We start from the raw sequence: 57,671 nt of genomic DNA, 5'->3' as shown, positions 1-57,671 counted from the left end.
TCGATTTACCCTCGACCCACTGGGCCTACAGCGAGATTATGCAATTGACGGCGGGACATACCGTACAAGGCGTCGATAATTCCCGATTCGCGCCTAACCGCGAAGTGAATCGCTCCGAATTCGCGGCGATGCTTGTTCGCGAATTGGGGTTAAAGGCTTCGTCAGCTTCCGGCTTTAACGACGTGGCGGGAGATGCTTGGTACGCGGATGCGATCGCCGCGGCCAAAGAGGCGGGGTTAATTACCGGCTCGTCGACGAACAAGTTCAATCCGAATGCTCCAATTACCCGGCAAGAGATGGCGGCAATGATCGTCAGGGCTTACGAATTTCTTCGGACGGGCAGCAAATCATCGGATTCGAGCGCAGGCTCAGGTTCGTTCTCCGATATGGGAGACGCTAAGGATTGGGCAAAGAATGCCGTGGCGAAAGCGAAAGCGCTCGGACTCGTGAACGGCGACGCAAGCGGAAAATTCCGACCGTACGATCGCGGTACTCGAGCGGAAAGCGCCAAGCTAGTCGTTCGGCTGAGCGAAGTCAAATAGAGGGACTATCGCTTCGGACATTATCGCGTCCGGAGCGATTTTTTTTGGATAAGATAGGAAAAGGTTCGAAGGTAATTTTGGTTTTGTTCTCGCTTTCATTGTAAATGAAACGCTCTCATCGTAGAAAAGTCTGTCAATTCCGAACGATTGATGCGTTTTTAACCCTAAAATATTCGTAAATAACCGTTGACAGACAAGGTCTTACGACCTAGAATATGGATTGGACAAACAACTGAATAGCTTTTCGTATAATCCCGGGAATCGGCCCGGGAGTCTCTACGAGGTCACCGCAAATGATCTGTCTACGGAAAGGGAAAGCATGCTAGAAGGGGCATCCGTGCCTCGATAGTATGGATTTTCCCGGTTGTGCGGAACCTAGGAGATTATTCTTCTGGGTTTTTTGTATGTTCATACTTAGTTTTTCCACATTCATTCAAATTTGAAGGGAGAGTTTATTGAGACATGGAAAGTTTCTTTAAGCTAAAAGAACTGGGGACGAATGTACGCACAGAGATCATGGCGGGAATCACGACCTTCATGACGATGGCCTACATTTTGGTAGTAAACCCGGGAATTTTGTCGGGAGCAGATTTGAGCTTCACATCTGTATTCCTCGCAACCGCGTTAGCGGCAGGTATTTTTACGATTGCAATGGGTTTGTTCGTTAACTTCCCGGTAGCTTTGGCTCCAGGGATGGGACTTAACGCATTCTTCGCAACGACTATCGTTACTTCTAAAGCGACGGGGCATCCGATTACGCCCGAGATGGGACTTGCGGCCGTATTTATTTCAGGTATTATCTTCTTCATCCTAACGGTGACTCAAATTCGTCAGCTGCTTATCGTAGCGATACCGGATGGTTTGAAACATGCGATCACGGTCGGTATCGGCTTGTTCATCGCGATCGTCGGTATGAAAACAAGCGGTCTCGTGACGATCTTAGTGTTCGAAGACGGCGGTACGCTGCTTTCGATGGGGCACTTGGCGAATCCAAGCGTATGGCTGACCATCGTTGGACTCGGGATTATCGGGATTTTCATGGTACTGCGCGTTAAAGGCGCAATCTTGCTCGGTATGGTCTTAATCACCTTAATTGGTGCGCTTCCGGGAGTTGATCTCGTAAGCTTCAGCTCGCTGAAAGGCGCGGACTGGGCTCCGGATTTCGGCGAATTGAACTTCTGGGCGATGGATTTTGCCGACCTCTTCACTACGGGGCTCTTGACGGCAATTGCAACCTTTACTTTCGTTGAGCTATTCGATACGTTCGGAACATTGGTCGGTACGGCCAACCGCGCCGGATTTTTCAAAAATAAAGAAGAAGGCACGAAAAAAGTCGGTAAAGCGATGTTCGTTGACGCGGTAGCGGTCAGCGGCGGCGCGATGCTCGGAACGAGTACGGTAACCGCCTACGTGGAAAGTTCCGCGGGCGTAGCCGCGGGCGGACGCACGGGATTGACTTCCGTAACGACCGGCGTGTTGTTCTTGCTTTCCCTGTTCCTTCTTCCGATCGCGTTGCTTATTCCGGCACCAGCGACTAGCGCCGCGCTGATTATCGTCGGCGTACTGATGGTTCAATCGGTTAAAGAAATCGACTTTACCGACCTGGTTATCGGAATTCCCGCATTCTTAACGATCACGATCATGGCATTCACTTATAATATCGCTAACGGAATTTCCTTCGGAATCGTTTCTTACGTGTTGCTTGCTTTCGTAGCTAGTCTTACGGGCGAGAAGAAACACAAGATTCACTGGCTCATGTGGGTCGTATTCGTCATCGTAATCGCACGTTACGTGTGGGTTGGCGGAGAATAATACGCGTTTATGAACCTAGCGGTTCATGGCATAAATCAACCCCGCTTCACTTCCGCTTAGACGGAGGTGGGGCGGGGTTTTAATTTTAAATAAGAAATAGGCCATTTAAGGGTCTGGAGACATATTGAAAATAATGACAATATTTGAAAATGAACGTATGTGCAAGCGAGGAATGGGTCGAATATACGCGTAAGTATGTCCAAATCCGAACATTAATATTTCGATGTTATGTAAGCGTTCGTCTTTGATTGACAGTTTACCCTTCTCTGCGGTACACTTAGAAACGTCAAAAGAGCATTTAGCTAGCCTGTTACGGGCAAGGCGCAATGCGCGTATAAGTCGGGAATCGGCCCGAACGTCTCTACCCGGAAACCCTAATTTCCGGACTACGCGGCAATCGTCAACGACAGTCATATGGAAGCGCGGACCGTCCAGGTTCGGGCTTTCTCTTGTCGCCGTTGCGTTCTGCTTATTCGTAGTAGAGAGCTTAAAGGCCGATTGGGGAATACTTACGGTATTCCCATCGGTCTTTTTTCGTTTTATCGGACGATTAGCAAGCATAAGTTGCACGAATTATTAATGAGAAGATGGCAACGCGTTGATCTTGACTGGAAGAAAACATTGCAGCTGGGGAAGGGTGGAATCATGTCGTCACTTGTCGGCGTCATCATGGGAAGCACGTCGGATTGGGAAACGATGAAGAAAGCGTGCGAGGTGCTCGAGGAGCTTGACATTCCATACGAGAAAAAAGTCGTCTCCGCTCATCGGACCCCGGATTTAATGTTCGAATATGCCGAATCCGCCGTTTCGCGCGGGTTAAAGGTTATTATAGCCGGTGCCGGCGGTGCCGCCCATCTTCCGGGCATGGTCGCAGCCAAAACCGTTCTGCCCGTCATCGGAGTGCCTGTTCAGTCGAAGGCCCTGAACGGGCTAGATTCGTTGCTGTCGATCGTGCAGATGCCCGGCGGAATTCCGGTAGCGACGGTAGCGATCGGGACCGCGGGCGCTACGAACGCGGGATTGCTGGCAGCGCAGATGATCGGTTCTTTCGATCCGGAAGTACAGGCCCGGGTAAACGCCCGTCGCGACCGGATTACGCAAGAAGTATTGGAAAACGGAGAATTGCCATCATGAGCTACGGGGATACAAACGGGAATATCAACGGAGATGCAATCGGGAATACAAACGGGAATACAAACGGAGAAAAATTAGTGAGTTTGTTCGGCGGAGAAGGCGCTGTATGCGATGCGTTCGGATGCGAGATCGTCGGCGTCGACGAGGGAGCGGCTAGTTCGCAGCCTCGAACGATCTTGCCTGGAGCGACCATCGGCGTGCTTGGCGGCGGGCAACTGGGACGGATGTTGGCGCATGCGGGCAACCGTCTCGGGTATCGGTTCGTCACGCTTGATCCGACTCCCAATAGTCCTTGCGGACAGACGGCTTCCCAGATCGTAGCGGCTTATGACGATCAAGAAGCGGCACGCGAGCTGGCGAAGCGCTCGGATATCATTACTTATGAATTCGAGAACGTCGATGCGGGAGTAGCGGCTATGTTGGAGAAGGAATCTTACGTACCGCAAGGCAGCGCGTTGTTGTATACGACCCAGCACCGTCTGCGCGAGAAACGCGCGGTCGAAGCGGCGGGCGTGAAGGTTGCTCCTTATGCCGAAATCGTCAGCTTGGAAAGCCTTCGCGAATCGGCCGCTTTGTTGGGCTTGCCAGCCGTGCTCAAAACCGCTACCGGCGGTTATGACGGCAAAGGGCAATGGGTATTGCGAGCCGAAGACGAATTAGAGCCGGCTTGGAACGAAGCAAGCCGAAGCGGTACGCAGCTCGTGCTTGAGAAATTTATCGTGTTCGACAAGGAAATTTCCGTGATCGCGGCCAGACGGCCTTCAGGCGAAGTGAAAACTTTCCCGCCCGCGGAAAACGTCCATGTTCATAATATATTGCACTTATCTATCGTTCCGGCACGTATCGACGATTCGGTGCGACGCGAGGCGGAGAAGTTGGCCGTATCGATAGCCGAGACGCTCGGCGTCGTCGGACTCATCGCGGTCGAGCTGTTCTTGACGGCCGACGGACAATTGTACGTCAACGAATTGGCGCCAAGGCCGCATAATTCGGGCCACTATACGATGGAAGCTTGCCGGACTTCCCAATTCGAGCAGCATGTGCGGGCCATTTGCGACTTGCCGCTCGGCGACACGGCTTTGCTATCGCCGGTCGTCATGGCCAATATCCTCGGCGAACACATGGAACCGCTGCTAGCTTGGATGGCGGATCATGATGCCGAAGCGGAGAGGCTGGGAGTTGAGCCGAAGGTTCATCTTTACGGCAAAGCCGAGGCGAAACATAAACGAAAAATGGGACACCTGAACGTGCTCGCCCCTAACGTGGAAGCGGCCCTGGAATGGATAACCCAATCGAATATATGGAGGGTCTAAACAACCATGTTAGAACGTTATAGCCGCCCCGAGATGAGGGCCATTTGGACGGAAGAAAACAAATTCAACGCTTGGCTGGAAGTCGAATTATGCGCATGCGAAGCCTGGGCAGAGTTAGGCCATATTCCTCATGAAGACACGGTGGAGCTTCGCAAGAACGCCAAATTCGACATCGATCGCATCAACGAAATCGAGCTCGAAACCCGCCATGACGTCATCGCCTTTACTCGCGCGGTATCCGAAAGCTTGGGCGCGGAACGCAAATGGGTTCATTACGGGCTGACATCGACCGACGTCGTGGATACGGCTATGGGTTATCTGTTATTGCAAGCTAACGCAATATTGAAGAAAGACATCGAGAACTTCATCTCGATTGTTCGCGATCAAGCGATTAAATACAAAGACACTCCGATGATGGGCCGTACGCACGGCGTTCATGCCGAGCCGACGACTTTCGGATTGAAACTGGCATTGTGGCACGAAGAAATGAAACGCAACTTAGAGCGGTTTGAGCGCGCTGCGGACGGCGTTCAATTCGGTAAAATGTCCGGCGCCGTCGGCACTTACGCGAATATCGATCCGGCTGTTGAAGAGTTCGTATGTCGGAAGCTGGGGATCAAGGCGGCACCGATCTCGACACAAACGCTGCAACGCGACCGCCATGCGGAATATATGGCGACTTTGGCGTTGATCGCGACTTCGATCGACAAGTTCGCGACGGAAATTCGCGGCTTGCAGAAGAGCGAATTCCGCGAAGTCGAAGAGCCGTTCGGCAAAGGCCAGAAGGGTTCGTCGGCAATGCCGCACAAGCGCAACCCGATCGGTTGCGAGAACATGAGCGGCTTGTCCCGCGTTATTCGCGGACATATGTTGACCGCGTACGAGAACGTTCCTCTGTGGCACGAACGCGATATCTCCCACTCCTCCGCGGAAAGAATTATTTTGCCGGACGCGACGATGCTTCTGAACTATATGCTTAACCGTTTCGGCAACATTGTGAAGAACTTGACGGTATTCCCGGAAAATATGAAGCGCAATATGACTCGTACTTACAATGTGCCTTTCTCCGGCCGCGTTATGACGAAGTTGATCGACAAAGGCTTCAGCCGCGAGCAAGCTTACGATACGGTTCAACCGCGCGCGATGCAGGCGTGGGAAGAACAACGCGACTTCCGCGATATCGTGGAGTCGACGAAGGAAATGACGGATGTGTTGTCCGCCGAGGAAATCGCGGAATGCTTCGATCCGACATGGCATCTTAAGCACGTCGGTACGATTTTCGAACGTTTGGGATTGAAATAAGGTAAACGGCGGCGGTGAATCGCCCCAAGGAGGCAGACATGACTACCCAAGCTTTGGCTACGGCCGAAGGGCTCGTTAACGCCCCCCTTATTCATAAGGGCAAAGTCCGGGAGCTGTACGATCTCGGAGAACATCTATTAATCGTAGTAACGGACCGGATCTCGGCATTCGATTACGTGCTGGATCCTCCGGTTCCAGGCAAAGGCAGCGTGTTGAACGGCTTGAGCGCTTACTGGTTCGAACAAACGGCGGCGATTCAGCCCAATCATGTCGTTCACACTGACGTAGCGTTGCTGGGAGATCTCGTTAGCGAGCCGGACAAGCTTGCTGGTAGAATCATGGTTAGTCGCAAAGCGAAAAGGATCGATATCGAGTGCGTCGTGCGCGGCTACATTACGGGCGGCGGATGGCGGCAATATCAAGCGAACGGCGAAGTTAACGGCATTAAGCTACCGGAGGGTTTGCATAAGAACTCTAAGCTGGAGCAGCCGATCTTCACCCCGGCGGGCAAGAACGATGTCGGACATGACGAGGACATTCCTTTCGAGGAGATGGCGCGTCGAGTGGGTACGGAGTTAGCCGAAGGTTTGCGGGATCGCAGCCTGAAGCTTTACGAGTTCGGCCGAGACTATTGCGCCAAGCGGGGCATTATCCTTGCGGATTGCAAGTTCGAGTTCGGATTGATCGACGGCGAAATCATTCTTATCGATGAATTGTTTACCCCGGACTCCTCGCGTTTCTGGGCGGAGGAAAATTACAAGCTCGACGTCGAGATCGACAGCATGGACAAAGAGCCGGTTCGAGCCTACTTGTCGGGATCGGATTGGGACAAGAACAGTCCTCCTCCCCCTTTGCCGAATTCGGTAGTAGAAGCGACTACGTCGAGATATCAGGATATTGCTCGCAGGTTAATGAAGTAAGGAATAGCGGACCGGGCAAAGTTGGCTCGGGGCACGAAATAGCGGTGAAAACCACCGCTATAGTGCCGAAAGTCGGGCCGGGGCACGGAATAGCAGTGAAAACCACCGCTATTGTGCCGAAAGTCGGGCCGGGGCAAGGAATAGCGGTGAAAACCACCGCTATTGTGCCGAAAGTCGGGCCGGGGCACGAAATAGCGGTGAAAAACACCGCTATAGTGCCGAAAGTCGGGCCGGGGCACGAAATAGCGGTGAAAACCACCACTATTTTGCACGAAGTGGGCCTCGGGAAGCCAACTAAGCCAAACTAAACCAACTTTATCGCGCTACATTTTCAAGTCGCACATCTACCAACTAACCAACTAATCAAATCCATACCCCATATCAGGAGGAACTCCAATGAAAGCAAAGGTTTACGTAACGATTAAGCAGAACGTGCTCGACCCGCAAGGGAACGCGGTGCAAGGCGCGCTGCATACGCTTGGCTTCAACGAAGTCGGCAAAGTGAGAATCGGTAAATACCTGGAATTGGAACTGGATACGAACGACCGCGCGCAAGCGGAGGAAAAGCTCAAAGTGATGTGCGAGAAGCTACTGGCGAACACGGTTGTCGAAGACTATCGTTTCGAATTGGAGGGCTGAGGCGCTCATGAAATTCGCTGTCCTCGTATTCCCGGGCTCCAACTGCGATATTGACTGTTATAAAGCCGTAGAAGACACGGTAGGCCAATCCGTCGATTACGTTTTCCACACGGCCACCGACCTGTCCGCATACGACGCGATTCTCGTACCGGGCGGTTTCTCCTACGGAGATTACCTGCGCTGCGGCGCGATCGCGCAATTCGCTCCCGTTATGGCGGAAGTTCACAAAGCGGCCGAAGCCGGCAAGTTCATCCTCGGAATCTGCAACGGATTCCAAATTCTTACGGAGTCGGGGCTTCTCCCGGGCGCGCTTATCCGCAACAACTCGCTTAAGTTCCGCTGCCACCAAGTAGAGCTGGTCGTAGAGAACACTAACACATCTTTTACGAATGCGTACAAGCAAGGCGACGTTATCGATATTCCGATCGCCCACGGCGAAGGCAACTATTTCGTAGACGACGAAACATTGGCTAAGCTGAAAGCGAACAACCAAATCGTTTTCCGCTATGCGGGCGACAATCCGAACGGCTCCGTAGACAATATTGCCGGCGTGTGCAACGAAGCGGGGAACGTAGTCGGCATGATGCCGCATCCGGAGCGCGCGGTGAAAGATATCCTCGGTTCCGCAGACGGAGTGAAGATGTTTACGTCAGTACTAAACGCTTTTTTGACGCAGGCAAAATCCGGCGCGGCTAGCAGCGCTCGGGCCAACTAAGGAGGGAACGTAATGGCGCAGCAAGTATCCGCTAAGGAACCAACTGTCGAGCAAATCGCGGAACAGAAAATATATAAGCAATTCGGAGTATCGGACAAGGAATACGACCTTATTTGCGGCTTCATGGGACGTAAACCGAACTACACGGAAATCGGCGTATTCAGCGTAATGTGGTCCGAGCACTGCGCGTACAAAAACTCGAAACCCCTCTTAAAGAAATTCCCGATCACGGGACCTCGCGTATTGATGGGACCTGGCGAAGGCGCCGGAATCGTCGATATCGGCGATAATCAAGCGGTCGTGTTCAAGATCGAATCCCACAACCATCCGTCAGCGGTCGAGCCTTACCAAGGCGCGGCGACAGGCGTCGGCGGGATCATTCGCGATATTTTCTCGATGGGCGCTCGTCCTATCGCTTTGCTTAACTCCTTGCGTTTCGGACGTCTCGAGAACGATCGCGTTCGTTACCTGTTCGAGCACGTGGTCAGCGGGATCGCGGGCTACGGGAACTGTATCGGAATCCCGACGGTAGCCGGAGAAATCATGTTCGATGAAGCCTATGAAGGCAATCCGCTCGTAAACGCGATGTGCGTAGGTCTGATCGACCACGACAAAATCCAACGCGGCGTTGCCAAAGGAATCGGGAACCCGGTGTTCTACGTAGGTCCTGCAACCGGACGCGACGGAATCCACGGCGCGACTTTCGCATCCGAGGATTTATCCGCGGCATCCGAAGCGAAGCGTTCGGCCGTGCAAGTCGGCGATCCGTTCATGGAGAAGCTGGTTATGGAGGCTACTCTGGAGCTGATCGATTCCGGTATCGTACTCGGTATTCAAGATATGGGCGCGGCGGGATTGACTTGTTCGAGCGCGGAGATGGCGAGCAAAGCCGGTAATGGTATGGAGCTCTATCTGGATGAAGTTCCGCAGCGCGAAGAAGGCATGACGGCTTACGAGATGATGCTGTCCGAGTCGCAAGAGCGGATGTTGTTCGTCTGCGAACCACAACACGAGGCGCAAGCGAAAGGGATTTTCGAGCGTTGGGGACTGCATTGCGCGAAGGTCGGCAAAGTATCTGACGATGGTCGTCTGAAACTGTTCCACAAGGGCGAGCTAGTCGGCGATATGCCGGTTCACGCGCTTGTCGACGATTGCCCGATCTACGAGAAACCGTCGCAAGTTCCCGAGTACTATTTGAAAAACGGATCCATCGATACGAACCGCTACGAGCAAGTACTCGACCTGAACGCCGCGCTGAAAAAAGTGCTCGGTTCTCCGTCGCTTGCGAGCAAAGAGTGGGTTTATAATCAATACGATTATATGGTTCGCACCGAGACTGCGGTTCGCCCAGGTTCGGATGCTGCCGTCGTTACGATTCGCGGTACGCGCAAAGGTCTTGCGATGACGACGGACTGCAATGGCCGTTATGTGTATCTTGACCCGGAAGTCGGCGGGAAAATCGCGGTAGCGGAAGCTGGTCGTAATATCGTGTGTTCCGGCGCAGAGCCGCTCGCGATTACGGACAACCTGAACTTCGGCAGCCCGGAAAAGCCGGAAATTTTCTGGCAAATGGAGAAAGCGGTGGACGGCATGGCGGAAGCTTGCCGCGTGCTCGATACTCCGGTCATCGGCGGTAACGTATCGCTTTACAACGAGAATACGCGCGGCGCGATCTACCCGACGCCAGTGGTCGGCATGGTCGGTCTCGTACATGATACGGATCACATTACGACGCAAGAGTTTAAAGCCGAAGGGGACGTCATTTTCCTGCTTGGCGAGACGAAAGCGGAAATCGGCGGCAGCGAATTCCAATACGCGGTTCACGGCGTAACGGAAGGCCGCCCTCCGGAGCTTGATCTGGCTACGGAGCAGAAGCTGCATAAAACGGTGCTTAGCGTTATTCAGCAAGGTCTTGTCGCTTCGGCGCATGACTTGTCCGAGGGCGGGTTGGCAGCAGCTCTTGCGGAAGCGGGCTTCGGTCGCGGACTTGGCGCCAACGTCACGTTCGAATCGAATCTTCGTCCGGATATCGCGTTGTTCAGCGAATCGCAATCTCGTATCCTTCTTACGGCTAAGCCTGAACTTGCGGACAAACTTGTGGTCGCGATTACGCTTGCCGGAGTTCCGGTCGAACGTCTCGGTACGGTTGCGGGCGATCGTCTGAAAGTGAATATCGGAGGGCACGATGCGATCGACGCATCGATCGCCGAGCTTCGCCAGGTGTGGAAACAAGCGATTCCTAATCATATGGTCGGTAATCAAGCATGACACCAAGTGTTGCAAATGGGGGAACAGCAGTGACTCAGCTCTGGACCGGGGACTATTACAACGAGGGCAACGGCAGCAAAGACTCTATTTTCGACAAATTAAAGGAAGAGTGCGGCGTATTCGGGGTGTTCGGTCATCCCGATGCGGCCAATCTATCTTATTACGGTTTGCATGCGTTGCAGCACCGCGGCGAAGAAAGCTGCGGAATCTGCACTTCGAACGACGGCACGTTCCATTACCATCGGGGGATGGGGCTCGTCAAAGAAGTGTTCGACCGCGACATTTTAGAATCGTTAAAAGGTAGTCAAGCGATCGGCCATGTTCGTTACTCGACAGCCGGCGGAAGCGGACTGGGTAACGCGCAACCTCTCGTGTTCAAATATCGCGGAGGGGACTTGGCGGTATGCACGAACGGTAACTTGGTTAACGAGCCGGGCATTCGCAAAGAGTTAGAAGACTTAGGTTCGATCTTCCAGACGACAAGCGATACCGAGGTCATCGCCCATCTGATCGCCCGTTCTCCCAAAAATCTCGTGGAGGCGGTTAAGGACGCTTTCTCCCGCTTGATCGGGGGCTTTGCGTTCCTGATTCAGACGCAGGGTCAATTGATCGCGGCATGCGATTCCCACGGTCTTCGTCCGCTCGTCATGGGGCGCTTAGGCGATGCGTATATTTTCGCTTCCGAATCGTGCGCTTTGGAAACGATCGGAGCGGTCTACGTTCGGGACGTACAGCCGGGCGAACTGCTCGTGCTCGATCAGAACGGCTTGCGGGAAGATCGTTTTGCGCCGATGCAGCGCCGCGCGGTATGCGCGATGGAGTATATCTATTTCGCAAGGCCGGACAGCGACATCTACGGCGTGAACCTGCATTCCTCCCGTAAACGGATGGGGCAGCAGCTTGCGCAAGAGTCGTTCGTCGACGCGGATATCGTGACCGGCGTGCCGGATTCGAGTATTTCGGCTGCGATCGGTTATGCGGAGCAGACGGGTATTCCTTACGAGCTAGGTTTGATCAAAAATAAATATACCGGACGTACTTTTATCCAGCCCTCTCAAGAGCTTCGCGAGAAAGGCGTGAAAATGAAGCTGTCCGCCGTACGCAAAGTCGTCGAGGGCAAGCGGGTCGTCATGATCGACGACTCGATCGTTCGGGGCACGACTTCGCTGCGGATCGTAAACATGCTTCGCGAAGCAGGCGCCTTAGAGGTGCACGTGCGTATAACTTCGCCGCCATTCATGAATCCTTGTTACTATGGCATCGATACGCCGAACCCGGCGGACCTGATCGCTTCCAGCAAAACGGTGGAGGAAATTCGTCAGGCGATTAACGCCGACTCGCTTTATTTCTTAAGCGAGAAGGGCTTGATCGACTCCGTCGGCGGGCACGACGACGAGTATAATCGGGGTTTGTGCTTAGCTTGCTTCAACAACGACTATCCAACCCCCGTCGAGTTCGAAGACGCTAAGCTGACTTCCTGCAGCTGCGACTGACGGGTGAGGGGCCAGGCGAGCTTAATTGAACGAAAGTGGCTCGCGAGTATGAAATAAGGTCGCCGGGCGAGCTTAAATGAGCGAAAGTGGCTCGCGAGAATGAAATAAGGTCGCCGGGCGAGCTTAAATGAGCGAAAGTGGCTCGCGAGAATGAAATAAGGTCGCCGGGCTAGCTTAAATGAGCGAAAGTAGCTCGCGAGAATGAAATAAGGTCGCTAGGCGACCTTAAATGAGCGAAAGTGGCTCGCGAGAATGAAATAAGGTCGCTAGGCGAGCTTAAATGAGCGAAAGTGGCTCGCGAGAATGAAATAAGTTCGCCGGGCGAACTTAAATGAGTGAGAGTAGTGAGCGGGCGAGGAGAGTAAGCCCACCTTGCGTGCCTATAAGTTAAAGGGAGTGAAACCATTGTCCGAAGCGTACAAAGAAGCCGGAGTCGATATCGCAGCCGGCAACGAAGCGGTCGAACGGATGAAGAAACACGTCAAGAAGACGTTCCGTCCGGAAGTGTTAACGGGGCTCGGCGGATTCGGCGGGCTGTTCAGCCTGAACAAAGACAAGTACGAGGAGCCTGTTCTCGTCAGCGGCACGGACGGCGTCGGCACGAAGCTGAAGCTGGCGTTCGCGATGGACAAGCACGACACGATCGGGATCGACGCGGTAGCGATGTGCGTGAACGACGTTATCGTTACGGGCGCCGAGCCGCTTTTCTTCCTTGATTACTTGGCTTGCGACAGAGTCATTCCGGAGAAAATCGAAGCGATCGTTAAAGGCGTTGCTGATGGATGTCAGCAAGCCGGTTGCGCGTTGATCGGCGGCGAAACGGCGGAGATGCCGGGCATGTATTCCGAAGGCGAATACGATATCGCGGGTTTTACGGTCGGTATCGTGGATCGCAAGAAAGCGATCGACGGTTCGACGATTCAAGCCGGAGATGCGGTTATCGGACTAGCTTCCAGCGGCATTCATTCCAATGGGTTTTCGCTCGTTCGCAGATTGCTTCTGGAACAGAGCGGCTATTCTCTGACGGACAAGCCTGCTGAGTTAGAAGGTAAAACCCTCGGTGACGTACTCATCGAACCAACTCGTATCTACGTAAAACAAATTCTTAATTTGTTGGAAAACGTTACGATCAAAGGCATGGCGCACATTACGGGCGGCGGCTTCATCGAAAACATTCCGCGCGTTTTGCCGGAAGGCGTGAACGTGGATATCAACCGCGGCTCCTGGCCTGTGTTGCCGATCTTCGGTTTGATGCAGCAAGCGGGCAACATTACCGATCGCGACATGTATACGACTTTCAACATGGGCGTAGGCATGGTGCTTGTCGTTCCTGCTGAGCAAGCCGAGCATGCTTTGGAGGTAGCGAAAGCGCAAGGCGAGCAAGCGTATCGTATTGGTACGGTCACGTCCGGTTCCAAGATCGTTACGTTCGAAGGCGTTGAATTGCCATGATCGCAAGCAATGGAGGAGAAGGGAAGGCGATAAAGCCTTCCGCTCCGATTAAGATAGCGGTATTTGCTTCCGGCAGCGGGAGCAATTTTCAAGCGTTGGCCGAAGCGGTTCAAGCGGGAAAAATCAACGCGAAGATCGAGCTTGTCGTTTGCGACAAGCCATCCGCCTACGTGCTCGAACGCGCGCGCAGCTTCGAGGTCGAGACGTATACGTTTACTCCGAAGTCGTATCCTACGAGGGAAGCCTACGAGGAAGAGATCGTGGCTAATCTGCAAGAGCGCGGCATTGACCTCATCGTCATGGCAGGCTATATGAGACTTGTCACGAGCGTACTCGTCGAGCCCTACTATGGTCGAATGATTAACGTCCATCCGGCGTTGCTTCCGGCTTTTCCGGGGATCAACGGGATCGGGCAAGCGTTGGAATACGGGGCGAAAATAACGGGCGCAACCGTTCACTTCGTGGACGGGGGCACGGATACCGGGCCGATTATCGCCCAACAAGCGGTGGAAATACGGGATCAAGATACATTGGAAACGCTGGGTGCCCGAATTCAGCAAGCGGAGTATGAGCTGTTGCCCAAGGTAGTCGGCTGGATCGCGGAAGATCGGGTTAGGTTAAACGGACGCAAAGTAACGATAAACAACTGAACGGAGGATTCATTCGTGGCGATCAGAAGAGCGCTGGTCAGCGTCTCGGACAAAACCGGAATCGTGGAATTGTGCCGAGAGCTTGCACAGCAAGGCGTACAGGTAATATCGACAGGCGGAACGAAAACGTTGCTGGAGAAGGAAAACGTGCCGGTCATCGGCATTTCCGAGGTGACGGGATTTCCTGAAATTCTCGACGGACGCGTAAAAACGTTGCATCCGGCCGTTCATAGCGGATTGCTGGCGATTCGTGACGATGCCGAGCATATTAAAGCTATGGAAGAGTTGAATTTGGACTATATCGATCTCGTTGTCGTAAACTTGTATCCTTTCAAAGAAACGATCTCTAAACCGAACGTTTCTTATGAAGACGCGATCGAGAATATCGATATCGGCGGTCCGACGATGCTTCGCTCCGCGGCCAAAAACCACGCCTTCGTTACCGTTGTCGTGGATGCCGGCGATTATGCCCAAGTGCTGGAGGAAATCCGCGGCGGAGGAGATACGACTCTCGAAACGCGCAAGCGCCTGGCAGCCAAAGTATTCCGCCACACTTCCGCTTACGATGCGCTGATCTCCGATTATTTTGCCAAACAACTTGACGATCCGTTGCCTGATAGCCTTACGGTCACTTACGAGAAGGTGCAGGAGCTTCGCTACGGCGAGAATCCGCATCAGAAAGCCGCTTTCTATCGCAAGCCGTTGGCGACGTCCGGGAATATCACGTCCGCGGAGCAATTGCACGGCAAGGAATTGTCCTACAACAACATCAACGACGCGAACGCCGCTCTGGCGATCGTGAAGGAATTCAACGAGCCGGCCGTCGTGGCGGTTAAACATATGAACCCTTGCGGAGTTGGTATCGGTGCAAATATCGACGAGGCCTACGTGAAGGCTTACGAATCCGATCCGACTTCGATTTTCGGCGGCATCATCGCGGCTAACCGGACGATCGGAGCCGAGACGGCAACTCGCTTAGGCGAATTGTTCCTGGAAATTATCATTGCGCCGGAATTCACTCCGGAAGCATTGGAGATTTTGCAACGCAAGAAAAACATTCGTCTAATGCGTATCGGCGAGTTGCCTTCCGCCGCGGAGCGCAATTCGGAATGGTTGGTAACGAGCGTCGAAGGCGGAATGCTCGTGCAGCAAAGCGACGTACACAGCTTGAGCGACGGGGATATCACGGTCGTGTCGGATCGCAAGCCGACGGATGATGAGCTTAAGCAATTGCTGTTCGCTTGGAAAGTCGTCAAACACGTGAAGTCGAACGCGATTCTATTAGCTAGCGACAGCATGACGGTCGGCGTCGGCGCCGGTCAAATGAACCGCGTAGGCGCGGCTCGAATCGCGATCGAACAAGCGGGAGATAAAGCGAAGGGCGCGGTGCTTGCTTCCGATGCTTTCTTCCCGATGGGAGATACGGTCGAGCTTGCCGCTAAAGCGGGAATTACGGCGATTATTCAGCCGGGCGGCTCCATTAAAGACGCGGAATCGATCGCGGCGGCTAACGCCAACAACATTGCCATGGTCGTAACCGGCGTTCGCCATTTCAAACATTAATTGTAGAGTACTCTAATTTGTGCGCCACTGTGCACCAATTCGACCATCCCCATCATTAGGCGAAGATAAGGTACTCTCAGTGCTCTATCTCGGCTCGGGTGCTGCAATTGGTCGGGTTAGGGTACTCTGAGTGCTCTAACCTGTGAACCAACTCGCTCATTCCCATCATCCGCCGAAGATAATGTACTCTCAGTACTCTATCTCGACTCGGGTGCTGGCATGTAATGGGTTAAGGTACTCTAAGTACTCTATCTTGTGCGACAACTCGCTCATCCCAGCCTTTCGACGGAATAAGGTACGACGTAACGTTATTTCCTTAGATGGACAAACTATCGTGGGTCATAACGTTACAGGATAACGTTATTGTGAGGTTGAGGTTGTAAAAGTCGGCAATTGGAGATTAATAGCGTTACGAGGTAATGCTATTACTCACGAAAGTGTCGGGTCAGGTGTAAATTGCGTTATGCGATAACGTTATCGGGTTCAGTTATATAGGAATTATGTTGTATCGGAGGAGGAAGCGATAGTGAAAGTTCTAGTCATCGGACGGGGCGGGCGCGAGCATGCGATCATCTGGGCGCTGAAGAAAAGCGCGAGAATCGAACAAATCTATTGCGCGCCGGGGAATGCCGGAACAGCGGAACTGGCGGACAACGTCGATATCGGCGAGTTGGAGTTCGCGAGACTCGTGACGTTCGCGAAGGAGAAGGCGATCGATCTCGTCGTCGTAGGACCTGACGATCCTTTGGCGGCGGGAATCGTAGACGAATTCGAGGCGGCATCGATTCCGGTATACGGCCCCCGCAAGAACGCGGCGGAAATCGAAGGCAGCAAAATCTTCATGAAGGACCTGCTTCGCAAATACGACATACCGACTGCCAAATACGAAACGTTTACCGACTACGAGGCAGCTTCGGCATACTTGATGCAGCAGTCGTTGCCGATCGTTATTAAAGCGGACGGTCTGGCTGCTGGTAAAGGCGTGTCCGTATGCTTCACGCGCGAGGAAGCCGACAAAGCTCTACAAGAAACAATGGTGGACAAGTCGTTCGGAGCAGCCGGAGACAAAGTCGTCATCGAGGAATTCCTCGAAGGACAGGAAATGTCGATCTTGGCGTTCGTAGACGGGGAAACGGTACGCGCGATGTCGCCCGCGCAAGATCACAAGCAAGTGTTCGACAACGATAAGGGGCCGAACACGGGCGGCATGGGGACGTATTCTCCTCTGCCGCACATCGCGCAATCGATCATCGACGATTCGATCGAGAACATCATCAAGCCGACCGCTCGCGCGATGGTGTCTGAGGGTCGTCCCTTCCGCGGCGTATTGTTCGCGGGCCTCATGATTACCAAGGACGGCCCGAAAACGATCGAATTCAACGCTCGTTTCGGAGATCCGGAAACGCAAGTCGTGTTGCCGCGCCTGGAGACGGAATTGCTGGACATCTTCCTAGCGTCCATCGACGGTACTTTGAAGGATATCGACATCAAGTGGAGCGCCGAGGCGGCCGTTTGCGTCGTGCTCGCTTCCGGAGGATATCCCGGCTCGTATCCGAAAGGCTTCCCGATCGAAGGTTTGGACAATGTGAGCACGCCGGGAGCATTGGTATTCCATGCGGGGACCGCACTGAAAGACGGCCAAATCGTCACGAACGGCGGTCGCGTACTCGGCATCGTAGGCCGGGGAGCCGGAATCGCCGAAGCGCGAGCTAACGCTTACGCCGCCGCTGCCGGAATCTCGTTCGAAGGCAAGCAGAACCGTACGGACATTGCCGCCAAGGCGCTTGTCTAATTCTCTACAACATGTATAGCCGTCGAGATCGAAACCTTGCTAATCAAGGCGATCTCGACGGCTATTCTTTATAAAACAACGATTTTCGGTGAGAGATAATATAAGATACGGCGAAGATCGTGACGACGATGAGCAGAGCGATCTCGGCATGGGCTGAAACCCATCGAACGAAGCTTTCCATGGTTGTCATCTCCTCGTGAAGGAATCGCAGACTATGCGACGTACCTTCTAGAATAGGTCTAATCTTCCCTAAAAAGACGGAAAAGAAACAAACGCCTTTTTTCCGAGCTATCGGTTGACAGATTTCGATGATGGTGTTAAATTTAATTCATACTAATTACATCGGAATTAAAGGAAATGAGGGGTTGCAGATGGAAAAACAGATTACGATTCGTCATGAAGAGCTTAACTTAACGGCTACGATACATTACCCGGTCAAGGACGGAGGCTGCTCGGAGAAAAAAATGCCTCTCGTCGTCATCTGCCACGGATTTATCGGCAGCCGTATCGGCGTAGATAGATTGTTCCTGCTTGCTAGCCGGGAATTGGCGCGAAGGGGGTTTCTCGTTATTCGCTTCGATTATGCGGGCTGCGGAGAAAGCGAAGGGGTATACGGGGAGCATGGGATCGACTCCATGATCGCCCAGACGCGCTCGGTACTCGATTACGGTCTCAGCTTGGATTGCGTGGATCCGCTGCGCGTAACTTTGCTTGGACACAGTCTCGGGGGAGCAGTCGCGCTGTTGACCGGAACGAAGGATCGCCGGGTGAAGTCGCTTGCCCTATGGTCGCCGGTTGCGCATCCGTTCAATGATATCTTAAAAATCGTCGGCCGCGGCGCGTATGACGAGACCGTGAAGAAGGGGTATTCGGACTATCAAGGGTATACGCTGAAGCCGGAGTTTTTCGAATCTCTGCAGCAGCATCAGCCCTTCCAAGAAGCGCCGAAATTTCACGGGGACGTATTTATCGCGCACGGGACATCGGACGATACGATTCCTACGGATTACAGCTTCTTGTTAGAGAAAACATTCTGGCTAAGGGGCGAAGGTCGCTGCGACAAGAATATTCTGTTCCAGGCCGACCACACGTATTCCAAAGGAGTCCATAAAGCAGAGTTGTACCGATCGACTTTGGATTGGCTGGCGACTCATGAGAAACGTCAGCAGGACTGGCAGCATTGGAGCATCTAATTCCGTCGTCCGTATCGAAAGGCGTTCCTGCCGAATCCCCTCGGCTCCGATGGCTCTAGATCCCGCAACGATTCCCATGTTAATATGGAAGAATAGAGTTGCGAGCCTGAGCTATCGATTCCGGGTGTGGCACCAAGCAGGAAAAAGGAAGTGACTCATGGAGCATGCGGGGAAAGGCTTCATTACGAGCATAGAGCGGTTTAAACCTCATACCTTTCAGGCCGAGTTAGGCGAAGGCTTGTTCATGTCCCATTCGCACGAGCACGATGAACTGACTCTGATCCTGGACGGGGAAGGGTACTACAGCTCCCAAGAGCAGAACATCAAAGTCTCGAAGGGGGATCTGATCCTGATTCCTTCGAAGCTTCATCACGGTTTCGTATGCACGAAGCCATGGCAAGGCATCTCGGTGCACTTCAGCTATGACAAAGTTCCCGCCTATAGTCAATATTTATTCCTGAACGCTTATCGGCAGCCGGTTCGGATCCGGAGTTCCCGCTTGAATGACGAGCATATGAGTTGGGCTGAATTGTGCCTTTCGCAGATGGAGAAGGAATGGAAGTCGGACGAGAAACGGGACGATTCGTACGATCTGATGAGGATAGCGTTCGAAACGATATTGTTGTTGTTCCACAGAAACACGGCGACACTGCAAGCCCCGACCGAAAAAACCAGCGATAGAGAAATCGTTCAAGAAGTGTTAAAAGAAATTCACCAGTGCTACAACACCCCTATTACGATCAACGAGATCGCTTCGCGTCATTTCTTGTCGGAGAGTATGTTGCGCAAAAAGTTTTCGGAGATTCTCGGCATATCGCCGAAACAATACATTATCAATCTACGCCTGGAAGAAGCCAAGAGGCTGTTGCAACAAACGAACAAGGCAATCGATTACATTTCCTCGGAGGTCGGATTTACTTCGTCCAGCCGATTCTACGATCTATTCGTCAAGTCCGTCGGAGTTACGCCGCTGGAGTGGCGCAAACAAAATCAACATGCGCATTAATCAAGCAAACAGGAATGAACGGTCGCCCTCGAGGCGGCCTTTTTGTTCGTGATTCCAGAATTTATAAGTTTCACGCTATGCATTTCTGAATCACCTCCGACATAAAAGTTCCTTCGCATTCCGAGGACGGCGATAACCGTTTATGCTTGGCCATCCAAAGACCGCGATAAACGTCCATGTTCGTTTTCGACCGTCGAAATCGCTCTTGGATCGCTTTGTTTTGCGAAGGGATTGAAGCGTTTTCATAATTGTTTGGCGAGGCGTTGACTCTATAATTAAAGAGAAAGGAAGATAACGAGAATAAAAGGGGAGTGTATGAACAATGAGTCGAAAGAACGGCAAGTTGGGCAAAAGTTTACTGAGTTTGACTTCGGTCGTCGTGCTTACGGGCGGGTTGATCGGATGCGGAGGCAACGACAAAGCGCCGTCGGCGAGCGGCGAAGCGTCCAGCCCGTCAGGATCTTCGAATTCCGGCGAGACGGTGAATATCCAGTTTGCCGGTTGGGGCGATCCATCGGAGAAGGAAGTGTTCACGAAGCTGATCAAAGGCTTCGAAGAGAAAAATCCGACGATCAAAGTCAAGTACATGCATATTCCGGCCGATTATGCCGGTAAGATGAACACCATTCTGGCCGGAGGCGACGCGCCTGACGTGTTCTATGTCCCGGACGGCGACTTCGGACGTTGGGTCAGCCAAGGATTGCTGCTTCCGATCGACGATTACGTAAGCGCCAGCTCCATCGACACGGCCGACATGTGGGATTCCGGGCTCGTACGCTATCGCTACGACGGGGCGTCTAACGGGCAAGGAAAGCTGTACGCGTTGCCGAAAGACATCGGACCAACCGTTCTCTATTACAATAAAGATATTTTTAACGCAATGAACGTGCCTTTCCCAAGCGCGGATACGCCGATGACGTTCGAGCAATTGCTGGATACGGCGAAAAAATTGACGGTAGAGGAGAACGGCAAGGTCAAGCAGTATGGGATGGGGCCGATCTGGTGGGAAGGCTTCGTGCTGGGTAACGGCGGTAAATTCCTGAGCGATAACAAGCAGGAGTTTCTGGGTAACGGCAAAGAAGCGGCGGACGCCCTGCAATTCGCTGCCGACCTCTCCAACGTTCACAAAGTCGTACCGAACGCGGCCGCGCTGAAGGACATGAACGACGGCCAAATGTTTAAGACGGGCAAGCTGGCCATGATGATTACCGGCCGTTGGATGGTTCCCGAATTCCGCAAGCTGAGCTTCGATTGGGACGTGGCGCCGTTGCCGGTGAACCAATGGGCGGGCTGGAGCGGCTCGGTGGGTCTAGGAATCTACAGCAAAACGAAGCAAGCGGACGCGGCTTACAAGCTCGTGGAATATTTGGGCGGACCGGAAGGACAGAAGGAACAAGCGTTGATGGGCTTCTCGATTCCGAGCTTCAAATCGATGGCGAACACGGACGTCTTCCTGCAACCTGGACAAAAGCCCGAGCATGCTAGCGTGTTCATTAAAGCGGTCGAGAGCGAAGTGCCGGGGCCATGGACGAATTTGCCGAACGCCAAGTGGTTCGACCTGCTGACGCAAGGGCTTGCGCCTATGTGGGAGGGCAAGAAGACGGCGGTCGACGTGTTGAACGAGCTTAAGCCGAAGATCGATCAGGCGATCAAGGAAGGCAACCCGGCCGTATTTAAGTAATAGAGGTAGTTCAAAAACCTGACTTTTTGAACTTTTAATAATAGAGGGAAACTTTAAGTAATAGAGGCAGTATAGAATCGTTTCGGTAGAAGGGACGGGCGCGTTACGCGTCTCTCCCTTCTTGTCGACTCTGGTTATGGAGGACAATCATGAAACGCAAGGAATACCTGTGGGCCTATTTATTCGTCTCCGCGCCGATCGTGGGCTTTCTGCTGTTTGCTTTTATTCCGCTCAGTTATTCGGTTTACGTCAGCTTTACGGAATACAGCGGGTATCAACCGCCGGTATTTAACGGAACGGACAATTACGCGAAGCTTATGAACGACGAACTGTTCTGGAAAACGATGTACAACACTTTCTACGCCGCGCTTGGCATACCGATCGGCATGGCGGTGGCGCTAGGCATCGCTACGGCTTTGAATCAAAAAATTCGCGGCATCGGCTTGTTCCGAACGTTGTTTTTTCTTCCGACGATCAGTTCGGTCATCGCGCTGACGTTGCTATGGAAATGGATCTTCAACGATAGCTACGGTTTGCTTAATTACTTGCTGGAATTCGTCGGCATACAAGGTCCGGCTTGGCTTAGCAGCGAACGCTGGGCAATGCCGGCGATGATCATTCAAGGCGTCTGGGCTACTCTCGGAATTAACATGATCCTGTATCTGGCCGCGCTTCAGGGTGTTCCGAAGAGTCTTCACGAATCCGCGGAGATCGACGGGGCTAATCGTTTTCAACGATTTTTCCGAATTACGGTGCCTTGCATTTCGCCGACGACGCTATATATTCTGATCACCTCCACCATAGCGGCTCTGCAGGACTTTCCGCGGTTCCAAATCATGACGGAGGGAGGGCCGAACTACTCGACGACGACGATCGTGTACTACTTGTTCCAGAATGCTTTCCGCTATATGAGCATGGGGTACGCGTCGGCAATCGCTTGGATGTTGGGCTTGCTGATTCTGGTCATCACGCTGCTGAACTTCTGGTTGTCCAGGCGCTGGGTGCACTACGAATAGGGGGAGAAGAACGAATGTCGAATACCGCAACCGCAACGGGCGCGTGGCAACAAAAGAAAAAAGCGGGCGAATACGTTAGCAAAACCCTCGCGTACCTTTTCCTTCTGACGGGATCGCTAGTGATGGCCATTCCTTTTCTGTGGATGCTCTCGACTTCCCTGAAGGAACAAGGGCTCGAATTCGAAATGCCGCCCAAATGGATACCCGAAAGCTTCGAATGGAGCAATTACGTTTTCGTATTGACGGAGGCCAACGTCTGGCACGGTTATTTGAATACGATGCTGGTCATCACTCTGCCTTGCCTGGTCGGTTTGTTCATGAACTCTCTGGCGGCGTATGCGTTCGCAAGGATGAATTTTCCCGCGAAAAACGCGCTGTTCGTCATGCTGCTGGCCACGATGATGATTCCGGGTATCGTGACAATGATTCCGACTTTTATCTTGTTCAAAAATATCGGGTGGGTGGATAGCTGGCTTCCGTTGATAATACCGGGAATGTTCGGAGCCGCCCCCGGAGTGTTCCTGCTTAGGCAATTTTTCATGACGATTCCGAAGGAATTGGAGGATGCCGCCAAGGTGGACGGGCTAAATCCGTTCCAAACGTTCATCCGCATCATGCTGCCTCTATCCAAACCGGCCGTCATTACGCAAGGTTTGCTCGGATTTCTGGCGGGTTACAACGATTTTCTGAATCCGCTCATCTATATCAATTCTCCGGAGAAGTTTACGCTTCAGCTCGTGTTGGCGTCGTTTCAGGGCGAGTACACTTCGCAATGGACGTATATTATGGCCGGCTCCGTGCTGGCGCTGATCCCAACGCTATTATTGTTCTTTTTCGCGCAAAAGCATTTCGTCGAAGGAATCACCATGACGGGAATCAAGGGATAGGCCTATTCCATCCGACGACAGCCCTCCCGTTACATCCAAGAAGGAGAGAATATACTTATGACCGCAACGTTCCGCAATCCGATCGTCCACAAAGCAGCCGACCCTTGGATGCTGAAGCATAGCGACGGCTATTACTATTTTATGTCCACCCAGCTCGGATGCTTGGAGCTAACCAAATCCGCCTCCATTACCGGCGTAGCGAACGGCGAGAAGAAGGTGATCTGGACCCCGGAAGCGGGCGGTCCTTACAGCTACAATCTGTGGGCTCCCGAGATTCATAGATTGGAAGGCAAATGGTACGTCTACTTTACCGCCAACGATGGCGGAGGCGACGAAACCCGTAGGATATGCGTGCTCGAAAACAGAGAAGAAGATCCGACGATAGGCGATTGGACATGGAAAGGGATTCTACCGACCGCCGTTCCCGGTTTGGACGGCACCGTCATGGTATTGCACGATCGTCTTTATTTTCTTTATGCAGGTTATGGTCATTTTCCCGACTACGGTTCGGCCATCTACATCGTACGCATGACGAATCCTTGGACGTTGGAGTCGGACAATGTGTTGCTGACGGCCCCTACGCTCGATTGGGAAAAGCAAGGCGGCATGGCGATTAACGAAGGTCCGGTCATTTTGCGGAGGAACGGATTCGTGTTTCTTGTTTATTCGGCTAGCACGACATGGTCCGAAGACTATTCGCTCGGCATGCTGACGATGGGCGAAAATTCGGATCCGATGGAAGCTGCCTCTTGGGAGAAATCTTCAAAGCCCGTATTCAGCAAATCCATAGTAAACGAAGTATATGCCACGGGTCACAACAGCTTTACCGTTTCTCCGGACGGAGAGGAGGATTGGATCGTGTTCCATGCTCTTCCTTTTCCCGGCGCCGAGCTCGGCCTTCGCAACACGAGGGTTCAGAAATTCGGCTGGCGCCCGGACGGCAGACCGGATTTCGGAGTTCCTGTCGAAGACGCGCGGGATATTGCCGTGCCTTCGGGAGAATGATCTCATCGCGAGGAATACGGAATGAGAGTTTCGTAGGAGAGCAACTTATGAGAGTTTAGTTTGAGAGTTTCTTAACGTTCGTAGATTGTCGATAAACGGAGGGAATGAAATGAGGAAAAGGCTAAGAACGTTGCTTCTGCTTACTTTCGCATTGACTTTGTTATCTTCGGCGATCATGATCGCCCCGGCTCAAGCGGCTACGACGGGATCGGTCGTATACAGTAATCCGGCGGAACCCGAGCCGTATTATACGAGAGCGGTCAAGCTGAGCAACGGGGATATTCTCGCAACCTTCACGCGTAAGTTCCCAGGCAATACGAACTGGGTCGGCATGCAGCCGTTTCCTTTCTACAGGAGCACCGATAACGGTTTGACCTGGTCTCTCTACAGCGAGATCGATCCGAACAGTTTTGGTTTGAATAGGGATCAACAAGGCATGACCACGCTTTACGTGCTGCCGCAGCAAGTCGGGGCTTTACCGGCGGGGACGTTGTTGTTCGCATCGACGGATTGGGATAACAACGCTCCGTACACGATCCATATTTGGAGAAGCTCGGATAACGGCGCGACTTGGCAGCTGCATAGCAACTTGGCCGCGCGGGGAACGGCTGGGACGAAGCGGACTTGGGAGCCCGAATTCGCGGTCACCGCCGACGGCAGGCTGATCTGCTACTATTCCGATGAACGGCAACCGGGCTATAATCAGGCGATCGCGCAGGAGATTTCCAGCGACGGCGGACTGACTTGGGGCAATTACAGCATCATTATCGGCGACAATACGAATTGGGATTGGCGGCCGGGAATGCCCAGAGTCGTCCGTTCCAAGAACGGAACGTACTTCATGTTCTTCGAAATGCTGGGAGCGACTCCGAACTTCGCGGTCCGATTCAAAACTTCGACGGACGGCATCAACTGGGGCAGCCCTACGAATCTCGGGAACGTAGTCGGCACGGGAATCTACCGCGCGTCCCAGACTCCGGAAGTCGCTTTCGTCGACGACGGGAGCGCGAACGGCAGGTTCTACGTTCGCGGAATGACGGACGTCGTCTCTTCCGCCAATAAGATGTTCACTAGCGGCAATAACGGAGCTACGTGGACGCAAGTCGACGCGCCGCTGACGGTCAAGGGGAGCAATCAGAACACGCCTGCGGCCTGGAGCGGAACGCTTCTGCCTCTAGACCATTCGCTTCTGCTTGAACTCAACAGCGTCAAGGTAGGAAACCGGAACGAGATCAGGGCGAACGTCGCTCAGATGAATTTGGACTCCGCTCTCGCATCGGGCGCAACGTATAAGCTCATTAACCAAAACAACGGTCTCTTGCTGGATAACGCGGGCGGCGGCTCGCCTCCCGGAACGAAGGTCATTCAATGGGGAGATCTTAGCGCCGATACCCAATGGTGGCGGACGGATTATCGGAGCAACGGCTTCTTCAGGGTAATGAACGTGAACAATAATCTCGTCTTGGACGATCCTAACGGAGTTACGACACCGGGGACGAACGTCGTCTTGTGGACGGATAACTTCCTGGATACGCAACGATGGAAGTTCGCCTACAGAGGCAACGGTTATTACACGAGCATGAACGAACATAGCGGCTTGATGTTGGACAATGCCGGCGGGGGCGCGCTGCCCGGAACGAAAGTCATACAGTGGACGGCGAACGGTCTCGATACGCAGAATTGGAAGACGACGCGCGTCGACGTCGAAATTCCGGTGAATCAATTCGAAAGCTACAACATTCAAGGCAGCTTTATTCGCTTTAACGGCGGGCGGGGCAAACTCGACGGAGCCCAGTACGCCGCCGATTCCCAATGGAGAATCGTTCCCGGGCTGGCTAACGCGTCCGCGGTATCGATCGAATCGGTAACCGTCCCCGGCTATTATTTGAGACACCGGGACGGGAAAGTATGGCTGGAAGCGAACGACAATTCGACGTTGTTCAAGAACGACGCGACTTGGCACATTCGTTCCGGTTTCTCGAACGGTTGGGCGACATCCTTCGAGTCCTACAACATTTCCGGAGCCTTCATGAGGCACAGAGCCGGCTTGTTGGAAATTTCGTCGATCTCGAATGCTTTGGATCAGGCGGATGCGACGTTTTTCGTGAAATAAGGAGAAGAACGCTAGGTTATGAGAAACGGGAAGAGCCGGCTTGCGCCGCTCCTCCCGTTTTTTTTGTTTGCTACGCGCAGAGCAGAGTAGGCAAGTATAAGTCGCAAGAAGGAGAGGAACGGAATACGGTTAGGGGTGAAGGGAGTCGATGGGATGAGTTCATTGTATCCGATCTACGTCAATTACCCGATCGTTCCGAAACCGAGATTCGGAGGCGAGCTTCCGCGGCATACCCCCCTCTATGACGCCATCAACGGCAATCGATCCAGCTATGCGGAGCAGTTGCGTTCATTCGTTAAGCTGCGCGGACAGTTCGCGAGCATCGGCTTAGATCAGGACGTATTGAATCCGCAGCAGCCTTCCTGGCGCAACGAATGGTTTAGCGGCCTGGATGCGATCTCGTTATACGGTTTGTTGGCGACAACCGATCCGGCGCGATATTACGAGATCGGTTCGGGGTATTCGACCAAGTTCGCGAAGCGGGCGGCCGTCGATCACGGGTTGCGAACTTCCATCGTCTCCATCGACCCGTTCCCGCGGGACGAAATCGATGAATTGTGCGACGACGTGATCAGGAAGCCGTTGGAGAATACGGATATAAGCCTGTTCGAGGAACTAGAGGCGGGAGATATTTTGTTCGTGGACAGCAGCCATTACGTCTTTCAGAACTCCGACGCGAACATCGTGTTTTTGGAAATCATGCCTCGCCTGAAGCCGGGCGTACGGATTCATTTTCATGATATTTTCTTGCCGGACGACTATCCCGCATCTTGGTCCCACCGCTTCTACAACGAACAATACATGCTGGCTGCTTACTTGCTGGCTCAGGGCGCAAACCCGGCATTCCGCGTAACTTTTCCTAGTCATTTCATCTCCCAAGACGCGGAATTGCTGAGTATCTTGCAACCGATTGAAGAGGAGTTGCGTCCCGGAGGGATATCGATGAGCGGAGGTTCGTTCTGGCTAAGCAAAAATTGATCGCCGAGTCATTCGTTCGATAGCTCTCGGTAAATTTGGCGCAAGCGGAAGGAAACGGAAGAGAATGACGGGCAATTCGAAGATGGACACGTAAGTATGCGACCCGAATGCCGAATTTGTCGTAAATCGACGATTAAAGTCGTTCTAGGACGTTTTACAACCCTATAGGGAACAGGTACCATTAGACTCATCATGGTTCGTTCAAACGAACAACGCTTAATCCTTGCGGAAACGACAAGGAGCGGGGGATCCAACGGAACGCAAGCACATCCGAGTATCCGGGTGTCCGAACGTTCAAGGGGTGAATCATCAGGTTCCGTTATAGGAATCTGAAGTAGGGCGACTCTCTTGCCCGAATCCGGCAGCTAACCTCGTAAGCGCAATAGAGAGGTAACGAGTATCGTGTAGAGATGCGGTCGTTTAGCCGTTTCTTAGCTGTATTGCAGAAGCCACGAGAAGAATCCTCTTCGCGCAGGCTTCTTTTTTGTTGTCCTTTTTTAACCTCGAGAAAATTAGGGAAAGGAGATATTCCCATGAATAACTTGGAGATTCGAAGATTGACTTATATTTATATCGTTGCGGCGCTTACGTGCCAAATGAGCGTGGATTATCTCGTCATGGATTGGTCCGCCGGGGATTGGCGCGAGATAGGGACAAGACTGTCGGCAAGCGTAGTGACGGTCTTATCCGTATCGTTTACCTTTACCTCTTTTGCCATGTTGAAGATGGACAAACTCCGTCAATCGGAGGCGGCAGAGCGGGAGAAGCAAACGGAGGAGATCCGCACGACCGTAGATTTGATCAAGGACGGTTATTATGAAACGGACGAGGAAGGCAGGATTGTCTTCTTTAATGCGGCACTGTGCGAAATTCTGGGGGTAGCCCGGATAGATTTGCTTGGCAAGCCTTATACGAAGTTCATTCCTATAAATGGCTCGGAGTGGGAAGTGATCATGCCGGATGGAACGAAGAAGATCGTAGAGAATTCCATCGCGCGGATAAGGGCGATGGAAGACGAAGGTCCGGAAGGTTTCCGCGGGATCATCAGAAATAAACGGTTGCCTCTATAGTAGACGGGGTTGTCGAAATAAGGAAAATCGGCTCTTTTTCCCGAGGGGCTCGTATGGTTTAATGGAAGAGTACATATTTGATCGATCTTGCGAAGGGAGACTGAGCATGACGCAACGATTACGAATCGCGATGCAGCTTACGCTCGCGTCCGCGCTCGTTGGTTTAACCGCATGCGGCAACGGTTCGAAAGAGACGTCGAACCTGCCGGTCGAGACGGCGGCGCCGACGGCCAGCGCATCCGAGTCGGCTAGCGAAACCGCAACGGCGCCTACTGCGGCCTTCTTGGCTCCGTTAACGGGGTTGCCCGCGGAGAGCGAAGTATCGAACAGGCCGTTCGCGGTCATGATCAATAACCTTAAGCCCGCCCGGCCGCAATCGGGACTCACGCAGGCGGATATCGTATGGGAGCTGCTTGCGGAAGGAGGAATAACGCGTTTCGCAGCCGTGTTCCAAAGCAAGGAATTCACCGATCCGATCGGACCGATCCGAAGCATTCGTCCTTATTTCATCCAAGTAGGCGAATTTTATAGCGGGGTGCTCGTACACGCCGGAGCTAGCAACGATGCGTTCGCGATCCTTCAGCGACAGCATAAGGAAGACTTAGACGAAATCACGAACGCCGGCGCTTACTTCTATCGGGACAAGTCCCGCAAGGCTCCTCATAACGTTTATTCGACGTTGGAGCAGCTCCGGGCAGGCGCCGAGAAACGCAAATACAGCAATACGGCGACGATGCCGCTCCTGAGTTTTAACTCTGCGCCAACGCAGCTCGCGACGGCTGCGGCAGCGACTCAGATCGACATCAAGTTTATGTTGTCGGACTACAAAGTTTCTTATGCTTACGATAGCGTGAAAGCGGTCTATTCCCGTTCTATTAACGGCGAGCCCCACATCGACAAAAACAACGATCAGCAGTTGACCGCAACGAACCTGGTTGTACTCTCGGCCAAACACGATATCAAGGACGATGTCGGCCGGCTGGTCGTCGATCTGAACAGCGGCGGCAAAGCGATCTTGTTCCAGAACGGCAAGGCGATCCCGTGCGAGTGGGAGCGTAAGGAGGGAGACGTCATCCGTCTCGTGAAGGACGGACAAGAGCTGCCGTTCCTGCCGGGCGTAACCTACTATCATGTCGTACCGAATTCAACCGCGTTGGATCAGCACGTGACTTATCAATAAGCCGGCGATTCCACATCGGCAGACGAAGGGATTGTTCCGCGACCATGCGAATGGGATAGCGGAAATCCCTTTTTCCGTTTACGTACTTAATATCGATTAGAAACATTCACCGTTTTTCGACGGAAATATTCGCAAAAAACGGCAAAATTAGATGTATCCGAACGGAGTAGCAATGCCATTTATGGGTCAAACTTAAAAAAAGTGTCACAAGTGCCGTTTGGGGGACTATACAAAGCCTGTACGCCCTGTGATAAAATAAATAAGTTAACGCCATGTAATCGGGACGTTATCGGATTGTAAATTTATAAGCCATATACATGGGAAAGAAGGGCTATCCGTGTTTCGGAAGAAAAAAGATATCTTTTTTATGACGTTGGAGGAAATGGCGGACATCATCTATGAAACGGTTGACCGTTTCGCCACGGCCGTCAACGGGGATTTACCGGATGTAGCTTCGTTCGCCAAGGAAATGAAGGAATTCGAACACAAAGGCGATAAGTACACCCATGTTATTCTGACCGAACTGAACAAGACGTTCATCACGCCGATCGAACGGGAAGATATTATGGAATTGATTAAGAAGCTGGATGACGTTCTTGACGGGATCGAAGCTTGCGCATCACGGTTCGAGATGTATCAAATCACGAAGGCCGATCCGTTCATTCGCAAGTTCGGCGAATGCTTGCTGCGCAGCGCTCAAGAAATCAAATCGGCGATTTATTTGTTGACCCAGAAGAAACTGCTTGCCATGCAGCCGCATTGCGTAAAGATCAATGAGCTGGAGAACGAGGGAGACGATTTGATGCGCCAAGGCATTAAACACCTGTTCTTAAACGTGAAGGATCCGATCGAGCTCATTAAACATAAAGAAATTTACGAGCGATTGGAAGAAACGACCGACTCGTGCGAAGATGTTGCGAATACGCTGCAATCCATAATTATGCGCAATTCTTAATCGGCGCAAGCGGGGACTGAACAGAATACAATGGATTACACAATGTGGCTAGTTGTCGTTATCGTTACGCTTGCTCTAGGATTTGACTTCATTAACGGATTTCACGACACGGCGAATGCCATCGCGACATCCGTTTCGACGCGTGCCCTCACTCCTCGGCGGGCCATTATTCTGGCTTCATCGATGAATTTGATCGGAGCGCTCATGTTTACCGGGGTCGCCAAGACGATCGGGGGCAAGATTACGGATCCCTTCAAGCTGGAGCATGGCTTGACCGTCGTCATTGCGACGTTGATCGCGGCGATCGTGTGGAACTTGATCACCTGGTGGTTCGGAATTCCCTCGTCCTCTTCGCATGCGATTATCGGCGCGCTGGCCGGAGCCGCAATCGCGTCGGAAGGTTGGTCGGGAATCAACTATTCGGGGTTTTCCACGATCCTTAAATGGCTTATTCTATCTCCGATAATAGCGTTCGCGCTCGGATTCTGTCTTATGTTCATCCTTAAGTATATTTTCGCGAAATCCAGTCCTCACCAGGTCAATAAAGTATTCCGGTACGGACAGGTGGTCACGGCGGCATTCCAGTCGTTCACCCACGGGACGAACGACGCGCAGAAAGCGATGGGAATCATCACGATGGCGCTCGTCGCGGCTAACATTCAAGACACTTTGGATATCCCGCTGTGGGTTAAATTATCGGCAGCGATCGCAATGGCTCTTGGAACGTCGGTCGGCGGATGGAAAATCATCAAGACGATGGGGACGAAAATATTCAAGATTCAGCCGATTAACGGATTTACAGCTGATTTCGCATCTGCTACCGTTATTTTATCGGCCACTTTGGCGCATTTTCCCGTCAGTACGACGCATGCGATTACATCATCGATTCTAGGCGTCGGATCGGCGAAGAAATTTTCGGACGTGAAATGGAATATGGCAGGACGGATCGTGATGACTTGGGTGATAACGATTCCGGTCGTCGGAGTTTTGGCTATGCTCGTCTATTACGTTCTCAGTTTGTTCCTCCACTAATTTTGTAAAAGGTAAGAAGAATACCGTCATTTCTATTTTCTCTATTTGGTCTGGAGGACTCCCATGCTTGCATACACGGATCAGGCGAAATCGAGCGTCGAATTATTGCGGGAATTCACGGAGGGCAAACCCGATTCGAAGGGGAGGAAGCTTGTCTTCTCCGGAGTCGGGAACCGAGACGTCTACAATATATGCGCACCGTTCCCGGATCAAGGGGAACCGGTCATAGCCGGCCGGGTGGAAGATCGGGATAGGGAATCATCCGAAGTGATGTTTTTCGTCGAGCGCGACGGGGAATGGGTGCCTCGGAACGGCGCTCCGGTATTCGCTTTGCAGGATCCGTTCGTTACCTTTATCGGCGATGAGCTGGTATTCGGAGGCGTCGAGGTTTATTTCGACGGGGATGATCCGCATTACGTCACGTCTTGGCGCACCGTATTTTACCGAGGGCATTCGATCAACGAGTTGGAGCCCTTCGCCAAAGGTCCGATCACGATGAAGGATATTCGGCTGATCGAACTCGAGAATGGCCGGATCGGCGTATTTACTCGGCCTATGATGGTCGATGGAGCCCGTGCCCTGATCGGGTACGCGGAGATTGCGCAACTGGAAGAGCTCACGGAGGAAGCGATCTCCGGCGCTCACCTGTTGCGTCAACAGTTTCTGCCCGAGGAATGGGGCGGAGCGAACGAAGCCCATTTGTTATCGAATGGGATCATCGGAGTTCTGGGCCATATCGCCAGGATGGAAGATAACAACGTCAGGCATTATTATCCGATGGTGTTTGCCTTCAATCCCATCGATAAAGAATACACGTCGATTAAGTTGATTGCCACGCGAAGCATGTTCCCCGACGGACCGGCTAAGCGCCCGGATCTGGTCGACGTCATCTTCAGCGGTGGACTTATTCGCCACGCGGACGGAACGGCATCTCTCTACACGGGAGTCAGCGATGCGGAGGCTCACGTCATCGACATTCAGGATCCGTTCCTGGAATACGAGAGCTGAAATAAAGAAGAGGCGTTTCCTTGGGAAAGGAATAGCCTCTTTTACATTTGAGAAAGCACGTAGCTTAACGTTTCTTGGCCGATCGCCTGCTCCGCCTCTTTCTGCTCGTAGAACGCTTGACCGGACGACGCCTGCGCTTGGTTTTCGTTTTGGTGTCGGATGATTTTTTGCCCTTGTTGCCCATGAATAATTTGATCATCGGAGCGACTTGTTGCATCGTCGACACGAATTTCTGGACCTTGCCCATCGTGGCGAGGACGCCTTCGATGCCGCCCATGCGATCTACCATGGATTTCAGATCGCTAAGGTTAGAGAGGTTGAAGGGCAAACCGCCCTTTGTCGCTTTTGTTGCTTCAACCACTTGCACTTGCGGGGGGATCACGGTCGGATTTATGGCGGCCGGAGGACCGGAGAACGAGCTTTCGATTCCGGGGAACGGATCCTGTCCGAAGCCCGAGTTCCAGCTGTTCAGAGAGGACGAAAGCGGTTCGCTCATGGAGTCACACCCTTTTTTAGTAACAGTTTATGTCGTCGTTAACAATCGGGCATGGACGGATGCCCGGGTCCGGGACATTTTAACCCTGTAATGCGTGAATACGGTGATGCTTGAACTATTGGTAGGTACGCAGTACAATGGAACCAAAGTGGAATGACCTAGCGCGTCTCAGGAAAGGGAGCGAATTCATGCAATTAAAGAAGCTGAACGATAAATCCATAGATCAACTGTTCGAAGCGATTTTAACGTTGAAGAACGTCGAGGAATGTTACGTTTTCTTCGATGACTTGTGCACGGTGAACGAGATTCAGTCCTTGTCGCAAAGGCTGGAAGTCGCGCGAATGTTAGGGAAAAGCCATACATATAACCAGATCGAGACGGAGACGGGTGCCAGCACGGCAACGATATCCCGCGTGAAACGCTGCTTGAACTATGGCAACGACGGTTATAAGCTTGCGCTGGAGCGATTGGGTCGTTTCGGCAACGAGACCGATGCAAACAAATCTTGACACCTAGACTAGCGCTCAAGTCATAGGAACGAAGACAAACGCCAAGGGTGAGGAATATGAGGTTCTGGCAGTCTATTCGATTCAAGATCGTATTCGGCTTCTTGCTCATGATCGCACCCATGGTGCTCTTTCTTATCTACAACAACCTCTATGCGACGAATGTCGTTCGCGATCAGATCTCTCTGCATTACAACAAATTGATGGCTCAGCAAGTGCAGAACAATGATGCGATCCTCCAGGAAACGATGCGGTACTTGTACCGCATGGCGATGACGGATGCCGGCATCCAATCATTGCAAACGCTGTCACTCGCCGAGAACGATTCCGAATATACGATGGCCAAGGTGGAACTTGCGAATCGGTTCTTGAACGATACGGGCTATTACAATAAAGTCGATACCTTCTTCGTCTATTCCCGCAAGGATGACGATCTTTTCTTCTCCACGCAATACAGCTTTCACTTCGCGGAAGTGCAATCCGCGCTGCTGGATTACACCACCAAGCTCGCCTCCAAAGGCTTACCTCAAGAGAGTCAAAGGTGGGAGCAGTTCTCTATTCCCAACGATACGAACTATTTAATCAAAACCGTTAATTGGGGTTCCGACGACATCTATATCGGAGCGCTCGTGCAAGTCGATAGATTAAACGAAGAGGTAAGTAAATTCGACGTCGGGCCGGACGGGGCTACGTTCGTAGTGGATCACGACGGCAACGCGCTGACCAATTCCCCGTTGCCGGTCGTGCAAGAGAAGCTAGTACATAATGATATCGTGGAGATGACCAAGCAAGGGCGAACCTCGTGGAATAAGGATCATTTTCTGGTCATTTCCCACCCGTCGGCGATTTCGGACATTCATTATATGATCGTGATTCCGGAAAATTATATTTTGAAAAGCCTTCCTTTTTTTCAAAAAATGCTATCCGTATGGATTCCTCTAATCGTCGCGATCGTGCTAACCTTATACTTGGTATTCCTGCAGAGGGTCATGTTTAAGCCGTTGGTCGGGCTCGTACGCGGAATGCGCAAGCTCGGTCAAGGCCAATTCGACGTACGGATGCCGGTGAATACGGATAACAGCGAGTTCACCTTCATGTCGAGAACGTTTAACCTGATGGCCGAACAGATCGAAAGTCTGAAAATCGACGTCTACGAGGAGCAGATTCGGGTACAAAAAGCGGAATATAAGCATCTCCAGATTCAAATCAATCCTCATTTCTATATGAACAGCCTGAATATCATTTATAATCTAGCCGCGCTGAAGGACTTCAAATCGGTGCAAAAGCTAAGCTTGCACTTGGCCGACTATTTCCGCTTCTTGATGCTAGGTCATCGGACGGTTCTGCCGCTCGAAGATGAAATCAAACATATCGAGCACTATCTGGAAATTCAGAAGATTCGGTACCTTACGAAGATGGATTACGAGATTCAAGTCATTCCCGAACATCTGACCGTCCAATTATCGCCGCTCTTATTGCAACCTTTCGTCGAGAATTCGGTTATACACGGCTTCTATAAGAAGGTTCAAGACGGGCTGCCTTTCCGTATCGGGATTACGTCGAGCATCGATGAAGATGAACCGGAACGTTACATTCGGCTGAAAATAGAGGATAACGGTCCGGGGTTTCCCGAACCGTTCCTGGATGACTTGCGCAGCGGAGTCCATTTCGCGGAATCTGGCGACCACCACTTGGGCATCTGGAACATTCTTCGTCGGTTTAAAATGTTGTACGGAAACGAGGGCGGCATCACGTTCATGAACGGGGAGTCCGGCGGGGCTATCGTACAGGTGAGGCTCCCTATTCAACGTCCGAATACTTTCGAAGGTGAAGAGTACTCTACAGCAGGGTAAGGAGGATTATTATGGTTAGGATGCTCGTCGTCGACGATGAAATTTATGCGCTGAAGGGAATTACGCAAGGAATCGATTGGAGCGACTTGCCGATCGAAGACATATTGGAAGCAGAGGATGTTACCGAAGCGAAGCGGTTGCTCGAAGAGCAAAACGTTGATTTGGTTATTTCCGATATCGAGATGCCCGGATTGAACGGGCTGGAACTGCTGCGCTGGATTAGGGATCATCGGCCGCATACGTTGACGGTCTTCCTTACCGGACACGCAAGGTTCGATTACGCGCAGGAGGCGCTGCACAACGGCTGCTTCGATTATGTATTAAAGCCGGTCGATCATGATGCGCTCAAGGTAATCGTAGAACGAGCCATTGCCGAGATCGGGATGCGGAAAGAACGGCAGAAGATCGAAGAGACGGTCGATAACAATCGCAAGCAATGGACGAGTCAATTACCGATATTGGTTGAGCGGTTCTGGCAAGACGTTCTGGCCGGCCGGGTTCGGCTATCTCCTGATCGGTTGAATCGGCAGCTCGAATATTACGATATGCCGCTAACGGCCGACAGTCGGATTCTTCCGATCCTACTGAGTATCGAGCAGTGGAATGTCGAATTGGACGCGCGGGACGAAAGCATTATGGAATACGCTTTGCGCAAAGCGGCGGCGGAGATCATCTTGGGAGAATGGCCGGGGATGGCGCTTCAGGACCGCAATGAACTAAACATGGCTTTGCTGTATCTGAGAGAGGGCGCCGTAGTCAATCGTGCCGATCTTCTCAAGCGATGCGGCGAATACGTCCGGGCTTGCAACGATTATTTTCACTGCAGAGTATCGTGTTACGTGGGAGAGGCCGTGGGCATTAACGAGCTTGTCGATGCGTTCGAACGATTGCAGCAATTGGAGAGATCCAACGTATCCGCGCCGCAAACGGTGCTGGATTCATTAGCTAGCGGACAGGGAACGGCTAACCCTACGGGAATCTCGCTGCCTTCGTTCATAGATTGGGGGATGCTGCTGGATAATGGCGGATATGAAGAGCTCTGCGCCAGAATCCAAGAGACGCTGAATAACTGGCAAGCCGAATCCGCCAGCCGGGAATCGCTGGAGCTATTCCAATACGGGATTCTGCACATGCTGTACCAAGCCGCTTATCGCAAGGGCTGTTCGATCTACGACGTATTCACGGTAAATGAATTAACCGATGCCCAAGCCATCCGTTCGACGCAGCAGTTGGCGGCATGGGCTGGGAAAATGGTGTCGAAAATGGGCTTAGCGCTTGCCGAGCGCCAGCGCGACGCTTCAGCGGTCATAGCGAAGGTACAGTCGTATATATTAGACAATCTACATATGGAATTGACTCGGGATAACATCGCGAATTCCGTCTATCGCAATCCTGCCTATCTCTCTCGATTATTCCGCAAGGAGACCGGGTTCTCTTTATCCGACTACATTGCACAGTTGCGTATCGAGCGAGCTAAACGATTTCTTGTCGATACGAACGACAAGGTTAGCAACATCGCGGAAAGCGTTGGGTACGTGCATTTCTCCTATTTCGCCAAGCTTTTTAAGAAGATGACAAGTCTATCCCCCCAAGAATACCGCAAAAAAAATCAAACGTTGCATTAACGGCGAACAAGTTCCGTTGGGTTATTTTCCAAAAAAAATGAAAGTTCAAAAAGTCCGGTTTTCAGCACCGAGAAGGTTGGATGAAGCTTAGGGACTGAGGAACGGAGCGTAGGAAGAACCTACGTGAGTACCGAAAGGCCCGGCTGAATTCAAGATTCGATGTCGAGTACGCTACTAGATAGGCTTCGTGATCAAAACTGGACTTATTGAACATCCTCAAAATGTCACAATAGTGCTAAGTCGGTCACCGTAGTAGATAGATGACGGAAGCCATCCCTCTGTACAATAAGTGTACAAGAGATCAAGGATGGTGATGGAATGGAACCTGCTACGCAAGCGAATGCGAAGGCAACTACGCCTAAATTGCGTACCAAGCAAAATCAAGGCTACTGGAGAAGATTCGGAACGTTCTATATTATGATGGCGCCCGCGCTGATCGTACTGCTCATGAACAACTACCTTCCGATGATCGGATCGGCGATTGCCTTTAAGCAAATCGTATATTCGTCCAACAGTTTCATTCAAAGCTTCTTGGACAGCGAATGGGTCGGTTGGGAGAATTTCAATTATCTGTTCAGCACGACGGACTCCGCGACCATTACGAGAAACACATTAATGTACAATGCTGTATTTATTATCTTGAACTTGGTCATCGGCGTAACCTTGGCACTCCTCTTCAACGCGATGAGAAGCCGGCGGTTGGCTAAGTTCCACCAAACGACGATGTTTCTTCCTTATTTTCTATCGATGGTCGTCGTATCTTACTTGGTCTACTCTTTCCTGAATCCGGAGATCGGCATTATCAATAAGTTCGTTCTCCCTTGGTTCGGAGGAGAGCCGGTCGACTGGTACGCGGAATCGAAATGGTGGCCGTTTATCTTACCGATAATCAATACTTGGAAAGGAATCGGTTATTACGCGGTTATCTTCCTCGCGGCGATTATCGGAATCGATAACGAGTATTACGAAGCCGCAACTATCGACGGCGCCTCCAAGTGGCGTCAAATCTGGAGCATCACGATCCCTTTGATCCGACCGGTGATTATCATCTTAACGTTCCTGCAGATCGGCCGTATTTTCTACTCGGATTTCGGCTTGTTCTTCCAGGTCACCCGCAATTCCGGAATCCTGTACGACACGACGCTCGTTATCGACACTTACGTCTATAATTCTTTCATCGTAAGCGGCGATATCGGAATGTCTTCCGCGGCAGGATTATACCAAGCGGTTGTCGGGTTCGTGCTCGTTCTTGCGTCGAACTTGGTCATACGCAGAATTAGCAAAGATGATGCACTGTTCTAGGAGAGGAGGGGGCTATTATGGCAACGGTTACGGTAAAACGCAAAAGAGGCGTTAACGAAGTATCTAGCTTTTCCAATTTCATGATCAATGGTTTCTTCTGGATATACACTGCGCTTTGTATATTACCTCTCCTTCTCGTCATCGCGGTTTCGTTCTCCGATGAGAGACAGGTACTGGTCAACGGCTACAAGCTGTGGCCGGAAAAATTCAGCAACGGCGCTTATGACTTCCTGCTCAGCGATTGGGAAAGCATCGTACGATCCTATGGCGTATCCATCTTCGTCACGGTAGTCGGTACGATTATAGCGCTCGCCACGATGGCGTTATATGCTTATCCCATTTCGAGACCCGACTTTAAGCATCGTAAAACGTTTTCCTTTATCATGTTCTTCACCTTATTGTTTAACAGCGGGTTAGTTCCATACTATTTGATGTATACGCAAGGCTTTCACCTTCGAGACACGATATGGATTCTCATGATTCCTTACTTCGTGCAGCCGTTCTTCGTTCTCATCTTGCGGACCTTCTTCACCAACTCGGTACCGACGGCACTATTGGAATCGGCGAAGATCGACGGAGCGGGAGAATGGCGTATTTTCGGGCAAATCGTATTGCCTTTATCGCTTCCCGTGCTTGCAACCGTAGGGTTGTTCTGTACGCTCAATTATTGGAACGATTGGTTCCAGAGCTTACTCTTCATAAACCAAGAAAACTTGATCACCATCCAGTTCCGAATGTATCAGGCACTGCTCGACATTACCTTCTTAAGCGCCAATTCAACGGCTTACTCGGCCATTCTGGCTCAGAATCCGGATTTCCAATTGCCGACGGAGACGGTGACGATGGCCATGGCGGTCGTCGGAATCGGCCCCATCATCTTCGCTTATCCGTTCTTCCAGCGATTCTTTATTAAAGGATTGACTGTCGGAGCGGTTAAGGGCTAAGCAAGCCGAAGAGCATAGGCTCTTCGATCCCGAACGGCTCGATCCGGTTACCGGCCGGTTGAGTATACATTCGCAATTATCTGAAAAGGGAGGCAATACCGACATGTTCAAAGGGAAAAACAAGATTGGCAAAAGCTTCGCCGTAATTCTGGGAGCAAGCATGATCGTGTCCACGTTCTCGGCTGGCGCGGCAACGTCGACGCTGCCGGAATACAAGCTTTCGTTATACTACCCAGGCTCTCCTGCGAAGGACGAGGCTAAGGTAGAAGCCAAGATCAACGAGCATCTCAAAGGTAAAATCAATGCAACGATTGATCTTGTGCCGATCGACTGGGGACAATGGGACAGCAAGATGAACCTGTTGAAAGCAAGCCGCGAGCCGATGGATATTATCTTCACGGCGCAATGGAACGGCCACGCCAACGACGTAGCCAAGCAAGTATTCCTAGCGCTCGACGATCCTAAAGGTCCTAACGGCAACTTGATCGAGAAATACGGCAAGGATATCACGAAATCCCTGGACCCTGCCTTCTTGGCGGGTGCCAAAGTAAACGGCCATAACTATGGCATTCCTACGAATAAAGAATTAGCGGCGCAAGGCGGAGTCATCTACCGTAAAGATATCGCCGACAAACTCGGCTTGACCGCTAAGTTGAACGCAGTGAAGACGGTAGCCGATCTCGATCCGATCCTGGCAGAGGTCAAAGCTAAACAACCGGGCATGACTCCGCTGTTCTTACGCGACGGAGACAACTTCAACGCTCACTATTTCATCCAACACGACTTCCTTGGCGATACGACCATCGAAGGTTTGATCCGTAAAGACGGCACGAGCACGAAAGTCATCACGAGATTCGATGACAAGAAGTACATGGACCAATTGGCGCTTACTCGTTCCTTCTACAAGAAAAACTATATCAACAAAGATGCTGCAACGACGCAATTGTCCGGTCAAGACGCGCTCAAAAAAGGCAACGTGTTCATGATCACGGCATCCCTGAAGCCTGGAAAAGACGCAGAGACCGCAATCGCGGCAGGCTTGGCAGGCAAACTGAAACAAATCAACATGACTGAACGCACCGTATCGACCGGCGAAACCGCGGGTTCGATGTTGGGTATCTCTTCTACTTCCAAAGATCCTGCAAGGGCGATGATGTTCATCAACCTGTTGCACTCCGACAAATATCTGAACAACCTGCTTAACTTCGGTATTCAAGGCGAGCATTACTTGAGAACTTCCGGCGAGATCATCAAACCGGGTCCAAGCGCGGCTAACTACAACCCGGGCGCAACTTGGATGTTCGGTAACCAATTCCTGAACTACGTATGGGATACGGAAGCTTCGAACAAATGGGCTCAATTCAAAAACTTTAACAGAGGCGCGAAATTGTCGCCGGCACTGGGCTTTACGTTCGACGCTCAACCGGTTAAATCCCAAACGGCGTCGCTCGTTACCGTAAGAAAAACATATATCGCAGGTCTAGAAACAGGATCGATCGATCCGTCCAAAGCAGCCGAATTCAAGAAAAAAGAAGAAGCTAACGGACTGGCTAAAGTGCTTCAAGAGAAACAAAAACAACTTGACGCGTTCATCGCTTCGAAGAAATAAGAAAGTTGTGTGGATAACCGCCAAGCGCGAACGCGCGCTTGGCGGTTTTTCCTGTTCGAAGAGCCGTACGGCGTTGACATTGGCTTAACGTTTCGCTAGCATGAATAAGAAGGTGTAACCGATTGGAAAGAAAGGGGTTAGCTCTTTCATGAAACCGGGCTTGCTGGTAATTAGCCATGGATCGAGAGAAGCCGGATGGGTCGTTCTCGTCGAAGAAACGATTGAAGCGGCACGCATTCAATTGGGGGACACGATGGCGATAGAAGCCGGTTTCTTGGAATTGGTGGAAGGGCGACTCATTCAAGATGGAATAGATCGGCTTGAGGCGGCAGGCGTTACGCATTTGTTAGCATTGCCGTTATTCGTGTCTTCCGGCAGCACTCACGTAGACGAGATCGGTTGGGCGCTCGGGTCATATCCTGAACCTAAGACCGAGACCGATTTGGAGCCCTATCGGGTGCCATCGCTACAGCTAACTTACGGCCAACCGATGGATGGCTCTCCGGAGCTGATCGGCGTCGTCTTAGATAGATTAAAGGAAATGTCATTGGATCCTTCGCGCGAAAGCGTGCTTCTGGTTGGACACGGGAGCGAGGAAGCCGGCTTCCTCGAGGCTTGGGAGCGCGGGCTTGCCGCGATAGCGGAGAGGGTAGTCGAGATTGGCGGTTACAGTTCCTGTTCATACGCGCTTCTGTTGCCGAATCAGGTACATGAACGTATGGAAGAGCTTAAGCAAGAGAATTCGGGACGTGTCGTTCTGGTAATGGCTTTATTCCTGAGCGAGGGGTATTTCACGAACGTCGTCGTTCCCCGTCGGCTTGAGGGAACGGGAGTCGCGGAGGATGCTTATCGCTATGATGGACGCGCGTTGATGCCGCATCCGAACGTGGCGAACTGGATTGTTCGGCAAGCGCGAGAATGGATAGAAGGTTTGAGATTCGACAATGCAAGAGAGAATGTAAGAGATTGAACGAAAGATGAAGAGGGGATCCTTGGTGGACACGATTCGAGCCCGGTTAATCTATAACCCGACTTCCGGCCGGGAGGAAGTCAAACGTAAGCTGGGTGCGATTCTGCAACGCTTAGAGCGGGGAGGGGTCGAGACGTCTTGCCATGCTACCGAGAATAAGGGAGACGCGATCCAAGCCGCGTCGGATGCCGTGGAACGCGGATTCGACATGATCATCTCGGCAGGCGGAGACGGCACCTTGAACGAAGTGGTGAACGGCATGTCGGTCCATGAACGCAGGCCGGCTCTCGGAATTCTGCCGCTTGGAACGACGAATGATTTCGCGCGCGCGCATGGCATTCCTCGAAAGTGGGAGAATGCGTGCGATTTGCTGACCCGCAGGCATACGACTCCAGTCGACGTAGGGCAAGCGAACGACCGCTACTTCATCAACATTGCCGGCGGCGGTACGCTGACGGAGTTGACTTACGACATTCCAAGCAAGCTGAAGACGATGGTCGGACAGCTTGCTTATTATATGAAGGGATTGGAGAGCATCACGCGTCTTCACCCTACGCAAATGCGAATATCCGCGGAAGAGATCGGCGTATTGGACGAGGAATTCATGCTCTTCCTGATCGCGAACAGCAACTCCATCGGCGGGTTCGATCGCTTGGCTCCCAATGCAAGCACGAATGATGGAGTTTTCGACGTCCTGGCGTTGCGCAAGTGTAGCTTGCCCGAGTTTATTCGGATCGCTACGTTGGTCATGCGCGGAGAGCCGGTGTTGAATGACCCGCATTTCATTCATTTCCAGACGAATCACATCTCCGTGGAATCGGACCATCGGGTGCAACTGAACGTGGACGGCGAGTTCGGCGGTACGTTGCCGTGCACGTTTAATCTATTGCCGGCGCATTTGAACGTTGTCGTGGATGAACACGGGGAATCGTCCTACCGGAAGAACGGCCCGGGCCGGGCATTCTCACTATGAGCGGACGGAATGGGAAAGCGGTTAGCGGCGGCAGCAAGAGAAGCGGCGGAAAGAAGCTCGGTGGGACGGGCGGACAACGCCGGAATGCGAGAGATACGGGATCGAACGGGGGAACAGGAGACCGGTCTAGAAGAAATGCCGGTAGTGGCGAATCGCCTCGGGCAATTGCCGGAGTGCCGGTAATCGTTGGTCAACTTGTTACCTGCGAGATTATAGGTTTGACGCATGACGGAGACGGGGTAGGCCGGGTCGATGGCTATACCCTTTTTATTCGCGATGCTCTCCCCGGCGAGAAGGTGCAGGCGGAAGTCGTTAGCATCGGCAAATCGTTCGGCAAAGCTCGGATGACCGAGCTTCTTCAGGGTGGCTCGGATTCGGGTTCGGTCGGTCGGGTCAAGCCTCCTTGTCCCATCTATGATTCTTGCGGCGGCTGTCAATTACAGCACTTGAGTTATTCCGAACAGCTCCGCTGGAAACGACAGCATGTGGTCGATAACTTGGCGCGGATCGGGAAGCTTGCGGTTGCGGGAGAGGTTGGGAGTGGCGCCGCTGCTTCTAAGGCGGCAACCGAAGGCCAACAAACCGTCATCGTTCACCCGACGATCGGCATGAACGCCCCATGGCGTTACCGGAACAAGGCGCAGGTTCCGATCGGATTCGGAGAAGGCGGGCTGATCGGCGGCTTCTATGAACAGGGAAGCAACGATATCGTAGAGATGGACGCTTGCCTCATCCAGCAGGAAGAGAACGAAGAGACCGTTCGGGCGGTTAAGGAAGCCGCTCGAATGCTAGATATCGGAGCATATAATCGCGCGACCGGACGGGGTTTGCTGCGTCACGTCGTCGTTCGTCATGCTCGGACGACCGGTCAGCGCATGGTAGTGCTTGTCACGAACGGCCGGGATATCCCGCACGCTCAGGAGTTTGCGGCGCTTATTCGCGAGAAGGTTCCGGGGGTCGTGAGCATCTGCCAGAACGTTCAGACGGCGGCGACGCCGGTCGTGTTCGGGGAAGAAACGCGTGTGTTGTGGGGAGAAGACGTCATTTACGACGAGATCGACGGGATTCAGTTCGCGATCTCTCCTCGATCGTTCTTCCAGGTCAACCCGGAGCAGACGGTTCGATTATATGGCAAAGCCGTCGAGTATGCCGCGTTGACCGGTAACGAGACAGTCATGGATGCGTATTGCGGCGCAGGAACGATTTCCCTGTTCCTGGCGAAGCACGCCGATAAAGTGTACGGCGTGGAGATCGTTCCCGAGGCAATCGAGGATGCTAAGCGCAATGCGCGGCTTAATGGCATCCATAATGCCGAGTTCGAAGTCGGCCCGGCGGAAGCGATCATGCCTCGCTGGAAAGACGATGGCATCGTGCCCGACGTCATCGTCGTCGATCCTCCTCGCAAAGGATGCGATCCTTCGCTGATTGACACGATGCTGGAACTCCGGCCTTCGCGAATCGTTTATGTATCGTGCAATCCGTCGACTTTGGCACGGGATTTGCGATTGCTCGAGGATGGGGGATACAAAACCGTCGAGGTTCAGCCGGTGGATATGTTTCCTCATACGGGGCATGTGGAGTGCGTGGTGTCATTAAATCAGATTCTCAATTAACAGGGGCGCCTAAGCATTAGTTGTCACTATGCACAGCAAACAGCCCTCTGCTGCTCTATTCAGCGGTGGAGGGCTGTTGTTTGTTATTCAATCGTTAAACAAATGCGTTTATTGCAGTTTGATTTTCAGGAAGATCGAAGGTTTTAAGTGACCGAACTTCTTAAGGACAATTTGATTTGAAACGTATATCTATTATCCGCTCGAACAGTAGATTCGCACCAGACGCCTGAGCAAGCGCACCGCAAGAATAAGCCAAGAGAGACCTTTCGGTATTGTACGCCGGAAGGTTTTTTTGCCAAGAGTGACCTGCGTGGAGCGGCGATGCAAGAGAATGCTGCGTGATGCGGATGAACGCCAACTCACGAGGCGAGAATGATTGCGTCGCTTCGGGTCGAGTTCTGCTATAATAATGGACATTCGTTCCATTTTTATTGCCGTGCGCAGAAAGAGAGACATTTATATGAAAAGTTGGTTGGCGAGATTCGGGCTTCTTGCGGTCATCGGGCTTTTCGTTCTCGTTCAGATTTACATGACGCTCGAATCGGAGGTGACTCGTCCGACGCTTCCGGTCAAGGACGGCATCCTGGACGCGAGAGGGTGGGATTTCGCTCAGGATGGCATGATGAGGCTGGACGGCACTTGGACGTTCTACCCTAACGTGCTGGCTTCGCCCGACTCGCTGCCCACAGACAAGGCGATCAGCATCCGGGTGCCCGGCAATTGGCATAAATCCGTTCCCGAGCAGCAGCTTTTCGGCATCGGCACTTATGAGGCTGTTATATTGCTCGCGCCATCTGCCCCTCCTGTCATCGGCATCAAAGTGACGAATATTCGTATGTCGCACCGGTTGTATGTCAACGGCCGTTTGCTTCACGAGAACGGAAGGCCGTCGGAGTCGCAGGAGACGGAGAAACCGAAAAATACCCCGTATACGGTTTACGTCCCGGTCGAGAACAACCGTCTTCATCTCGTCATCCAGACAGCTAATTTCCATTATTACCAGGGAGGCATTGCGCAACCGATCGTCATCGGGGAGCCCGAGCAAGTATCCCGCTACGCCCTAATTAATTTCGGCATCGGCCTGGTCGGCTTCATGATGACGGTTTCTTTCGGGTTGTATTCGTTAGCCGTCTATTTGATGCGTTCCCGGGATCGCCTGTACTTGTACGCCGGACTGTTTTTTCTCATCATCTCGCTCACTGTGGCTTGCGCGGATGAGAAGGTGCTCATGGTGCTGCTCGATTGGCTGCCTTTTACGGTCGCCTACAAGCTGCAAGATTTGTCGTTGTCCGGAGCGCTTATACTGCTGCTCGTCTTTTTTCGGGCGGTGGATCCGGCATTTGCTTCGAAAAAGGTGTTTCGACTGATGATGGCGCCGATACTGCTTTACTTGACGGCGGTGGCGATCTTGCCGTACCGGACGTACATACCCGTGAAAATGTTGTTTTCTCCCTATCAGCTCATCATCTGCGGGTATTCGATCGTAAGCTGGCTGCTGCTGCTCATCAAAGACCAATCGAGGGAAAATCGCGTGAAGCGGGCGTTGATGTTCGGCACGGCGCTATTTCTGACGGGAAGCTTGCTGTTTCAATATTTGTATCTCGATCAGATTATTGCGAGTAAACGTCTGTCGTTCGTCTCGTTCTTTTCTTTTATATCCACGATTAATTTGTATTTGGCTTTCTGCTCGAGGAACGCGCTGCGGCGATCGGAGCAACTGACGGTGCAATTGCTGCAGGCGAACGAGACGAAAAACGAGTTTTTGCAGCGGACGTCGCACGAACTGAGGACACCGCTGCACGGCATTCAAAATCTGGCTGAACACGTGCTGCGGAAGGAGACGGGGATGCGCGAGGATGCGCGCCGACATCTCGGCGTCGTCGTGGATACGGCCGAACGGCTGTCGTATATTGTGAACAACTTGATCGATGCGACGCAGCTTCGCAATATGTCGCTGCAAGTACGGTTGGCGTCGGTGGATTTGTCTGCCGTCGCGGAGCATGTGCTGAGGATTATCTCTATGCATGTTGGCCTTAAGCCGATCGCGCTGGTGAATCGCGTGCCGTCCGGAACGTTCGTCGAGGCGGACGAGATCAGGCTGCAGCAAATCGTCTACAACGTGTTGTCCAACGCAGTGAAGTATTCGAATGAGGGAACCGTCCCCGTCTCCGCGAAATCGCAAAACGGCCGGGTTACGCTGCTGATTGCGGACGAGGGAATCGGCATGACGGAATCCGAGCAAGAGGGCGTATTCGAGGACAGGTATCGCGCGGACGCGGCGGGGCAGCCGCCGATGGAAGGCATGGGGCTTAGCCTGTTCGTCAGCCGGGAGCTGGCTCGCCGGATGGGAGGCGAGCTGTATATTGCGGGAAGCGAGCCGGGGCGCGGAACCGAGATGGCGCTGGAATTGAAGGAGGCGAGGAGGACGTCGGAAGCGAAAATTCACGTTGCGCCGGATGAACGGGAAGGGGGACTGCCGGCAGCAGCCTGGCCGGAGCTGGCCGCATCGGCGGACGCCGGAGAGCGGGAACGCCGTTCGGTGCTTCTGGTCGACGACGATCCGATGAATCTGGAAGTGCTTCGGCTCATCTTGCAGGATGACTACGATCTGGAAGTGGCGTACGGAGGGGAAGAGGCCTTGGTGTGGCTGAACAACCGCCGGTTCGACCTGATGATTACCGATTATTTGATGCCAGGGATGTCGGGTCTGGAGCTGACGAAACGTGTTCGGGCTAACCACTCCTCCGTGTCGCTGCCAGTCATTATCGCAACGGCTGTATCGCGTGAGGCCGATGTCGAGCTTGCCTATCAGGTCGGAGCGACGGACTATATCGCCAAGCCGTTCTCGGCGGGTGAGATTCGCAAACGGGTGCAGTTGCTTCTGCAGTTGTCCGGCACGATGGAAACCGCCCTCCGCAACGAGCGAGCGTTCCTCGCGGCACAGATTAAGCCGCATTTCCTGTACAACGCGCTGAACAACATTATCGCGGCTTGTTATGACGAGCCTGAGCGAGCCGCCGAGTGGTTGAGGCTGCTCAGCCGCCATCTGCGGCGCATGTTCCGGCACGAATCGACGATCCATACGATACCGCTTGAGCAGGAAGTGGAGCTGATCCGGGATTATGTCGAGCTGGAGAAGCTGCGTTTTGGAGACCGGCTTCGCTTCGAGATTGAGATCGATCCGTCCTTGCTGACGGATAATCCGCAAGTGAGAACGTTGCTCGTCCAGCCGCTCGTCGAGAACGCGATTTGCCATGGTATTTTCAACAAAAGAGGCACGGGAACGGTGGCGCTTCGGATCGGGCGCGAAGAAAATTACTTGCGCATCGATGTGGAGGACGATGGCATCGGGATCGATCCGGACGCGGTGCGGCGAATTATTGCCGGGGAGACGGTGAAGGGAGTCGGGCTGCCGAATGTTCGCAGGCAGGTCGCGGCCGTAGCGGGAGCTGAATTCCGTCTTCAATCCGAGGAGGGGAGGGGCACGCGCTGCACGATTTTGCTCCCTGCCCGATTGCAGAAGGAGGTTAAGCAATGGCCTACGCTACAATGATCGTAGAGGATGAACAGCGCATTTTGGCGTACATGACAAACCAGCTTGCGGCGTATCCCGAATTCGAGCTGATGGGCTGCTTCGATGTTCCAGAGGAGGCGCTTGCCGCCTTTCCCGCGCTGCTGCCGGACGTGGCGTTTCTCGATATCCAGATGCCCCGTCTGACGGGACTTGCGCTTGCCGAAAAGCTGCTGCGGATCAAACCGGACTTGAAAATCATTTTTTTGACCGCCTATGAGCAGTACGCACTTGACGCTTTCAAGGTCGAAGCGATCGACTATATTCTGAAGCCGGTTGGCAGCGGCGATATCGAGCGCGTATTGCGCCGGCTGGACAAGCTTCGCCCCGCAGCCGCAGTCCCGGACGCCGCGCGTGCCGGACCGATGATCCGTTGCCTTGGCACGTTCGAAGTGATGGGGCGCGACGGTAGACTGGTGCGTTGGCCGACGAAAAAGGCGGAGGAGCTGTTCGCTTACTTCTGGGTGAATAAGGACAGACAGATCGACAAATGGGCGCTGATCGACCTGCTGTGGCCCGGTTCGCCCGAAAAAAAGGGCGATCGCAATTTGTATACCGGTATCTACCGGTTGAAGCAGGTTTTGCAGCATTTGCCGGTTGCCTTCTCTATCGAACGCGGCAATTTTTCCTATCGTTTCCTCGGCCCCGACGGTTTGTCCGATCTGGAAGAGCTGCGCGAACTGGCTAATCACCGTGAGGCGGTCGAACGGCGGACGGAACGCGCGATGGAGCTGTTTCTCGGCTATCGGCAGCCGTTGTTCGGCAGCCGAAGCTACTCGTGGAGCGCGTCGGCGGATGCCGCCGTCGACGAAATGATGAATCGGCTTGGCGAGCGGCTGGCGGAGTGGTGGCGGGGGCAAGGAGATGCCGTCCAGGAACGTGCGGTGCTGAACGCGATCGAAGCGAGGCTGCGCGAAGCGGAATAGCGAAAAAGCTCGGTTTGTGTCATTTTTGTTACGTCCGATTGTTATAATCTTTCTCGATGCAGGCAGGCAACAAGCCAGGCTACGAGAGGGGATTGCATGATGGCAAAAAAATGGATGGCATTATTATTCGCATTCGTGTTGCTGCTACCAACGGAGGCGGTATTTCGTTCGCCCGAGGCGTCAGCGGCAGCGTTGTTTGCGGGCGGCAGCGGGACGGCGGGGGATCCGTATTTGATCTCAAATCCGACCCAACTGAACAACGTCCGCGAAATGCTGAACAAGAATTTCAAGTTGACGCAAAACATTGACCTGACAGAGTACGTGTCGTCATCGGGGCTCGGCTACAACGAAGGCAAGGGCTGGAATCCGATCGGGATGTCTGAAAGTCCGTTTACGGGCGTGTTCGATGGGGACGGGCACGTCATCACCGGGCTTGCAATCAATCGTTCCGAAATGACAACGGGGCTGTTTCGGGGGCTGACCGGCACGATCAAGAACCTTGGCGTCGTCGGCGCTCAAGTTGTCAATCAGTTACCGATTACGGGCATTCTGGTCGGACAAAGTCTGGGCGGTACGATACAAAATTGCTTTGTGAAGGGTTCGGTTACTTCGACTGCCAACACAGCGGGCGGGCTGGTCGGAGCCAACTCCGGGACGATCGCGAATAGCTACTCGCTCGCTTCGGTTAGCGCACCCTATCAGGTCGGAGGCCTTGTCGGCAGCAACATGGATATCGAGGACTTTACGGCACGCATTGAAAACTCGTACGCCGCAGGCACAGTAACGGCTACGTTTTCAATGAATCAAGGCGGTCTTGTCGGTTATTCGAATGCAACCGTGGTTAATTCGTTCTACGATAAGAGCACCAGCGGCCAATCCGATGAGGGCAATGGTACCGGCCTAGATTCGACGCACATGTTTATGAAGGCGACGTATACCGGTTGGGATTTCGAGTCGGTATGGACGATCCGCGAACTTGACGACTATCCGGAGCTGCGCGTATTCAACACTGTTCCGACAACTCCGGATTATGCTCCGACGGCAACCCCGACGCTCACGGGCACGGCGCAAGTCGGCAGCACGCTGACGGCATCGTCCGGTTATGCGGACGCGGACGACGATGAAGAGTCCGGTACGACTTACGCGTTTTATCGTTACGATGCGGACGGAATAACCGGCGAGACACTTGTGCAAGGCGCGTCCGCGATGAAAACGTATACGATTGCCGCCGCGGACCTCGGTAAAGTCATTAAGGTCAAAGTCGTGCCGAAAAACGCGAAAGCGACGGGGGCGACAGCGACAAGCGCTGCGACGGCCGTTATCGCCGAAGCGCTGCCGGTTATGATATCGACTGCGGAAGAGTTGGATGCGATTCGGAATAATACATCTGGAAATTATATCCTCACTAGAGATATCGATCTTACGGATTACTTGTCACCCACAGGTGGAGGTTATAATGGAGGTAAAGGCTGGAAACCGATTGGAACATTATCGGATCAGTTCAAGGGAACCTTCAACGGCAACGGTCACGTCATCACGGGTTTGAAAATCGATCGTCCAGACCCAGTCGAGGCGCCCGTCGGATTTTTCGGCAGAATTAAAGAAGGATCGTCGATTAAACGCGTAGGGCTCGTGAATGTCGACGTGAAAGGTTCGGTGGCTGTCGGAGCACTGGTGGGGACGAATACGGGCAGCGTTTCCGAGAGCTTCGCCACGGGCAAAGTCGCAGCTTCGGGTACTTTCGCGGGCGGACTTGTCGGCAATAGTACCGGCACGATCGCGAACAGCTATGCGATCGTTACGGTCAACTCGACCAGTACCGATGTCGGAGGCTTGGTCGGAAAAACGACGATGCTCGGACCGACTACTCCGGGAACCGTGTCGACTTCGTTCGCGGCAGGCATCGTCACGGGTACGGGAAATACCGGTGGCCTGATCGGCACCAATACGGGCAGCGTCGACGATAAGTCGTTTTACGACAAATCCATTTCAGGCCAGTCGGATACGAACAAAGGCATCGGCAAAACAACGGTGGAAATGAAGACGCAATCCACTTTTACTGGCTGGGATTTCAATAACGTCTGGTTGATGGATCCGAGTACCGGAAATCCAAGCCTTCGCGCGTTCGTGCCTACGGACGCACTGCCAACGGCATCGCCGACGCTCTCGGGCACGACGCAAGTCGGCAGCACGCTGACGGCAACTTCCGGTTATGCGGACGCGGACGACGATGAAGAGTCCGGTACGACTTACGCGTTTTATCGTTACGATCCGAGCGGCACAAGCGGAGAGACGCTTGTGCAAGAGGAATCGTCGATGAATACGTACACGGTTACGGTTGCGGACACTGGCAAAGTGATCAAGGTCAAGGTCACGCCGAAAAACGCGAAAGCGACGGGTGCAACGGTGACGAGCGCGCCAACAGGGGTCGTTCCGCAACTGGCGACGGAAATTTCGTTGGTGCTCGAGCCGGCTGCCGTAACGACCAGCGGGTTGAAATATGGCTCGACGGTTACGCTTACCGCAACTGTTGGACCGGCTTCCGGCGCGGGAGCGGTTCCGACCGGCACCGTGAGGTTTTATATGGGCGTGAAACTGCTGGGAACAGAGGAGTTGGACTATAAACTGCTGGGAACAGGGGAACTGGACGACGACGGCGTGGCCACGCTGACAGTGTCGGATTGGACGCAACTGCCGAACCCCGGAAATTCTCCATACGAATGTGCACTTCTAGCCAGCTACAACGGCACCCCTCCGTATGAAGCCGGCGGAAGAATGCTTCAGGTCAAGGTCTATGACAAAATCACGACGACGGTTTCACTCTCCGCCGATCATGCAACGGCTACGGCCGGACAATCGGTCAAGCTGACGGCGCTCATAGAGGCAGATGATGATTTACGCGGCGTGCCGACCGGTTCCGTAACATTCAAGAACGGAAATACGACGCTGGGCACGGCGACGTTGAACGAACACGGCAAAGCGGAATGGACGGCGACGTCCCTTCCTGTTGGCGCAAACGATAAACTCACAGCGGAATATGCGGGCGCGGGCGACCATCTCGGAAGCGAATCGTCCGAAGTGACCGTTACGATTAATCCGGCGCCTTCGAGCGTTTCGGGGCCTTCGGGCGTTTCTGCGCCTGCCAAAGAAGAGATCAAGGTCGATGTACAGGGCGGCGCCGGCACGAACGGTAAGGTTGTCGCGCAGACGGTCATCACCCGAACGACGGACGCAAACGGGAAGAAAAAAGACGAAGTGAACTTCACGCCAGAGCAAGTCGGTGATACGGTCCGCCAAATGCAGACGGGCAGCACCCGTGCGGCTACGCTCGTCATTCCCGACGCGAAGGACGAAGTTTCGGAGTTGAACGTCAAGCTCCCGAAAGCTTCTACCGATAAACTCGCGGGAGAGAACGTCGGATTGTCCATTTTCACGAATGACGTTCATATCGGCATCCCGAGCGGCTCGATGCAAGGACTATCTAGCGATACGTATTTCCGTGTCGTTCCGATCAAGCAGGAAGACGAGCGCAAGGCGGTCGAGCAGCGCGCGAAAACCGAACAAGCGGCAAAGCTCGCGATCGGAATCGAAGGCGTTAGCGTCATCGGACGTCCGATGACGATTGAAACGAACTTGCAGAGCCGACCGGTGGAACTCGTGCTTCCGTTAGGCAACGCAAATCTTACCGAAGATCAGAAAAAAGATCTCGGCGTCTTCATCGAGCATAGCGACGGTACGAAAGAGTTTGTGCGGGGTGAATTGGTCAGCTACAATTCATCAGGCGCGCTTGGCTTACGGATCACGGTGAGCAAATTCAGCACGTTTACGATCGTGCATCTGTCCGGTTGGAGCGCTGCGCTGTCCGTCACCGTGCATAACCCTTACATTTTCGGCTATGGCGACGGCACTTTCAGGCCGAACAGCGCGATCACCCGCGCCGAAATGGCAGCCATTCTGGCGCGCGCTTTCCTTGCAAAATCTACGAATACGGCACTTTCTTTTGCAGATGTACCGGACAAGCACTGGGCGCGTTTGGCGATCGCCCAGACGACGGCGGCAGGACTGCTGATAGGGTATTCTAACGGCACCTTCAAACCGGATCAGGCGATAACGAGAGGCGAGATGGCCAGTATTGCGGCCAAGCTGCTTGGCGGCTCCGAAGCGAACATCGCAGGCGGCAACGGCGGCGGCTTTACCGACATTAAAGGCCACTGGGCGCAGACTTCCATCGAACGGGTGCAAGCTGCGGGTATTATCGCCGGTTATGGCAATGGCACTTTCCGTCCGGACGACAAGCTTACGCGCTCTCAGGCCGTAGTTATTGTCAATAAGCTGCTCGGATGGAAACCGCAAGCTTCCAAACCTGCGAAATGGACGGATGTTCCTGCGAAGCATTGGGCGTTTGACGCGATCCAGGAAGCCTCCGGCGAGGACGTGAAGCATTAAACGAAATTAAACATAGCCTTTTGCAGCGAGCGCTGCCGGGGAACGGTTTATACCAAACAGGGAGACGCGGCTGATGAAGCCGCCGTCTCCCTGTTTGGTATTAAATCGCCCGTCCTAATTCACAAAATCTGATCTTATTTGGCGTAGTTTAGAGTTTTCCCAGTAATAAAAGTATGTTGACTTTGCCTAATTGTCGGATGCTCTCTTTTAGAGACTGTTCGGACCCGTGTGTGATGTGAAATTGTTCTGCTGCGTTATAATTGAATCAAATACCGTTGCTGATGATGGCCAAATTGTAAAAGAATACAACAATGGCGAGATTCGAAACCCAATTGTAGATCGGTTGGGAATCAGCATAACATAGAACGAGTTGCAGCGAGAGTTAGAAATGGCGGTCATCAAATTCCGACTGAGGATATTATCAGGAGACATGATACTTCGTTTTGGCTGTGGCCGGTTTTGTTTGAATACTCGACCTGGTGAATGAAACCCATTTTTTCTGTCGTACAAGCAAGAAAGTCGATCTGAATTTGCCGGATCTATCATTTACCAGAATTAGTCGACCTATTTAATCGAAGTCATCCAAGAAGCTTGACGGTTCCCTCTCATGATCAAAATTCGGGAGGGTGGCTTGACGTCGAATAATCGGCGTCTTTTTCGTTTTGACAAAAATATTCTACTACAGTAGAATATTAATATATGATTCTACAGCAGTAGAATAATGGTGAACGAGGTGCATTCATTTGGTTATGAAGTTATTCGATAGCGAACTTAATATTATGGAAATTTTGTGGAGAGACGGCGATACGGCCGCAAAGAGGATTGCGGAAATCGCAAAGGAAAAAATAGGTTGGAGTAAGACAACAACTTATACCATTATCAAAAGATGCCTTGATAAAGGGGCGATTGAACGGCGGGAGCCTAATTTTGTTTGCCATGCGCTTGTTACGCGAGAGCAGGCGCAAGAACACGAAACTACGGAACTTATTAATAAAATGTATGATGGCGCCCCCGACAGACTGATTGCTTCATTGTTGGGACAGAAACGACTGTCGACGGAAGAAATCAGCCGCTTGAAACGTCTTATCGATAGCATGGAGTGAGGTGAGGGAATGCCGTTACATCAAATAAGCATCTCGGCTTCCGTCTTTATTCTTGCGGTTATTTTCTTACGTTTCTTGCTGATTCACAAGCTGCCCAAAATGACCTTTATGTTTCTTTGGGGCGTTGCGTTAATTCAATTGCTTGTACCAGTTTCAGTTCAATCGCAATTCAGCATTTTTACGGCAGCGGAACATTTAAGCGGAATATTTACAGTGCCCCAATCGATTCCCGCGCCGGAAAGTTCAACAGTTGTTATTGGAACTACGGTAATCATGCCGCCCCTTACAGAACATGTGACCGCGCCGATTACGCCGCTGAAGACGGCTTCGCAAATATCGCCCATCGTATGGGTGTGGTTAGTTGGTTTTACGTTATGTGCTTTATTTTTTATCGTTCCGCATTTAAGGTATCGCAAAATCTACAAAATGGCTGTGCCTATAAAAAACGATTTTATAAAAAAATGGCAGCATTCAAATATGTTATGGCGAGATGTTCAAATCAGGCAACTAGATCATATTTCAACGCCGCTTACCTACGGTATTTTTCAGCCTGTTGTACTCTTGCCGAAAAATTTAGATTATGACGATGAGAAACAACTTGCGCTTATCCTGACCCACGAATTTACGCACATCAAGCGATTCGACACCCTAAAAAAATGGATTCTTGCCGCTAGCGTATGCGTCCATTGGTTCAACCCTTTAGCATGGGGCATGTATATCCTTGCCAACCGTGATATCGAGCTATTCTGTGATGAAACGGTCATACGGAAAATTGGAGAAAACACGAAAGCTACTTATGCTAGGGCACTTGTCCGGTTAGAAGAAAAGAAAATCGGTTTGTCGCCGATGATTAGCGGCTTTTCCAAAAACTCGACCGAAGAAAGGATTATATCGATTATGAAAACCAAGAAAATCACGATCACCACGACGCTGCTCGCTATTGGGCTTGTAGCAAGTGTCGTTATTATCTTTGCGACTTCTGCATTGGACAAAACGGAACCTTCTACGGATGTCGACAATTCTACAGCCGAACCTTCAGCCGAAGCCGTGCCCGCATTCTATCAAGGTGCCATCACTACCGAAATAGTGCCAGCATTATCTCAAGGTGCCACCGCTACAGATTTAATGCCGCACGATCTAACATTCAACAAGAAATATGATGTGCCGAGGTTGATAGACGGCCTTATGGCTTCAAAGTATCGTGCAGTTTATATGGATAACGAAATAGTTCTTCGTGTCACGATGGATAACACAGTACAGATAAGCAAAGATAATGGCGCGGTTTGGAAAAAATATGATACAGACGAAATCGATGCAAAAGAATTTGCAAAATGGCTGCTGATAAATGATCCCATTCCGGGCTATTCCATGAAAGAAGTTCAGAGTCGCTTGGCAAACGGGGCTGAAGTAAAACATTTAGTGTTTGAGAATGTAAAAGAGATGTATTTCATAATCGACAGGAACGGCGTACAGATTGAACTTGTGCAGCCTGAAAAAATATCTTCCGTTCTGATCGACGGTCAAAGAATGATGATTACTTCCGCTATATCAGCCCAGATGCTGAAATCATTTTATGACTTGTTAGTGTCGAACAATATACTTTCGGAAACTCATGCAGATCAAGATTATTCGGAAAGAATGAAGTATCTTGAAAAAAATCTCCCTAACTTTATTGTGTCGAAATAAAGGTGGGTTGCCGTTTTTTCGAAATGTTATGTTCCATATTGTTAAGGGCAAGTGTCATTCCTGTTCGAATTTATTACCTGTCCTCCCTATACAACAACAGCCCTTCATCACTAATAGAGGAGTGAAAGGCTGTTGTTGTTTTTTATTCATTCGTCGAGCAGATACATAAATTGTTGTTTAACCTCTGAGAACCGCGTGGGATTTTAGGTGTCCGAATTTTTTAATAACAATTTGATTCGAGAACGTATATATTTTATCCGCACGGACAGCAGAAGTAGCACGCAATAAACAAACTTGGTCAAGAATCGCTAGCGAAGGGAATTCCGCTTGCAACGAATGAAACAGTTTTGGCCCAAAGTCGCAAGCTCGACGAGCTAGTTACCCGATTTTATGTTCACAAAACGGTTGAGAGGGAGCAAGGCAATCGATAAAGCTTGTTTGTGGGGAGAGGTGAGGTCAATTAAATTTGCAGGGGATGCGTGATGGAGCGAGGCTGGCGATTGCGTTGATGTCCGATCCGTTTGCGGAGCAGGAGGGGGGACGCCAATTCGGCCAAATGGCATAGTCATCTGTCTCGTCCAGTCAGATAAACCCTTGATTGAATAAGATATTCACAACCAGTGACATGACTTGATCATAAAATCTTATTTAATAAAGGGAGAGTTTGTATGATTCGTAAATATTCGACTGGACCGCTAAATAACCTTACAGAGAAAGACAAAACTGTATCTAAAGATATTGTTGTGAACTCGCTAAACCAACATCAACATAAGAATGCCAGAGTAAGAATCAAAGTGTACGCATTAAACGGAAAGAAAAAATTGATTCATGACGTTGCATTTATCGTGAAACCGAATGAATCCACATTCAATAGCTTTTTTGTGGGAAATGCGAAGCAGTATGAAGTCCAATTTATTACAAATCAATTGAAAGTTCAATTTGCATCGTTTGGGATAAGTCCGAAAGATCGTTATGTTGCTGCACATCGAGTAATTAACAGTGAACTAACAAGAATCGTATGAGTACGACTGCTGCTGATCTTCTTGGACGCTCGTGTCCGCAACGATCGGCTTCATCGTGACAAAGGCGCGTCGGTATGGATGGTCAACGTTGTTGAACAGATATAGTCGGTAAGCGCCGTTGGCGGGCTTACATCGGGATGATGGGGTATTCGGAATTACTAATAGGAAATACAATGCTGTATATTGCTATGACCTACTGCACTGTGAAGATTAATAGAAGAGGCTGGTATGTTGTCTTTCCAATGCCTCTTTAATCCAATTGAATTAATTCCGATCCGTTTGAGGAGCAGAAGGAGGACGGATGGAA

Annotated in this window: 43 protein-coding genes and 3 riboswitches (1 of these 46 running past the window's edge); of the genes, 42 read left to right on the top strand and 1 reads right to left on the bottom strand. The window is 52.2% G+C overall.

Features of this window, described 5'->3' with window-relative positions; genetic code table 11:
• From HH215_RS17335 to HH215_RS17205, 27 genes are all read left to right on the top strand, one after another.
• Positions 1-542 carry the 3' portion of an S-layer homology domain-containing protein gene (locus HH215_RS17335; protein ID WP_169281056.1) on the top strand. The gene continues 3,619 nt to the left of window position 1, outside the view, so 542 of the gene's 4,161 nt are visible here — the last part of the coding sequence; the start codon falls outside the window, past its left edge; it ends in the stop codon at positions 540-542.
• Between the two features lie 224 nt (positions 543-766).
• Positions 767-867, top strand: a riboswitch (purine riboswitch).
• A 137-nt stretch (positions 868-1,004) separates the two neighbouring features.
• The gene (locus tag HH215_RS17330) at positions 1,005-2,354 is read left to right on the top strand and encodes an NCS2 family permease (RefSeq protein WP_169281055.1); all 1,350 of its coding nucleotides are present in this window, start codon (positions 1,005-1,007) and stop codon (positions 2,352-2,354) included.
• Positions 2,355-2,664: 310 nt separating this feature from the next.
• A riboswitch (purine riboswitch) is annotated at positions 2,665-2,763 on the top strand.
• A 236-nt stretch (positions 2,764-2,999) separates the two neighbouring features.
• Positions 3,000-3,488 (top strand): 5-(carboxyamino)imidazole ribonucleotide mutase, encoded by a 489-nt coding sequence (gene purE / locus HH215_RS17325; RefSeq protein WP_169281054.1) that lies wholly within the window; start codon positions 3,000-3,002, stop codon positions 3,486-3,488.
• The gene (purK, locus tag HH215_RS17320; protein WP_169281053.1) at positions 3,485-4,801 is read left to right on the top strand and encodes a 5-(carboxyamino)imidazole ribonucleotide synthase; all 1,317 of its coding nucleotides are present in this window, start codon (positions 3,485-3,487) and stop codon (positions 4,799-4,801) included. Before purE ends, purK begins: the two co-directional genes overlap by 4 nt.
• Before the next feature lie 6 nt (positions 4,802-4,807).
• Positions 4,808-6,103, top strand: coding sequence for an adenylosuccinate lyase (gene purB / locus HH215_RS17315; protein WP_169281052.1), 1,296 nt, complete (start codon positions 4,808-4,810; stop codon positions 6,101-6,103).
• A 38-nt stretch (positions 6,104-6,141) separates the two neighbouring features.
• Entirely contained in the window at positions 6,142-7,023 is an 882-nt protein-coding gene (locus tag HH215_RS17310; RefSeq protein WP_169281051.1) for a phosphoribosylaminoimidazolesuccinocarboxamide synthase, read from the top strand.
• A gap of 396 nt (positions 7,024-7,419) precedes the next feature.
• Positions 7,420-7,662: a phosphoribosylformylglycinamidine synthase subunit PurS gene (gene purS, locus HH215_RS17305; RefSeq protein WP_169281050.1), complete on the top strand. Its 243-nt coding sequence runs from the start codon at positions 7,420-7,422 to the stop codon at positions 7,660-7,662.
• Between the two features lie 7 nt (positions 7,663-7,669).
• The gene (gene purQ / locus HH215_RS17300) at positions 7,670-8,377 is read left to right on the top strand and encodes a phosphoribosylformylglycinamidine synthase subunit PurQ (RefSeq protein ID WP_169281049.1); all 708 of its coding nucleotides are present in this window, start codon (positions 7,670-7,672) and stop codon (positions 8,375-8,377) included.
• Between the two features lie 12 nt (positions 8,378-8,389).
• A complete protein-coding gene (purL, locus tag HH215_RS17295; protein ID WP_169281048.1) occupies positions 8,390-10,645 on the top strand; it encodes a phosphoribosylformylglycinamidine synthase subunit PurL in 2,256 nt (751 codons plus the stop codon).
• Positions 10,642-12,138, top strand: a complete 1,497-nt coding sequence (purF, locus tag HH215_RS17290; protein WP_169281047.1) for an amidophosphoribosyltransferase — start codon at positions 10,642-10,644, stop codon at positions 12,136-12,138. Before purL ends, purF begins: the two co-directional genes overlap by 4 nt.
• Before the next feature lie 405 nt (positions 12,139-12,543).
• Positions 12,544-13,590: a phosphoribosylformylglycinamidine cyclo-ligase gene (gene purM, locus HH215_RS17285; protein ID WP_169284438.1), complete on the top strand. Its 1,047-nt coding sequence runs from the start codon at positions 12,544-12,546 to the stop codon at positions 13,588-13,590.
• Positions 13,587-14,240 carry a phosphoribosylglycinamide formyltransferase gene (gene purN, locus HH215_RS17280; protein WP_169281046.1) on the top strand — a complete coding sequence of 218 codons (654 nt, stop codon included), beginning with the start codon at positions 13,587-13,589 and terminating at the stop codon, positions 14,238-14,240. Before purM ends, purN begins: the two co-directional genes overlap by 4 nt.
• Positions 14,241-14,255: 15 nt before the next feature.
• Positions 14,256-15,803 (top strand): bifunctional phosphoribosylaminoimidazolecarboxamide formyltransferase/IMP cyclohydrolase, encoded by a 1,548-nt coding sequence (gene purH / locus HH215_RS17275; protein ID WP_169281045.1) that lies wholly within the window; start codon positions 14,256-14,258, stop codon positions 15,801-15,803.
• 526 nt (positions 15,804-16,329) lie between these two features.
• Positions 16,330-17,595 carry a phosphoribosylamine--glycine ligase gene (gene purD, locus HH215_RS17270; RefSeq protein WP_169281044.1) on the top strand — a complete coding sequence of 422 codons (1,266 nt, stop codon included), beginning with the start codon at positions 16,330-16,332 and terminating at the stop codon, positions 17,593-17,595.
• 371 nt (positions 17,596-17,966) lie between these two features.
• Positions 17,967-18,788 carry an alpha/beta hydrolase family protein gene (locus tag HH215_RS17265; protein ID WP_169281043.1) on the top strand — a complete coding sequence of 274 codons (822 nt, stop codon included), beginning with the start codon at positions 17,967-17,969 and terminating at the stop codon, positions 18,786-18,788.
• Between the two features lie 157 nt (positions 18,789-18,945).
• On the top strand, positions 18,946-19,794 hold the full coding sequence (locus HH215_RS17260) for an AraC family transcriptional regulator (RefSeq protein ID WP_169281042.1): 849 nt from the start codon (positions 18,946-18,948) through the stop codon (positions 19,792-19,794).
• Between the two features lie 322 nt (positions 19,795-20,116).
• Positions 20,117-21,475, top strand: a complete 1,359-nt coding sequence (locus HH215_RS17255; RefSeq protein ID WP_169281041.1) for an ABC transporter substrate-binding protein — start codon at positions 20,117-20,119, stop codon at positions 21,473-21,475.
• A gap of 149 nt (positions 21,476-21,624) precedes the next feature.
• Positions 21,625-22,491 (top strand): carbohydrate ABC transporter permease, encoded by an 867-nt coding sequence (locus HH215_RS17250; RefSeq protein WP_169281040.1) that lies wholly within the window; start codon positions 21,625-21,627, stop codon positions 22,489-22,491.
• Between the two features lie 14 nt (positions 22,492-22,505).
• Positions 22,506-23,378, top strand: coding sequence for a carbohydrate ABC transporter permease (locus HH215_RS17245; RefSeq protein WP_169281039.1), 873 nt, complete (start codon positions 22,506-22,508; stop codon positions 23,376-23,378).
• A gap of 51 nt (positions 23,379-23,429) precedes the next feature.
• Positions 23,430-24,383: a glycoside hydrolase family 43 protein gene (locus HH215_RS17240; protein WP_169284437.1), complete on the top strand. Its 954-nt coding sequence runs from the start codon at positions 23,430-23,432 to the stop codon at positions 24,381-24,383.
• A gap of 109 nt (positions 24,384-24,492) precedes the next feature.
• Positions 24,493-26,496, top strand: coding sequence for an AbfB domain-containing protein (locus HH215_RS17235; RefSeq protein WP_169281038.1), 2,004 nt, complete (start codon positions 24,493-24,495; stop codon positions 26,494-26,496).
• A 153-nt stretch (positions 26,497-26,649) separates the two neighbouring features.
• Complete coding sequence (locus tag HH215_RS17230) at positions 26,650-27,474, top strand: class I SAM-dependent methyltransferase (protein WP_169281037.1); 825 nt, start codon at positions 26,650-26,652, stop codon at positions 27,472-27,474.
• A 203-nt stretch (positions 27,475-27,677) separates the two neighbouring features.
• Positions 27,678-27,869, top strand: a riboswitch (cyclic di-AMP (ydaO/yuaA leader).
• Positions 27,870-28,007: 138 nt separating this feature from the next.
• The gene (locus tag HH215_RS17225) at positions 28,008-28,544 is read left to right on the top strand and encodes a PAS domain S-box protein (protein WP_169281036.1); all 537 of its coding nucleotides are present in this window, start codon (positions 28,008-28,010) and stop codon (positions 28,542-28,544) included.
• A 106-nt stretch (positions 28,545-28,650) separates the two neighbouring features.
• Complete coding sequence (locus HH215_RS17220) at positions 28,651-29,724, top strand: DUF3048 domain-containing protein (RefSeq protein WP_169281035.1); 1,074 nt, start codon at positions 28,651-28,653, stop codon at positions 29,722-29,724.
• 337 nt (positions 29,725-30,061) lie between these two features.
• On the top strand, positions 30,062-30,679 hold the full coding sequence (locus HH215_RS17215; protein WP_169281034.1) for a DUF47 domain-containing protein: 618 nt from the start codon (positions 30,062-30,064) through the stop codon (positions 30,677-30,679).
• A gap of 30 nt (positions 30,680-30,709) precedes the next feature.
• Complete coding sequence (locus HH215_RS17210) at positions 30,710-31,711, top strand: inorganic phosphate transporter (RefSeq protein ID WP_169281033.1); 1,002 nt, start codon at positions 30,710-30,712, stop codon at positions 31,709-31,711.
• Positions 31,712-31,774: 63 nt separating this feature from the next.
• Positions 31,775-32,719 (top strand): DUF1861 family protein, encoded by a 945-nt coding sequence (locus HH215_RS17205; protein ID WP_169281032.1) that lies wholly within the window; start codon positions 31,775-31,777, stop codon positions 32,717-32,719.
• A 64-nt stretch (positions 32,720-32,783) separates the two neighbouring features.
• On the opposite strand, the gene HH215_RS17200 is transcribed toward HH215_RS17205, so the two are convergent.
• The gene (locus tag HH215_RS17200) at positions 32,784-33,215 is read right to left on the bottom strand and encodes a tyrosine protein kinase (RefSeq protein ID WP_169281031.1); all 432 of its coding nucleotides are present in this window, start codon (positions 33,213-33,215) and stop codon (positions 32,784-32,786) included.
• Between the two features lie 188 nt (positions 33,216-33,403).
• Between HH215_RS17200 and HH215_RS17195 the strand changes: the two genes are divergently transcribed.
• The 15 genes from HH215_RS17195 to HH215_RS17125 all read left to right on the top strand — a co-directional run bounded on the left by HH215_RS17195 (position 33,404) and on the right by HH215_RS17125 (position 57,364).
• Positions 33,404-33,724 (top strand): YerC/YecD family TrpR-related protein, encoded by a 321-nt coding sequence (locus HH215_RS17195; RefSeq protein ID WP_169281030.1) that lies wholly within the window; start codon positions 33,404-33,406, stop codon positions 33,722-33,724.
• Between the two features lie 56 nt (positions 33,725-33,780).
• On the top strand, positions 33,781-35,574 hold the full coding sequence (locus tag HH215_RS17190) for a cache domain-containing sensor histidine kinase (RefSeq protein WP_169281029.1): 1,794 nt from the start codon (positions 33,781-33,783) through the stop codon (positions 35,572-35,574).
• A gap of 11 nt (positions 35,575-35,585) precedes the next feature.
• Positions 35,586-37,199: a response regulator transcription factor gene (locus tag HH215_RS17185; RefSeq protein ID WP_169281028.1), complete on the top strand. Its 1,614-nt coding sequence runs from the start codon at positions 35,586-35,588 to the stop codon at positions 37,197-37,199.
• Positions 37,200-37,517: 318 nt separating this feature from the next.
• Positions 37,518-38,501, top strand: coding sequence for an ABC transporter permease (locus HH215_RS17180; RefSeq protein WP_254450515.1), 984 nt, complete (start codon positions 37,518-37,520; stop codon positions 38,499-38,501).
• 17 nt (positions 38,502-38,518) lie between these two features.
• The gene (locus HH215_RS17175; RefSeq protein ID WP_169281027.1) at positions 38,519-39,445 is read left to right on the top strand and encodes a carbohydrate ABC transporter permease; all 927 of its coding nucleotides are present in this window, start codon (positions 38,519-38,521) and stop codon (positions 39,443-39,445) included.
• A 103-nt stretch (positions 39,446-39,548) separates the two neighbouring features.
• The gene (locus tag HH215_RS17170) at positions 39,549-41,054 is read left to right on the top strand and encodes an ABC transporter substrate-binding protein (RefSeq protein ID WP_169281026.1); all 1,506 of its coding nucleotides are present in this window, start codon (positions 39,549-39,551) and stop codon (positions 41,052-41,054) included.
• A gap of 148 nt (positions 41,055-41,202) precedes the next feature.
• The gene (locus HH215_RS17165; RefSeq protein ID WP_169281025.1) at positions 41,203-42,024 is read left to right on the top strand and encodes a sirohydrochlorin chelatase; all 822 of its coding nucleotides are present in this window, start codon (positions 41,203-41,205) and stop codon (positions 42,022-42,024) included.
• A 7-nt stretch (positions 42,025-42,031) separates the two neighbouring features.
• On the top strand, positions 42,032-42,997 hold the full coding sequence (locus tag HH215_RS17160) for a diacylglycerol kinase (protein ID WP_169281024.1): 966 nt from the start codon (positions 42,032-42,034) through the stop codon (positions 42,995-42,997).
• Positions 42,994-44,610, top strand: a complete 1,617-nt coding sequence (gene rlmD, locus HH215_RS17155) for a 23S rRNA (uracil(1939)-C(5))-methyltransferase RlmD (RefSeq protein WP_169281023.1) — start codon at positions 42,994-42,996, stop codon at positions 44,608-44,610. Before HH215_RS17160 ends, rlmD begins: the two co-directional genes overlap by 4 nt.
• A 460-nt stretch (positions 44,611-45,070) precedes the next feature.
• Positions 45,071-48,163, top strand: coding sequence for a hybrid sensor histidine kinase/response regulator (locus HH215_RS17150; RefSeq protein WP_169281022.1), 3,093 nt, complete (start codon positions 45,071-45,073; stop codon positions 48,161-48,163).
• A complete protein-coding gene (locus HH215_RS17145; protein WP_169281021.1) occupies positions 48,145-49,107 on the top strand; it encodes a response regulator in 963 nt (320 codons plus the stop codon). Before HH215_RS17150 ends, HH215_RS17145 begins: the two co-directional genes overlap by 19 nt.
• A gap of 96 nt (positions 49,108-49,203) precedes the next feature.
• The gene (locus HH215_RS17140) at positions 49,204-53,553 is read left to right on the top strand and encodes an S-layer homology domain-containing protein (protein WP_169281020.1); all 4,350 of its coding nucleotides are present in this window, start codon (positions 49,204-49,206) and stop codon (positions 53,551-53,553) included.
• Between the two features lie 749 nt (positions 53,554-54,302).
• A complete protein-coding gene (locus HH215_RS17135) occupies positions 54,303-54,656 on the top strand; it encodes a BlaI/MecI/CopY family transcriptional regulator (protein WP_254450583.1) in 354 nt (117 codons plus the stop codon).
• Positions 54,657-54,665: 9 nt separating this feature from the next.
• Positions 54,666-56,342: a M56 family metallopeptidase gene (locus HH215_RS17130; RefSeq protein ID WP_169281018.1), complete on the top strand. Its 1,677-nt coding sequence runs from the start codon at positions 54,666-54,668 to the stop codon at positions 56,340-56,342.
• 668 nt (positions 56,343-57,010) lie between these two features.
• Positions 57,011-57,364, top strand: coding sequence for a hypothetical protein (locus HH215_RS17125; RefSeq protein WP_169281017.1), 354 nt, complete (start codon positions 57,011-57,013; stop codon positions 57,362-57,364).
• The last annotated feature ends 307 nt before the right edge of the window (positions 57,365-57,671 follow it).

This window comes from Cohnella herbarum (genome assembly GCF_012849095.1).
GTDB classification, from domain to species: Bacteria; Bacillota; Bacilli; order Paenibacillales; family Paenibacillaceae; genus Cohnella; species Cohnella herbarum.
The sequence above is the reverse complement of the archived record's forward strand: the minus strand, read 5'-3'. Positions and strand labels throughout refer to the sequence as shown.

Coding starts and splice junctions, on each gene's coding strand:
- HH215_RS17330 (WP_169281055.1), top strand. CDS start 1,005: ATGGAAAGTTTCTTTAAGCTAAAAGAACTGGGGACGAATGTACGCACA.
- purF (WP_169281047.1), top strand. CDS start 10,642: ATGACACCAAGTGTTGCAAATGGGGGAACAGCAGTGACTCAGCTCTGG.
- purQ (WP_169281049.1), top strand. CDS start 7,670: ATGAAATTCGCTGTCCTCGTATTCCCGGGCTCCAACTGCGATATTGAC.
- purK (WP_169281053.1), top strand. CDS start 3,485: ATGAGCTACGGGGATACAAACGGGAATATCAACGGAGATGCAATCGGG.
- HH215_RS17255 (WP_169281041.1), top strand. CDS start 20,117: ATGAGTCGAAAGAACGGCAAGTTGGGCAAAAGTTTACTGAGTTTGACT.
- HH215_RS17130 (WP_169281018.1), top strand. CDS start 54,666: ATGCCGTTACATCAAATAAGCATCTCGGCTTCCGTCTTTATTCTTGCG.
- HH215_RS17200 (WP_169281031.1), bottom strand. CDS start 33,215: ATGAGCGAACCGCTTTCGTCCTCTCTGAACAGCTGGAACTCGGGCTTC.
- HH215_RS17250 (WP_169281040.1), top strand. CDS start 21,625: ATGAAACGCAAGGAATACCTGTGGGCCTATTTATTCGTCTCCGCGCCG.
- HH215_RS17175 (WP_169281027.1), top strand. CDS start 38,519: ATGGCAACGGTTACGGTAAAACGCAAAAGAGGCGTTAACGAAGTATCT.
- HH215_RS17260 (WP_169281042.1), top strand. CDS start 18,946: ATGGAGCATGCGGGGAAAGGCTTCATTACGAGCATAGAGCGGTTTAAA.
- HH215_RS17165 (WP_169281025.1), top strand. CDS start 41,203: ATGAAACCGGGCTTGCTGGTAATTAGCCATGGATCGAGAGAAGCCGGA.
- HH215_RS17235 (WP_169281038.1), top strand. CDS start 24,493: ATGAGGAAAAGGCTAAGAACGTTGCTTCTGCTTACTTTCGCATTGACT.
- HH215_RS17185 (WP_169281028.1), top strand. CDS start 35,586: ATGGTTAGGATGCTCGTCGTCGACGATGAAATTTATGCGCTGAAGGGA.
- HH215_RS17220 (WP_169281035.1), top strand. CDS start 28,651: ATGACGCAACGATTACGAATCGCGATGCAGCTTACGCTCGCGTCCGCG.
- HH215_RS17205 (WP_169281032.1), top strand. CDS start 31,775: ATGCTTGCATACACGGATCAGGCGAAATCGAGCGTCGAATTATTGCGG.
- HH215_RS17230 (WP_169281037.1), top strand. CDS start 26,650: ATGAGTTCATTGTATCCGATCTACGTCAATTACCCGATCGTTCCGAAA.
- rlmD (WP_169281023.1), top strand. CDS start 42,994: ATGAGCGGACGGAATGGGAAAGCGGTTAGCGGCGGCAGCAAGAGAAGC.
- HH215_RS17135 (WP_254450583.1), top strand. CDS start 54,303: ATGAAGTTATTCGATAGCGAACTTAATATTATGGAAATTTTGTGGAGA.
- HH215_RS17225 (WP_169281036.1), top strand. CDS start 28,008: ATGAATAACTTGGAGATTCGAAGATTGACTTATATTTATATCGTTGCG.
- purN (WP_169281046.1), top strand. CDS start 13,587: ATGATCGCAAGCAATGGAGGAGAAGGGAAGGCGATAAAGCCTTCCGCT.
- HH215_RS17170 (WP_169281026.1), top strand. CDS start 39,549: ATGTTCAAAGGGAAAAACAAGATTGGCAAAAGCTTCGCCGTAATTCTG.
- HH215_RS17180 (WP_254450515.1), top strand. CDS start 37,518: ATGGAACCTGCTACGCAAGCGAATGCGAAGGCAACTACGCCTAAATTG.
- HH215_RS17125 (WP_169281017.1), top strand. CDS start 57,011: ATGATTCGTAAATATTCGACTGGACCGCTAAATAACCTTACAGAGAAA.
- purS (WP_169281050.1), top strand. CDS start 7,420: ATGAAAGCAAAGGTTTACGTAACGATTAAGCAGAACGTGCTCGACCCG.
- HH215_RS17150 (WP_169281022.1), top strand. CDS start 45,071: ATGAAAAGTTGGTTGGCGAGATTCGGGCTTCTTGCGGTCATCGGGCTT.
- HH215_RS17310 (WP_169281051.1), top strand. CDS start 6,142: ATGACTACCCAAGCTTTGGCTACGGCCGAAGGGCTCGTTAACGCCCCC.
- purE (WP_169281054.1), top strand. CDS start 3,000: ATGTCGTCACTTGTCGGCGTCATCATGGGAAGCACGTCGGATTGGGAA.
- HH215_RS17140 (WP_169281020.1), top strand. CDS start 49,204: ATGATGGCAAAAAAATGGATGGCATTATTATTCGCATTCGTGTTGCTG.
- HH215_RS17245 (WP_169281039.1), top strand. CDS start 22,506: ATGTCGAATACCGCAACCGCAACGGGCGCGTGGCAACAAAAGAAAAAA.
- HH215_RS17160 (WP_169281024.1), top strand. CDS start 42,032: ATGAAGAGGGGATCCTTGGTGGACACGATTCGAGCCCGGTTAATCTAT.
- purL (WP_169281048.1), top strand. CDS start 8,390: ATGGCGCAGCAAGTATCCGCTAAGGAACCAACTGTCGAGCAAATCGCG.
- purB (WP_169281052.1), top strand. CDS start 4,808: ATGTTAGAACGTTATAGCCGCCCCGAGATGAGGGCCATTTGGACGGAA.
- HH215_RS17190 (WP_169281029.1), top strand. CDS start 33,781: ATGAGGTTCTGGCAGTCTATTCGATTCAAGATCGTATTCGGCTTCTTG.
- HH215_RS17195 (WP_169281030.1), top strand. CDS start 33,404: ATGCAATTAAAGAAGCTGAACGATAAATCCATAGATCAACTGTTCGAA.
- HH215_RS17210 (WP_169281033.1), top strand. CDS start 30,710: ATGGATTACACAATGTGGCTAGTTGTCGTTATCGTTACGCTTGCTCTA.
- HH215_RS17265 (WP_169281043.1), top strand. CDS start 17,967: ATGGAAAAACAGATTACGATTCGTCATGAAGAGCTTAACTTAACGGCT.
- HH215_RS17145 (WP_169281021.1), top strand. CDS start 48,145: ATGGCCTACGCTACAATGATCGTAGAGGATGAACAGCGCATTTTGGCG.